Raw genomic sequence first — 47,580 nt, forward strand, 5'->3', positions numbered from 1 at the left:
TTCAGTGATGGAAAGCTTATGGACTCGCATAGTAAAGAAATCGTATTTTAGTCTCTAACTCTAGAAGAAATTTACCCTACTATTTTAGATTTATCTATGAAGGTTCACTAGCCTTTGGTCGATATAAAGGATATGAGCAAATGATATTTGTACGTATCAAAATACATAAACGAAAGGAAGAGTGGAATGGATAAATCTAAAATCCAAAAAGTAAATAAAGCCTTGATTGCAACAGTATTTGCTTCAAGTGGGATTGCTGCAGTAGTATCGCCACCAAAAGCAGCAGCGGCTACTTCTCCCTTTACGGATATTAACCAATACTCGGATAATTATAATGAAATATTAAAACTATATTCTCAGGGCGTAATGAGCGGTTTTGCGGATAATACTTTCCGTCCTGATGTCAGTGTAACTCGTGGAGAGGCAGCGAAAATGCTGGCAACGGCGTTAAAATTGGATACAAAAAATATCCAAGATCCTTACTATAAGGATGTTCCAAAGGGCAATCAATATTATAAATACGTAGCGGCATTGCAAAATGCAGGTATTATGTCGGGCTATTCAAATGGCATGTTTATGCCGAATGAAGTGTTGACTAGAGGGGAACTAGCCAAAATGGTTGTAGTTGGATTCCATCTAGAGGTATCCCCTACGTACAATAATATTTTCAAAGATGTGAATAGCAAAACAAACAATGCCATCTATATTCAAACTTTAATCGATTTGAATATTACAAAGGGCACAACTCCTGTTACATTTTCTCCATTTGATCCTGTTACTCGCGGACAGTTTGCCTCGTTTGTAGTGGGTTCACAAGAGAAGAAAAATAATGAAACATCTTACAAAATCACAAATGTGGATGATGACGCAGTTTATATAAATGGCCAGTCATATACAATTCCAGAGAGTCTTGCTCATATTTTTAACGAATATAATGCTCCGGTGTTAAAAGGTGCATTCATTGAGGGAGATTTATCGAGTAAGGGAATTCGCTCCATTTCAAAATTGACCCTTAATGCAAGTGGGACAAGCACACGTTCTCTAGATTTTGATGGAAATTACGGTTCTTTTGGTGCAACGATTGTAGTAAATGGTAATTATATAGAATTCTCGAATATGACGCTGACAGGGACAATGTTTGTCAACGAAACCGTTCGCCCACCATTGCATTTAGGGGCTACTTACAATCAACCATTAGCTCTTGGTCGTGTGGCAAGTAACAATATTTCATTTATTAATTGGTCAAACCCAGATAACAATAAAGGCGATGATTCGTCAAATAACAATTCGAACGATCTTCAAAATTGGACAAAACCAAATACTGAAAATGACAAGCCATTTGTTAACTGGTCTAAAGAAAAAGAGGAAATGAAAAATGTTGAGAAGTACCTAGAATTTTATAACAGCAGTGTTGCTCGACTAGTAGTATCTCAAACAGGTACAAAAATTGAAACAAATACAAAACTACCACGTGTAGACATCATTGGAAATGTGCGTGAGTTTGAAATTCAAGGCGATATTGGTACGTTAAATTTAAATACAGAAACAAAGCTTACAATTTATGGTTCAGGAAATATCGATTGGATCAATTACAATAGCTACACAGATCTAGAGCTGTATATTGATGGACGAATTGGCACATTATTTGTTGATAATTCATATGGCAAAATTGATATTGGAGATTATACGTATATTGATAAGGTCATCTTACCTAAGGATGGATCACCAAATAGTATCTTCGACGATTTCCTCGATGATAAAGATAATATAGGCAATATTACTGATCCAGATGGCAAACCAATTGATAAAGAGGAAAATGAGAATCAAAATCCTGATGATAAAACAAAACCAATCATTAGTATTACGAATGTCAAAGTCCTAAATGGTAGCGAAATTCAAGCAGATTTCACTTCAGATGAAGTTGGTACGTACTATTATATTGTGCGTGAAAAGGGCGCAGAGGCACCAAATAAAAGTGAAATGGTCAACCGTCTCTCAAATAAGAACGTAGCACATGGAACTGCAGCAGCTATCAAAGGAACCAACTCAATTAAGGTTTCTAATTTAGGTGAGAAAAAAGAATATGTTATCTACATCATGGTTGTAGATGGCTCGAAAAATGCTTCAGATATAGTTTCTCAAGAGTTCCAAATGAAAGATGGAACACCGCCAAAAGTAGAAGGTCTAAAGGTAACAGCTTTACATGGAGGCACACGTGCCGAATTCACATTTAGAGCAACTGAGCCAGGGGACTATTACTACTATGTTCGCAAATATACAACAGCTCCCGACCCAACAACGACTGACATCGTTGCTAACCCAACAGGAAAAGGCAAAGCAAAAGCTGGTGAACTTGGCATAAAAGACATTCTAACTGGATTAGATGCAGAAATAGAATATCAGCTTTACGTTGTTATGAAAGATGAGTCAGGTAATTTTTCTGAAAAACCTGTTGTAGAAAAGTTTACAACTCTTGCACTTGATAATATTCCCCCATATGTTGTTGGAGGAGAGCTTGTTCTACTAGATGCAGTTAAAAATGAATTTTATCTTACAGTGAGTGAAGATTTAGATTCTATTTCTGCCGAAAAAATAGAGAACTATGATCTTTCAGGGACTGGAATAGTTAACCAAGGAGTACAGCAACCGATCCACCCTACAAAAGTTGTCTATAATAAAGCTCAAAAAAGACTTATTTTTACTATCCCATCACTAACAGGCTTTGTTAACGGAGATAATCTAGTTGTAACTATTTCACCGAATGTTAAAGATTTAGCTGATATTGAATTTGAAAATATTAATAATATACCGCCTAATAGTAATCCACCTAGGAATACGGCTGAATATTTACACAAAGATAGTAAATTGCCGATCCTTACTATCAAAGGGGAACCTGAAATCAATGCTGCAAAGGATTTAACCTTGCTCACATTTAATGCTACTAAGGCAGGTACCTATCATTATTTAATAATGGAATCAGGACTAAGTCTAACTTCTGAAGATCGTTTTCGCTTTATTGAGGCAGTTCAATCAAATGCATCCAATTTTCAAGTTGGATCAGAGATGGTGGATATTGTCGGGAGAGGTGGCGATAAACCAGCACAATTGGGGGATCAAAAGGTTCCAATTCCATTACCAAATAAATATCCACCTTTAAGTTCATTTAAGAGTTATTCTATTTATATGGTATTGCGTGACCGTTCAGGAAATATATCAGATATTCAAACAAAGCAAGTTATTAATGATAAATTAGCACCAAAGATTGAAAATACCTCTATTAAGATAGCTGAAGGCGATAAAAAGGCTACCTTTAAATTTATGTCTGATGAAGAGGGTACGTATTATTATATTCTTCGAAAAGCGGGTGAGACAACAGTTCCAGTACCAACAAGCGCTGAGGAGGTCATTGAAAGAGGAAGGGCTAGTACTATGCGAAAGGATACAAATGAAATTAGCCTTACCATAGATCCTCATCAGGACTACGAGTTGTATGTTGCAGTTCAGGATAGATATAAGAATGCATCAATGCTTCAAGTTGGTACTAACTCAACAATTTATACCCATAATGAAAACCAAAGTAAACCAATTAGTCTAACGCCTGGTGAGAATGGGACAGGTGTGATGGCATATAAATTCTTCTCTGATGGTACACCACCAAAGGTTGAAGATCCAATTGTTAAACAGCTTGATGGCAAAACATTTGAAGTAACTTTTTCTGAGGCAGTTGATTTAACTGGATCTGACTTTAAATTAGTTGATCCTGAAACAGACAATGCTATCTCACCTACTTATACATGGGAATGGGAAGATACCTCAGCTAAAAAAGAGTGGGAACCTCGTAAATTTATTATTAAGTTTGCTAATGAAGTAACGCAAAGCTTCGACATTACAGTAAATGCTACTGCCACAGATAAAGGCGGTTGGACATTTAGTAAGCTGGCTGCAAAGTATCAATACCCAAAACCAAATGCAAACAATAAAATTATAGAAGCATATCTAACAGGGACTTTAGGTGGAAGCGATGTTAAAACATCCCCAACTATGGAAGTAAGTGTTGAAATAAACACAGAGCTTTCATGGGAACAAACATATTATTACGCTGTTACTAACTCAGCTTCTCAAGTTCTCACAAAAGAAGATATTATTAATAGTATTGAAACGGGAAAATGGACTCAAGGTATTACACAGGCTGGTAAAAAGTTATTAACGACAAGTCCACAACAACAAAACCAATCAGAAGCAAGTTTCAGATTATCTTTGAAAGCTACAGGAAGCAACGCAATATTCATGGAAGGGCAAAGGGTTTATCTATTAACAGTTGATAAGTATGGAAATGTAGTAATGGATGAAAATGGTTCATTGCAGTATACATTAATTAAAAGGTAATAATTACAGTTAAAAATAATACATTTGCCTGTAAAAAATAATTTTAACCTTTACTGTTTTTTCTAACTATATTAAGATAAAAGAAAAATCAAAAATTATTGATATACGAGAAGCAGCCTGACTTTGTAGAAGATGCCTTTAGTAGTATGCAAAAAAATAAATAACATAGAAACTTTCAAGAACCAAACTACAATCTATCGTAGTTTGGTTTTTATTTGATAATTATTTTTAATTATAGTGATAGTAGCAAAGGGGGTAGAGAGGAGGAGAGAAAGTGTAATATGAATGTTGTGGACCATATTTACCTGTGGAATGATGCTGCTATCAAAGTGTTGGATTTTAGGCAACAAGTTTGGAGAATGGGGGAAACGTTACACTCTTATAAGATGCCTTCTCATGGTTTTATTTTTGTTTACCGTGGAAAGGCATAGTACAGCTCAATCAAATTGAATTCGGGAGATAAGGAATCAAAAGGCAATTGAGGAATTAAAACAAGAGCCATTGTGGAACTCCTTACCTGCTGTGAAGAATAATAAAGTGCATTTCGTAGAGGATAAATGGAATCATGATGATATGACAACGAGTAACATGTTGTTAGAAGACTTTCCAAATATGCTAACAAAATAAGCATATTGGAAAGTCTAGGTTAGACCTTAGTTTTTCCTGAAAACAGTAAAGTTACAACAAAAGGCTAGGACAAAAGAAAAGATGTTAGACCATTTACAAGTTTGGTCTAACATTTTTTTGCGTTATTAGAATACATATACTTTAATAAACCACAAAACTAACATTCATTTTTTGCTTTTTCTCAATAAAATGAGTTATGTCCCAGCCTCTTTTCAGCTAGGGAGAAAGACTACTAAATTACAATTTGCTATATCTTTTTTAATGAAGAGCAATCTCTTATAAATGTTATTATTTTACAATAAATACTTATTTTAATAAAATATAAATATAAACCATTTTTATGGAAAATCAGTAACGTTATTGTGGGTAATTGATAAGATGCATTACAAGGAGGGAAAAGAAATGAGTAATATTTTAACATTGTCGAATATCACAAAGAGTTATCGAAATAATAAAGTAATTAATAATGTTTCTTTCTCAGTTCCAAAAGGTGAAGTAATAGGTTTAGTTGGACCAAATGGTGCAGGGAAAACAACCCTTATGCGAATAATTATGGGATTAATAACGAAGTTTGAGGGGGAGGTTCGGTTTGATATTGAAAAGCAGCCTTTACAACATATAAAACGTATTGGAGGACTGATTGAATACCCTAGTTTTTATCCCCATATGAGTGGAATGGATAACCTTATTTATTTTGCAGAGATTTCAGGGGGATATGATAGAGATAATGTTTCATCTGTAATCCATTTATTGGGGATTGAAGGTTTTGTTCATAAGAAGGTAAAAAGGTATTCTTTAGGAATGAAACAGAGGTTAGGAATTGCACAGGCATTAGTTAATAATCCTAAACTATTGATTTTAGATGAACCCACAAATGGATTAGATCCAGAAGGAGTTGCTGAAATAAGAGAAATATTGGGAAAAGTTTCAAAAGAAAGAGGGATATCAATTCTTGTATCTAGTCATATTTTATCAGAAATTGAAGCTGTTTGTGATAAAGTTTTGTTTTTGAAGAAGGGAACAGTAGTAGATTATATTGATTTAAAAACAGAAAAACAGACTGATAGAGAGCTACATGAATTTATCATAGAAACTAAAAAAATAGAAATGGTAAAAAACTATTTAAATGATATACAAAACATACCTTTTATAGAAATAGATCAAGATAAAGTGAAATTCCAATATCTTTATAAAGATTCTGATTCTCTTATAGTAGATTTAGTTAAAAATAAAATTAGTATAAATGCTATTTATCCACTTCGCAAAGATTTAGAAAAGAGATTTTTTGAGTTAATGGGAGGAAATAAGATTGAATAGCACTATAAGAATATCAATATTAGAGGTTAAACAATTATTCAAAAGATACGGCATTTGGTCAAGTTTATTTATTGCAGTTTTATACACTATTACAATTTATCTAAAAAGGCCCATGTACCCATCCCCTTCGGATTTGGATACATATTACAATTACTTTGGTGATATATCGTACTATATTATTCTCATTATGCCTTCTTTTATTATGTCCAGAGAGTTTTCATTAAAAACTTCTAGAATTATATTCACAGGATCTTTATCACGTATAAATATAGTCTTATCAAAATTACTTTCATTGATTTTAATTGGATGTATTGTTGGAACTATTCACCGATTACTAGCCAATTTATTGTGGGTATTGGAACATAATAAATTTACTCTGAATAATCTTTCACACGATATTTTTACTAATCTAACAAATTATTTCCTTATTTCCTTTTTTGTTTCAAGTTTATCTTTCATCATTGGGTTTATTACGTTCAGTCAAATTGCAACAATAGTTTCCATTATTTCTATGTTTTCATTTGAGAGTATGATTAGAGGTATTATTCTAATAAAATTAGACTCTACAACAAAATTAGCTCTTTGGATTAAAGAGAATCCACTGGCTTTGGTTTATAAGGGAATGCAATATAATAATTTATCAATATCAAATAATATTTGTTTAGCATTAACAGGCTTAGTATTATTTTTAATATCTTTAATAATTATTAATAAAAGAGAAATTTAGGAGATTGATAATATGACTGGTATGTTTTCTATAAGCCGAATGGAAATAAAGAAAATATTTGATACATCAACATGCGTTTTTTTAATAATATTATTTATTGCTACAATTATTGATAATGTTCTTTATTATCAGATGAACTTAAGTAAAAGCGTAGAGTTAAGCGGAAATATTGGTATTTCCTTATTTATTATACAAATTTACTTTATTTACTTAGGCAGTAATATGATAGGATCCGAGTTTAGTTTTGGAACTTCGAAAATGGTATTTAGTAGTATGTTCAGTAGAAGTCAAATAATTCATATTAAAAGTGTTTCATTTTTATTTTATACTTCTTTATATGGCATATTTAATATATTAGTTGGATTAACTGTTCAACTTATCATAGGTAAACATTTCTCTAGTATGGAGATCCTAAGTACGCTATTCTCAGTTTGGATTGTATATATAGTTTATTTCGCTTCTATCTTATCAGTAGGAATATTTACAATTTCTATTACGTTTAATCGCGTTTACTCATTAATAGCTGGATATGTTCTATATATTTTTTTATATAACATTGGTATACAAATTGTAGAAAGAGATGAAAGTTGGATGAAGACGATTATGGAGAATACACCATTTTACATTGCTTCTGATGGTTTTTCTACTCTATACTACAATATTAATGATATTATTTACTTAAGCTTCTTTTCAGTAGTAATTTATATAATAGGTCTCTATATTATCAAAAAAAGAGATTTGAAATAAATAAACTCTATATATTTTGTTTAGATTCTTGGAATAATCGTAGTTTATCAGGGAAATATATTTTAAATGTAGTGCCAGTATCTTCTTGAGAATCTACACTTATGCGTAACCCTAATTTTTTGCACAAGGTTTCACAAAGGTATAAACCCATACCAGTAGATTTAACATAGTTTCTACCATTGGTTCCCGTGAACCCACGTTTAAAAATTCTCTCAATATCAGATGAAGCTATACCTATACCATTGTCTGATATTAACAATAAAGTACCGTTTTCTACTTTTTTAGCAATAAAGGATAATTGAAGTGGATTATGATGATATTTGATAGCATTATCTATTAATTGCTTTAAAATAAAAATAATCCATTTTGAATCAGATGTGACTTTCAAATCAAGGTTATCCTTATATATACTACCATTGGCACGAATAATACTTAGAGATAATGATTTAATAGCTAAATTTACAGCTTTATCAAGTGTAAATGTTTCTATTCTATAATCTTGAGTTAAAGTACTACTTCTTGCATAGTATAGAGCTTGTTCAACATAACCTTCTATTTTTAATAGTTCTTCTTGAATAAGGATGTTTTCAGGTGTCTTATGGTTACTTAAAATTAACTTTAGTGCAGTGATTGGTGTTTTTATTTCATGTACCCAAAGTTCAATGTAGTCTGTATAATCACGTTGAGCGTTTTTCAAAGAGAACATACAATCATTCATGTATTTTGTTGCTTCATTTAAGATGTTGTAGAAGAATTTCCCTGAAAAAAAAGGGGGTTCCTCTACAATATCTGCGATATATGTTTTTTCTTTGATTTGTTGTGAAATATTTTTTATTTCATTATAATATTTACTTAATTGATAGTATTTAACTATAATCGGTGTGAAAAAGAAAAATAGAAGAATTAAATCTATTACTATTACTAAACTTCCATTTTCATTATACAAGTAGAGGACACTAGAGATAATTAGCAATGATAGTAAATGAAAAAGTATTGCTAACTGTTTTTCCTTAAAAAATTCAATTAAACTCATAACTGATAACCCTGTCCTCTCTTCGTTAATAAATATTTTTTTAAACCGATCGATTCCAATTTGCGCCTTAACCTCGATATATTAACATTTAAGGTATTTTCATCAACAAAATCTCCGTTTTGCCATAGCTCATTCATTATTTCATCTCTAGAAACCACGTTTCCTTTATTCATCATCAATAATCTAAGAATACATAATTCATTCTTTGTAAGTTCTATTTCTATATTATTATAAATAGCTTTGCTCTTTAATATTTCCAGTGTTAAATCTTTATAAGAAAGCATAGCACTTTTGGAAATTTCGTAAGTTCTCTTTAAAACGGATTGAATATGAGCTAAAAGGATTTGTAAATCATATGGTTTTGTAATAAAGTCATCTGCTCCTATTTGAAGACTTAATAGTTCGTCAAAGGAAGTGTCACGGCTAGTTACTATAATAATGGGCACAGAAGACAATTTCCGAATTTCACGACACACTTGAAAACCGTCTTGAAAAGGAAGGTTAAGATCTAAAATAATTAAATGCGGCATGCTTTGTAGAGCATCTTCTACAATTTTTGAGAAATCGTCGCCACTTATGCATTCATACCCATATCTCTCTAGAAAATCAAAAAGTTCCTTTCTGATAATTGGATCATCTTCGATAATGAATATTTTCATTTTTAATCTCCCCTTATTTGAACCAATGAATGGTTTTATTTCCATAATTTATACCTTTTCATTATATTATAGTGCATAGTAAGTAAACTTACAAAACGGTAATATTATGATACAATAATCGATTTTTTGTTAATTCATTGAATGGTAATATTATGGTAGAAAAAGGATAAGTCATCCATAAAAGGAGTTAAATTGGGAAGTGAATACAATATTAAAAGTTGAAAATATTGAAAAGGTGTATGGTAATAAGGGTAATGTAACCCATGCATTAAAAAACATTTCATTTGAAGTGCAAAAAGGCGATTTTATAGCAATTATGGGACCAAGTGGAAGTGGTAAATCGACTTTACTTAATTGTATTTCAACCATTGATACTGCTACGGCTGGTCATGTATTTATAGATGGCGAAGATGTCACAAAATTAAAGGGCCATAAATTATCAAAATTTAGAAGTGAGAAGTTAGGTTTTATATTTCAAGAATATAATTTACTAGATACACTGACTGCTTTTGAAAATGTTTCTTTGGCATTATCTATAATTAATTATCCAGTGAATGAAATTGAACATGAAGTCGATAGAGTTGCAGCCGCTTTGGATATAAAGGAAGTATTGTACAAATACCCATATCAAATGTCAGGAGGACAACAGCAGAGAATTGCGGCAGCGAGAGCCATTGTTACAAGGCCTACATTATTATTAGCCGATGAGCCAACAGGGGCTCTTGATAGTAAATCTGCTAAAATGTTGCTGAAAAATTTAGAAATATTAAATCAGCAACAAGATGCCACAACTTTGATGGTTACTCATGATCCTTATAATGCTAGTTATTGCAGAAGGATTATTTTTCTAAAGGATGGAGAAATTTTTAATGAACTAATACGAGGAAAAGATGATCGTAAAACTTTCTTTAATCGAATAATGGAGGTTGTTGCACTACTAGGAGGAAATATCAATGATGAGTTTTAAATTGATATATAAAAATGTAGGCAGAAGTATTAAAGATTATGCTATTTATTTTCTAACTCTTGTTTTAGGTGTCAGCCTATTTTATGCATTTAATTCCGTATCATCACAACCAGCTTTAAATGATTTAAATTATTCTATGGAGATTTTTGGGGATGCATTAGTTACGTATATTGGACTTTTAACAAGGTTTATTGCAATTGTTTTTGCTTTTCTCATCATATATGCCAATCAATTCATAATGAAGCGAAGAAAAAAAGAAATGGGTATTTATATGACATTAGGGATGAGTAAATGGCGGATATCCTTTATTTTTGTAGGTGAGACCTTTTTGGTAGGGTTATTTGCTTTAATTATAGGCCTTGGGCTAGGATTTTTAATGTCTCAAGTTATTTCGATATTAGCTTTAAAAATGTTTGTAGGTGATGCAGTAGGATATAAATTGTTGTTATCAAAAGAAGCTATAAAAGAAACTATTATAAGTTTTTCAATTATTTATATTATAGTAGCACTTTTTAATACTCGTAATATTATGAACATTAAACTTATCGATTTATTAACTGCGAATCGTAAAAATCAAGAGTTAAAGGTCTATAACAAATGGGCGACAAGTAGCCTTTTTTTAGTAGCAATTACTTTAATAACTACTGGAATACTATTGTTAATGAAATTAGGACTTGATAAGAATTATTTAACTGTGATAGTCTCGCTTCTTGGTGTTGGTATTATTTTGTTTTATTATACCATTTCCAGTGTGATGGTGTTCTTGGCTAAAAGAAACAAAAAGCTGTATTTTAAAGAACTAAATTCATTTTTGTTTCGACAATTCGGAAGTAAAATGCAAATCAATTTTCTAGTAATAAGTATCTTAAGTGCATTACTGATAGCTTCACTAGTTGTTCTAGGTACAGGATTTAGTGTTACAAGTTCTATGAATAAACAAGTTACCACGGCAACCCCATTTGACTTAACAATTGTAAAACCATATGAGGATAACAAAAATCTTTTAGAAACAGCAAAACAAGATGGCATTCCACTTAAAGAAAATCTTAAAAGTTATGTAGAGATAATGTTGTTTAATGCCGATTTAACTTATGGAGAATTGTTTAAAGAGCAACAAGTAAAACTATCTGATTTAGAACAAGAGATACTTATGTCAAAAGTTACTTTAATAACTGAAACAGATTACAATAAAATATTGGAACTATCTGGAGAAGAGGGAATTCAGTTAGGAGAAAATAAATTCATTATTAATGCAAACTATGAACCTTTTAATAAACATATTCAATATTTCTTAAATAATGAAGGGAAAATAAGAATTGGTGATAAGGAGCTCACTCCTGCAAACAAAAAAATATTTGGTAACATTACTTACTTAACAAATTCAACAAGGGCAAATGATGTAGGAACAGTGGTTGTTCCAGACAATATGAAAAATTATATGAATCCTGATAGTTTCTTATTGAATGGTGTTTTTCCCTCTCAAGAAATTGAGGGGACGGTCTATAAAATAATGAATAATAAATGGATTGAAAAATCTCTTGAAGGAGAGATTTATTATGTAACTAAGAGTGTGATACAAGACACTTACTTTGGCATATTTGGAGTAATAGCTTTTATTAGCAGTTACTTAGGAATAATTTTAATGATTGTCACGTTATCGGTACTAGCATTACAGCAATTAACAGAAACTCAGGATAACAAAGAAAGATACCTGACATTATCGAAAATTGGTGCAAATAAAAAAATGATTAATAGGTTGTTATTTAGACAAATTGGATTTTATTTTATTTCACCTTTAATTTTAGCTAGTTTCATATCAATCTTTACTACTAAGGTTGTATTAGAAAAATTAGAACCATTTTTTGAAGTTTCTATCAAACAGAATATGTTTTTAAGCTTTGGTATTATTTTGTTGCTATATGTAATATATTTCATTGCAACTTATCAGAGTGCAAAACAGGTAATTTTAGACAATAGACTTAAATAAAAGGAGTAGATAATATGACTGAATTTCTAATGGGTTTTGGATTATCGGAGGGAATAGTTGAAACTATTAAATGGTGGATTCCGTATTTAAGTTTTATAATGATCATAATCATCGTAACTATTTTATTTAAGGTTATCCGTAAAAAGAAAATAAAGAATTCGCAAAATTAATAAGCCATTTAGTTTATAAAAGTATTATTCTTGGTTAAATGATCTTAGAACTAACTTTCACTTTTAAATGACTGGCTCCACATAATTTTTTATATAAATGCACGTTACTATTGACAATTGAAGCAGTCAAAAATAATAGCGTATTCAACTTAAACCCAGTGCTTTTCTGGCCTTATGATCCATTGCTTTAGAATCACAAGTTGAGGAAATCGCTAGCATACTTAAGGATCATTTAGAGAAAGAGAAGTAAATGTTATAAAAATGCCCAAGTGGAATGATTACCACTTGGGTTTTTCTACTACGTATCTAAAAACCGAGGAAGGCGGGCAAGCATACAAGGTAGGACGCTCACATGGTCCTCCTCATCAAACTTCACATAATTAGTATGAATGTTTTGCTCGCTTAATCGCTTCAATCGTTCAGCCGCTAAATCAGCTCCCTCTAACATATCAGGCAACTCGTTAGCACCGATTGTGAGTAAGAGATTAATAGCATGCTGACTGTTCCAATCTTCAAAAAATCTGTCTATTACTTGTAGTACTGCATTGTCAGCCCACCAAACAGAGGGACTGCCAGCTACAATATGACTGAATAAGTGAGGTCTTGCACATAAAGCATATAGTGTGAAAAGACCGCCTAAGGAATGACCAACAATCGCTTGCTTCTTTTTATTGATAGGCCATTCCTTTGCTATAGCAGGCATGAGCTCGTGTTCAATAAAATCTAAGAATTCATTGGCTTTGCCGTTTGGAGGCCAAGGCGTTCCATCTGGACGTGGTGGCAGATGTTCTTTGCTAACAGGTAGTGTAAAATCGAGACAGCGTCGCTCCATATCAAAAGGTTCCTTTGAGGGATAACCGATGCCAATAACAAGAATAGGATCATAGCCTTTTGGTTTACGTGTTTGTAATTTCACTGCCTCTGCAAGTGTTGGAAAAAGAGCGTCCCCATCTAAAACGTAGATAACAGTATAACCATCTGCTGGTGGTGCATCTGTTGGGGCTGCAATTAAAATGCGATAGTCTAGCTGTTGACGAGATGTCATGGCAAAATCAAAGTAGTTTTCGGATGTATATGGTTTCTTTGTCATTATTGTCATGGCGCTAGAAACTCCAATACATCTTCTATTACTCTACCTTGTGCATGAATACCACCATTTAGCCAGTAATCCTCAGATGTTTCAAATACTTGATTGTTTTTGAAGGCCGCTGTACTTTGCCAAATTTGACTGTTCTTCAACTCATTTAAAAATTCATCCCCAAGATTACCATCATTGATTAGGAAAATATAATCGGCATCCAGTTCAGGTAGAATCTCCAATGATACTTCGAAGGCACCATTTTTCACGTAGCTGCTTTGTTCAAATCCTAATTCATGTGTCAGGACATATCCACTAAAATACTCATCAGTCATGAAAAACATACCTCTTGCATTAAAGCGAATTAAAGCAATTTTTTTACCTTTTGTTATAGAGGATAGCTTTGTTTTTGCTACATCTACTTTTTCTTGATAATCCTTTAAAGCTTGCTCAGCCTTGTCTGTTTCATCAAGTAGTTGCCCTAAAACTTTAATAGAGCCTTCTAAATTACTTGCAGCATTATTAAAAACATAGGTTGGTGCGATTTTTGCATATTTTTCATAGGTGCCATTTTCCACATAAAATGAATTATGCAAAATAATTAAGTCTGGTTTATCTGCCATAATGGCTTCGGCTGATGGGGGACCGCTTGCAAAGCTAATTTCTGGTATACCCTGTAGCTGATCTTGTAAATAAAGCTGTGGCTTAACACCGTTAGACCATTGCATAGTAGGCTTGATACCAAGAGCTAGTAATGAATCCTCCATGACAGGTGCAAAAATTTTAGTAGGCTTAGCCGGTAGTGTTACTTCATTCCCGACCTCATCTTTTAGTGTTAGCGGGTAAACACTTTGCTCCTTTGTACTTTCTGAGGATGCCTGCGTTTCTACCTGTTCCTCTTTATTGCTTGATTGGGTATTGCAGGCGGAAAGTATGCCGATAGTTAGCAAAAACATCGCTAATAAATAGGCAGATTTTATAATTGTATGACATTGATTACGACAATTTTGTTTCATTGTTCATCAAAGTCTCCTTCCAGTGATAATCATTCTCAAATGGAATTATAAATCACTGTCTGATACGTTACCATGGACGGGGACAGGAAAAGGATTTGGATTTTTTCCGGTTAGCATAAGTAACATTTCATCTAGCATTCGGCTTATAGCAATAGCTGAGTATTCGAACCAAGGATTCGAAGGTAAAACATAGACATGTCCATTTTTTACAGCACGGAGCTCTTTCCAACGATCAAGGTATTGTAGAGTAAGCCAATAATTTCGGGTTGGTGAATCTGGACAAATGATAAATAGCAAACGGTCAGGGTCTATATTTACTAGCTGATCAAATGTAATATGCTCATTATATGTTTGTTGGCGAGCATCGACAGAACGAAGCTGTAAATCTGTAAACAGTACATCCTGAATCCCTTTATTACAATACATAAATAATTGATCACCGCATAAACGAAGAACGGCAAACGTATCATTTCCAGCAACTTGATTAATTTCTAATCTCGCCTGTAATACCTTTTGTTCATATGTTTGAATGAAGCGCTCACCTACGCTTTTCTTTTTAACAGCTACAGCTAATTCTCTCAGCTGTGTTCGCCAATCCTTCGCTTGTATAAAGATATTTTGGATGCCAATTGTTTGAAGCCAATCAAGCATGGAGAGGGAGGGTTCCTCTTGAAAAATATGAATATCTGGCTTAACAGAGGCTAATTTTTTGAAGTTGTCCTCTGATTCTGTATCAAATATATTAACATGCACGGGAATTTTCTCTTGATAATGATGGTAATAATAAGGACTCCATTTAGCATTCAGCGGAGCTGCAACTGGTATTATACCAAGCGCTAATAAATTTCCAGTAGCGGAGACCGAAAAAGTAGAAATACGCTGGCGAGCCATCTTACTATAAGCAGAAGGTGAAATCCCAACTTCCTTTTTAAATTTTCGGCTAAAATAAAATTCGTCACTGTAGCCTACTTTTCTAGCAATCTCACGAAGTAATAAATCGGTATCACGCAGTAATTGCTTGGCATGTCCGATACGTAGCGCCGTTAAATAATCTGTGGCACTTTGACCGAATGCCTTTTTAAATGCCTCTCCAAAGTAGCTGGAACTCAGACCCGAAATGAGTGCTAGATGCTTAATCGTGAGAGGTTGATGATGGTTTTTAGCAATATAATCTCGAATATCCTTTAATGATATTTGAGTTGTCATATCTGTTATACTTTCCGTTTTCATATAAATGTCACCCCTTATTATAAGTATGAGAATTACTTGGTAGTAACCAATAGCTTTGGTAATGCACCGAGTAACTTCTCTCTTGTAAAGGCATCTCCGTAATTCCACTTTGTTGCATCCACTAAATAAGCATGGTTAGTTTGTACAGCAGTGAGTCCTTTCCAAATATCGCTATTAATCAATTCCATCGTAGCCATTTGCGATTCGGGTTTATCAGATAACAACATAAAGATGCGGTCACCAGCATACTGAGGTAAGTGATCTATTGGTATTTCTTTATACCCCTCGCCTGCTTGAAGTAGTTTTTTGACTTGAGGGTGCGGCTGAAATCCATCTGGATGGAAAAGGGCAGGGGATAGACCTGTACAGCCCATAATAAAAAGGCGTTTGCCATGATCAAAAGTCAAAACAGATGCTGTTTCGCCAGGCTCTATGACTGTTTGTAGCTGCTGCCACATAGTATTTTCTTGGATTTTAAAATATTCTAGCCAATCTACTGCACGCTGTTGTTGGCTAAGCCACTGCCCTAATAAAAGGACGCGTTCCTCCAATGAATCCCAGGAATTTAGGGTTACCGTTGGTGCAATAGAAGATAGTGCTTGATATTGCTGCTCGTCATTATTTGTAAAGATAATTAAATCAGGGTTCAGCTGCGAAGATTTTTCAAGATTGATTGGAAAGGCAACATCTTGAATATAAGGAACATGGTTTTTATAGAAGGATTTACTAATAGAGGTTTTGTCTCCGCCTATTGGCTGCACATCAAAAATCAACATATCCCCAAACGTTTCTCCATGATAAATAACACGATGTGGTGAACGAGGGATTGCTACCTCATGTCCTGTCCAATCTTTTACAACAGTTTTTTGTTTATATTGTCGTGCAAACTGTTTTGGAGGAATTCCAATTACCTGTCGGAAGCGGCGATTAAAATAATATTCATCATCAAATCCCACTTGCTGCGCAATATCTTTTAATGGCTCATTTGTTTGTAGCAATAATTCTTTGGCATTTGTAAGACGTAAATCTGTAATATAATCTAGCGGTTTCTTCCCAGTTAAGGTTTGGAAGATCGCACTATATTGCCATTGAGCTATACGAGCGAGTTCCGCTAGCTTTTTCACCGTTAAAGGAAGTTGAAAATAGTTATGTATATAGTCAATGGTTTCTTCAACTACCTTTGTCATTGACAACTGGTAGTTCTTTTGAAGCTGATATTCAAATAATAAATTTAATAGTTCATACAACAGTCCTTGTTGTTTAAGAAAATCCAATTTAGGATTTAAATTATCCAGATCTTCGGTAAGACGAATTAAGCGTGTATAAGGATAAATTGTATATTCCACTTCATCAGAAAAAATAGATCCTAGATGTGGGGAAAGGTGCTTATGTTTTAGCTGAAAGGCTGAAAAAGTAATTTTATAGAAACAGTAACCATTATTTATATCCGATAAATCAATCATAGAACGGGGCTGTACCAGAAAAATTTTTCCCTTCGTCACCAAATAAGGTATATCAACGTCCCACAGCCATCTGTAAAAAGTATCATCGTATGATGAGAAGTCGAGATAAACGGATAGCTCTGCGAAATACAGTCAATATTTTCTAAATGAAATAGTAAATCCTTGTTAATAGAAGCTGATTTGTTGTCTTCCATCTGTTCACTTCCTTAGTAAATGAAAATGATTATCAATTAAATGTATTGTATAAAAAGTAAAGAGACATTTCAACAAAGATGAAATGTCTCTTGTTAGCTATTTTTTTAACATAGTAGGTAGTTGTGATAACAGCCATTCTCTTGTTGAGGCATCGCTATCACTTTTTTCAATATCAATGGTGTAGACATGACCGTTCTTCACAGCTGGTAGGTTTTTCCAAATTGGACTTTCCATCATTTCTTTTGTCGATTGTTTTGCTTCATCATCGACTGGTGTGAGGATGAATATTCGATCACCAGCATATTCAGGAAGAAGTTCTGTGGAGATTTCAGCAAAGCCTGTTCCATCATCAAGAATTTTTTGTATTTTGTCACCAGGCTTAAGCACATTTGAATCGTATAAAACTTGAGAAAGTCCAGCACGTGCCATGACAAATAATCGGTCTCCTGGATAATATGTTAAAACCGATGCCGTTTCATCTGGTTTAATGATGTCATCAGCTACAAGCGACTCCCACATTTTATCCGCTTTTTCTGTATAAGCATCCATCCATTGAGTCGCTTCTTCTTTCTTATTTAGTATATCGCCCAGCTCGGTTAAACGTTGGTTTAATGGCGCAAAAGTATCAAACACGATAGTTGGAGCGATTTTAGAAAGCTGTGAATATGTCTTATCATCAGAAGTACCAATAATAATAAGGTCAGGCTTTAATGACAATGTTTTTTCCACATTAATAGGAAAACCAACGTCCTCCACATCTTTTACGCGATCTTCCCAAGCATAATTTGTAATCCAAGAGAAGCCAGCACCAACTGTTTTGATATTCAATGCAAGTAAATCACCGTATCCTTCTCCATGATAAACCACTCTCTCAGGATCTACAGGAATTTCAACCTCACGACCTAAATAATCCTTATAAAGGCGAGTTGTTGATGCTGATGTTGTTGTCTCTTCCTTCTTCGTTTCTCCATTGGTAGAACCACAAGCAGCCAGTATGATACTAACCAGTAATAATAAGCTATAAATGAGCATATGTCGCTTTAATTTTTTCATGTCTCTTCCTCCGTAAATGATAATCATTATCGATATAGGCTAGCATAAATTAGTCAGTGGCCTAGAACAATGGATAAAATGAAAAAGGGCCATTAAGGTTTATCCAAAAATCTAACTTTAACCTTAAAATAAAATCCGTTTTACCGTATAAGTATCCTTCCATTGGTGGAAAATGGACCTTTCATTGGACTACGATTCGTGTAATGAAAGGGGGTTAAAAAATGAAAAATTATTGGGTGTTTGTCATAGCAGGAATGCTATTAATTGTTAAAACTACGGGATTTCGCATGGCATATGGAGTTATATTGCCGTTTATGCAGGAGGGAATGTATTTCACAACCGCCCAATCTGGTTACCTAGGAACAATACTGTTTTTAGGTTATTTACTAACAGTAGGGATTTCTGGAGTACTTACTAATCGTCGTTTTGTTAGCGTTTTGTACAAAAAGCAACCAGACATAATGCTACAAGGTGATCTTCTAGATATGGAGCTATGATGCGTTAGGGATTTTTAGGAATGGTCACTTCATGTGCTATTGAATCTGTTAAGACTTGATTGGAGTTTGCAACCTTTGACTTCTCTGCTGTGGAAGAGGATTAAGTTCCGCATGCAGCCAAAAGGATGGAAATCATTAAAATGCCAGTTAAAAAGGCATTCTTTTTTATAAAGTTTTTCAAAGCTGTAAGCCTCCTAATTCAATTGATTTCTCTCATTCTATTCCATTATAATGAAAATGATAATCAATATCAATTTGCTGTTTAGGAGATAGAGTTTAAATGTACAAAGACAATCAGTTACTGTCCCATCTTTTTTATCAACCTATACAAATAGTGAAATTAAATGAAATGTTAAGTGACATAGTACAATTCACCTACCCATTTATGGTCATAGTATATGAGGGATATATAGAGTGTACGCTTCAAGGTAGGCACGTTAGGCTTAGTTCAAATTCTGTTATGCTTATAGAAAATACTGACGATTTTCATCTTCTTGAAACATGCGAAAGCAGAGGAATCGTCATTCAATATTGTGTATATGGTTACAAAACTGATCGTTTATTGCAAGATTCTATCGTAATTGAGCAATGCTCCTATCGACTGATGAATTTAGCTAAAGAAGTAGAAAAAGAAGCGAACACTGAGAGCAATAATCCGTTTCGTTTACAAAAAATATTTGGTGAAATGCTAGAAGTGTTATACAGCCATTTACGTGATAATAATCAAAAAAAAGAAGGACTATGGATTGATAAAGTACTTCATTATATTAATCTACATTTTCGTGAAGAATTAACAAGAGAGCAGATGGCTGAAAAAGCACAAGTAAGTCCAGAACATTTTTCTCGTACGTTTCATAAGCACACAGGCTATACATATAGTGAATATTTAACATTACTAAGAATACGAGAATCACAGAAAAGGCTATTGTTTACAATGCCTAAATTAGATGAGCTTGCCGAGGAAGTTGGCTACAATGAGGGAACTTATTTAAGTCGGAAATTTAAAGAAAAAGTAGGTGTAACACCAACAGTCTATTATCAGAAATCGAAGCGTGTCCTTGCACTCAATACCAATCATACAGCATGCTTACTAGCTCTTGGTATTACGCCAGTGTTGGGTGTATACTCTCCTTTTCTAGAGGGTATCAAGCCTGTCCCTGGTACGCAGAAACTGAAAGGCTATGAGTATGATATTGCTTCAAATTATCAGGCGATTACAGCAGCATGTCCAGATATTATTATTAACTACAGTGGGGGTGATGAAAAACCATTATTACTGTCAGTAGCTCCTATATTCGAGCTACCATGTAGAGAATTAAGCTGGCGAGAGCAATTTAGGTTGATTGCCCATATCGTTGATAGACAAGAAGTATGTAAGAGCTGGCTCCAGCAATATGATGAACAGATAGCTCAGTGTAACGTTATTCTTGACCAACAACTTGGAGCAAGGGGGACTGCTATTGTTTGGGAAATAGGTAGTCATCAAGCATATTGTTTAAATAGTAGTCATGGAAGAGGGAGTCATATACTGTACGATGATTTGGGCTTTAGTCGACCAGCTGCGATTGTCACACGAAATATTGAACAAACAGGTTACTTATCAGTAGATATTGAAGATATTGCTTATTTTTCAGCGGATTATATATTCGTCACTGCTCTTCCTCCAAAAGATTTTGGAAAAGAGCATCTCTTGAGGGTATTACATTCAGAAAAATGGCAGTCACTTACAGCGGTGCAAAAGAAACAGGTGTATTTTTTGAATCAGTATGAATTATTTTATGGATATGACCCATTATCTACAGCTACTCAATTACAAAAATTAATGGAAGTATTAACATCATAAATATACAGGGGAACAAATCACTTTCATACATAGACAGTTATTTTACATTCTTCTACAATTAATGAGAATGATTATCGATTGGTATGTGTGGAGGGAAAAAATTGCTGAAACAAAATAGAAAATTCATAGCGCCACTATTTCTTTTAATATTGCTTCTGTTAACGGCTTGTGGAGAAAAGGAGAAAAATTCTAGTCCGACTGCAGAGCAAGATACAAAAGAAGCAGAGACAAAAACGGTTCAGACGACAAATGGTGAGGTTGTTATTCCGACTAGTCCTCAGCGTATTGTAGCAGAGGAGTATATTGCAAGTTTGCTTGTATTAGATGTGAAACCTGTGGGAGCTCCTGGGTTGGCACTTGAAAACTATTATTTAAAGGATGCATTAAAGGATGTAGAAGAAATCGGTGATTATGGGAAACCGTCGATTGAGAAGATAATAGCGCTCAAACCTGACTTGATTATTACTGGCAATGGGGAAAATTATGATGCTTTAAGTAAAATTGCCCCCACAGTTGTCATTCCCTATGGTGAATTGAAGGATGCACACGAAGAACTTACATATTTCGGTGAGTTGCTTGGCAAAGAGCAAGAAGCTAAGGATTGGCTGGCGCAATATGATCAAAGGATTGCCGATGCCAAAGCACAGGTAGATGCGATTATTCCAGAGGATGCAAGCTTCTCTATTATAGAGGATGCAGGCAAAACGTATTACGCATATGGTGATAATTTTGGACGTGGTGGACAACCAGTCTATCAGGCACTTGGTCGCAAACCACCTGCTAAAGTAGCAGATGAAATGATGGAAAAGCAGTGGGCTGAAATTTCCGAAGAGGTGCTGGCAGATTATGCAGGAGACTACATTATTTTGACTTCAGATGATCGCACAGTTGAAGATTTTAAGAAAGATTCTATATGGGGTAGCTTGCCAGCCGTAAAAAATGATCATCTTTATGTTTGGCCAGAGGAGCGCTCATGGTATTATGACCCAACAGCCGTGTTGGCTCAGGTAGAAGAATTAACAACCTGGCTCACGAATAAAAAATAAGCTAAGTAATTGGAAATGCTAGTACAACATACTAAACAAAATTAAGTGGAATTCCATAAAATCACTCAGGCATTGGATTGTTTGGGTGATTTTTCTATGCTTATACAGTTTTATGTTGAGAATGATTATCAATTATAATAAACTTGTAGGTAGTGAAGAATTGGAAGGAATGATGTAGGATGCTACCAAAAGAGGAGTTTCTATTTCTTTGGAATCATGCAACGATCAAAGTGCTCGATTTAAGATATGAGCTATTCAAACCTGAGGAAATCGGAAAATCATATAAATTGCCTGCAAATATGTTTCTTTATGCCACAGGTGGTGGTGCGGAAGTTCAAATCGATTTAATAAACTATACACTAGAGGGCTTTCATCTTATTCACGGTGGAAAGGGCACCACACTACAAATAATGGCTACAGACAAAGGCTTTGAATATTTTTTAATATTTTATCGAGCTTCCATTCCTTTAACCTCAAATAAAATGATAGCAAGGGCGTTACAAACAAATAATCCTTTCAACTATCAATACAGTCTTGTTCCTAACTCACCTATTACAATGTTTGAAAAAATATATTTTATGTATAAGAAGTGGGAAAATGCCAATAACCTCAGCAAATTTACTGTTAAATCGCTATTTTATCAATTATTAAATGAAATTTTCATGCAGTTAGATCAGGACAGTGTCGACATTCAAAAGCTAAATGTCTCTAGTCAAATTAAAGCCTATCTAGAGCAAAATTATGCACAGCCATTGACCTTAGAATCCATTGCGAAGGCATTGCGCTATAGTCCATCTCATTTATCCATTCAATTCAAGCAACAATTAGGTTGTAGCCCGATTGAGTATTTAATTCAGCTACGTATTGAAAAAGCTTCTATTTTGCTTGAGAAGACAAATGCTAGCTTACGCGATATCGCTATGGGTGTCGGCTATAGTGATGTCTATTATTTTAGTAGACTTTTCAAAAAGAGAGTAGGCGTTTCTCCTGCAAAATTCCGTCAAAAGCAAAAAGTAAGTGATCTGATAAAAGATAGTCCTTCAATGTCTGAAAGATACTCCATTGTCGATTGGAGCTTCCAAGATTATATTGAGAATGGTTATCAATATAATGAAAGGAAGTATGAACCAATGAATAAAAGAGGATTATCAGCTATTGCAACACTCTTTCTATGTCTGACGCTTTTATTAAGTGCTTGCAGCAGCGGGACATCAAGCAATACAGGAGGCGGGGAAAAACAAGCCTCTACCACTCAAGCAGTCAGCGTATCACAAACAAAAATTGTCTCTACTATGAAAGGAGACGTAGAAATACCTGTTAACCCTGAGCGGGTAGTGGTGATGTATTATACGGGTGATGTACTAGCTTTTGATGTGACACCAGTGGGCTCCTCTAAAATACAAGAGGGAGCAGCATTTGAGGAAGAATTAAAAACAGTTGAAAGTTTAGGAGAATGGTTTGAACCAAATGTCGAGGCAGTGATTCAATTAAAACCTGATGTCATCATTATTCCAAGTAAGGATGAGCTTTACGATCAAATGCAGAAAATTGCACCTACAATCATGATCGATTTCTCAACCTCACTAGATGAACGTTTAACAAAGATTGGTGAAGTACTAGGAAAAGAGAAAGAAGCAAAAGAGCTTTTAGCTAATTTCTATACAAAAGTAGAGGATAGTCAAAAGAAGCTAAAAGAGGCAGGTATTTCAGATAAAACGGTTAGTATTATGGAAGGCGGCAAAGGAAAAATGTCCGTTGTGACAAGTTATACCTTTGGACGTGGTTCCCAAGCTTTTTATGAGTATTTAGAAATGAAAGCACCAGATATTATTCAAAAGAAAATTGATGATAAAAACAACACCAATGAGGCAATCGATGTTTCTTTAGAAGTATTAACAGATTATGCAGGAGATTATGTGTTCCGCTCATCTTATGACGGAATGGTAGATTTAACAGATCATCCAGTTTGGTCTAATATTCCTGCCATTAAAGAAGGAAGGCTTATCGAAATGGATTTTGGTTTTTGTTACTACAACGACATTTATTCATTATCAAAACAGCTAGATTTCATTGTGGACCAACTAGTTGATACAACTAAAAATTAAAAAATTGATGGTTTACCCCATAAATGATTATTAATACATAACATTTATAGAGAGGTTATATTTTTATTTAAAATGAGACAAATTTGATTATTTGACTTTGTCTATTCTTTTTTAAAGTGCACTTCTAATAATAGAGATTAACTTTTCAAAAAGAAAGAAAGCACTAAAGAAACCAACATTGTTTCTTTAGTGCTTTAATTTAATTTCTTACGATTTGGAACGTGCCAGGAGTAGTAGTTTGGATAATATGACGATTTCCACTGATGGTAAAGTCAGCTGGAACTTGCTTGCCAAAACCATTTGAGCGATTGAAGGAAGAATTGGCTGGTAAGCCTTCAATTATGATTTCCATATTTGCATCAAAGGTTACTGGTTGTTTATTCAATGTAGCTTGAAGAGTAATTCGATTTGCCTTTTTTGTTACTTGAATATCCATAACCCCTTCATCTTCATTGACAAGTGTATAAAGTGGAGGAATAATGATGGTCATTTTGTCTTCTGTTGTTAGAATATAACGTTCCGTGTCATTTTCTGATGCGGCTACATTAATTTTAGCTTTATAGATATTTTTATTTTTTATCATAGCTGTAATTTTCCCTGGGACAGCTGCTGCATCAGATAAAACAGGTGTTTTTGGTATGTTATCTTTTGAAGGAAGTGTGTGTGTTCCTTGTACAAAATCCACTAAAGTCCATACATTTGGGACTAGCTGCTGCTGAACAGGTGTTAATGCTTCAAAAGAAGTTTTGACTGCCTGCACATCCTGAGCTGTCGATGTTTTTGGTGATAAAGCTGCAATAGCGTTTTCAACTTCTTTAGCTGCTGCCTTATCCTTTACAACCAGCTGTTCTGCATCAAGTAATTGCTGCTCGATACCTACAGGTAAAGAAATATTCGAAAACCTACGTAGTGCATTAAGCTCTGCTCGGGCATTGGCTACATCTTTATGGAACGAGAGACGAGATGAATTAATCAATTGAATTTTATTGACCACCTTGTCAACAGATGTATTTGGCGCGATATAGGAAGTTAGAATTTTTTGCGCAGATGCACTTACAAAGGTTTTTTGCGCTGCATTCAGGGTATTATACCAATCTTTTGTTTCAGTAACATTTTGATAATAATTAGAGGACGTAGAATCCACAGAATACAATTTCTCTTCAATTTGTGCTGCAAGCTTACGATAAGCAATTCTTGTCTGCTGATGTGCTGACAATGTGGAGTAGTTCGTAACATACTGTTTTTCTGTTTCCGTTAAAGCATTGTAAGCCTTCAAAGCTGCCTCTAAATTGGTTTGGAAAGTAGCAGTTGTATTGTTAATATTGTTAATTAGTTGTATAACATTTGCCACGTTAGCATTGTAGTTAGCAATTATGTAGGCTGGCTTTGGTATCTCAGTAGCCGATACTGGTGCGCTATAAAGAAGTGAGGGCACGGCCACTAAAGACAGTAATGCTAACTTTTTTTTATTTTTCATATGATGAGAAACCTCCTATTTCCATAATTATTATAGATAAAATTGGCCTCGGTTCGCAGAGGTTATCCAATATATGGTGTTGTTTTAATTTTATCATAGCCTAGGATATTTTTAAGCATTTTTAGATGAATAGGTAGATAGTTGATAGATTTTATTGATAATAATACATATCTTTCGACTCTAAGAGAAATACTCATGGTGACTTCAACACGAGCCAAGCAGTTGTGATAATGAACCGTATGTTTGAGAGAGGGCCAGTATATGATGTGAGAGGAGGTTCCAAATTCTCACGTTTATTTAATCAAGATGGGAAACAGCTTTCAAAATATTAAATGTTAGTGGCAAGAGGTGCTTGTTAATGTTTAGAAATTGTTGAGGAGGTTATGTTAGTTTATTGTTGTGATTATTGTGAGAATCACAACGTACAATTTGAAGAAGGACTAGATAGGCTATGATCTAGTTCTTTATTTTTTAATAAGGGATTGCTAAATGAACCAAATCTACAAGTAAGTTATTGGTATGGTGGCTGATTTTTCAATTACTTAACTTGTCCAGGATTTGTTTAGAAGAGTGTAGTAAGCTATTATTTGTAATCTTGTCAATGTCTTAAATCTTAAATAAACCGAGAAAGACTTGGCTTTTTGTAAGCCTAGTCTTTTTTCGGTTAAGTGATCCTTCAACCAAATGTTGTGTTTTTAGTTATTGTCATGCCTGATATGGACGGTTTAGCATTGGGTGAAAAGATTCAAGAAATAGTAGCAAACCTGTACAAATTTGACGTTTAGAAAAAACTATAGAACTGCTGAACAAATTAATAATAAAGCAAAAAAATTACACCCAAACTAACACTAATCAAGCTTCTTGGTGGTCTTCATGTTGTTTTACCAGATTGTCGTACACAACCGATTAAATGGCGAACTTCTAAAGCAAAGGAACTATTTGCCTACATGCTAGAGCATAAAAATGAAATGATTTACCGTGATACGATTCTAGAGTTATTTTGGCCAGAGTCTGATATTGATAAAGCGCCAAAACAACTTTATACAGCCATTTATACAATACGGAAAACATTGAAAAACTATGGGGTTGAGGGCGTAAAAATTTCAAGTCCTTTGCTAAGTTCTGGCTACAAACTAGTAGTTGAAAATGTTGTAGTGGATGTAGAACAATGGCTATCTCCTCCAATATAGCAGACAACAGTGGATGAACATGAACAAGTATTCCAGATGGATACGGGTGATTATTTAGGAGATTGTGATTATCTATGGGCGGAAAGTGAAAGAGAACGTTTAAGGAGACTATGGTTCCACCATGCTCAGCAACTAAGTGAGTTTTACATAAGAAATGAAAGTTACATTGCTGCTATAAAAGTGCAGGAAAAAGTGCAAAACTATTCGCTGGTGCAGAAGATAACTATTTTACTTAATGAAGCTTTATGAGCTATTGAATAATTCAGCTGCTGTTTAGGAGCAATATTGGCTGTTAAAAAAGATGCTTCAAGAGCACATGGCAGTGGAGCCAAGTAGGGAGGTTGAGGGTTGGTATCGAAGGCGGGAGCAGGCAAATGCTAAGTTTCAAAGTGGATGTGATTAGCTAATATTAAAAGGACTCTGCAAAATGCAGAGACCTTTCTGTCTAGTATTGTAACCCATTTTGCTTCGCATAGTTGTAATTGTTAATTGCATTGCTTAGATTATCATAAGCATTTGAAACTTCACTTTGAGTTGCATCATATTTGTTATCAACGGATTTCGCTTGTTCAATATAAAAATTTAAAATGCTCAAATCATTTTGAGAAGTCCATTTTAAGGTATGATTTACATCACTACCATCTTGAGAAGTTGCAACAATTCCATTTAAAGCAGTTGAAATAAGTGTTTTTAAATTGGATTTATCTACATAATGCCCGTTATTGCCATACTTATAAGCATTTTTATACGTCCAGATAGCATTGTTTAAATTATTGACCGCATTTGCAATTTCAGTTTGAGTAGCGTAAACGTTATTTACAACTACTTGAGCAGATGAAACAGAAGAAGCTAATGCGTTTCTCTCTGTTTGCGTTGTCCAAGGAGTATTATACGGAACATTTGAACCATCCCAAGAAACCGTAACATATTGAACAGAATTAATTAAAGATTGTAATGAAGCTTTATCGCCATAGCCATATTTTGTTCCGCTTTTTTGAGCAGCTTGATAAACAGCTAGAGCATTTTTGTACTGACTGATGGCATTTTTTACTTGTTCTTGGGAGGCACTGTTGTTGTTTGCTACAGCTCTTGTGCTTGCAACTGCTGAATCAAATGCGTTTCTCTCAGCCTGTGTTGTCCACTTGTCTGTTGTTAAAACATCATAGCCGTTTACAGATACTTGTACATATGGTGGGGATGCGATAAGTGTATTAAGTTCCTTCTTATCAATAACAGGTAGTGTCACGGAGACATTTTTATTGTCAACTTGTACATTGTTTACCAGATGTCCTGAATCTAAAGCTACATTAGTACCGCCCTTTACAACGATTTGCTCGATTTTACCCTCACCGTAAAGGCTGAAATCATTTGCCACATCAATTGTAAGCTTTTCTATATTAGACATAGCTTCAAACGATGTAACTTTCCCTACTACATCTACTTTGGAAAGCGTTTGGTCAGAAGATATATTGACTTTAGTACGTTCCAAATTGATGTTTGATGATTTCATATCGATTAAAGTGACGTATAGCCAACTTACCTTTTTCGTTACAATTGGTTTTAGTGTAATTGTTTCATCTACTGCTACTTCATCGAGTGTAACGGCTTTTTTTACTCTGTTTGTAATGATAAGCTGACCATCCACACTAACATCTTGAATCTTTACATAGTCAGCGTTTACAGTAAGATCTCCCGAGATTTGTGCGTCACCTCCATCAAAATAAACAGATTTTTTGCTTGTACCTGCTTTGTTTAATATTAATGAGGTAACGTCCGTAATTTGACCATTTTTCACTACAATAGTCGCTCGGGCATTGGTTAAGGCTGTTTTATTTGAAGTATCAAATAGGGGCTTTAATGCCGAATGAATTCTAAATGTACCGTTAGATGTTATTACAGTATCTTTTGTAATATTTTTGATCGTTACGGATTCACCTATTACTTTTTTTGCTGCTGCTACATGTGTCTCATATGAATTTGATTGAATTTGAGATGATGCGGCATTCGCAGTAGACATTGGTAATACTAGTGTCGCTGTAATAGCCGTGGCCATTAATGTTGATAGCGCTTTATTTTTCATGTAAGTCACTCCAATCATTCTATTTAATAGTTAATATATCATATTTTCCTATAATTTAGAATTCAAAGAGGATGTTTTACTATGAATCTCAATTCAAATAAGTCATTAGTCCTTTATATTGAAAAATAAATGTTTGGTGAAGTATCGGTATTTTTCTCTATAATTCTGTAAAATTTCTACTTTATTCGCTAAATATTTTATTGTGATACAATCATCCATCCATTATTATTAGTATAAAAGTGGGGGTGTTAGTTATGAAAAAATCAAGAGGAATTGCCTTAAAACTTTCTTCCCTTATAATAGGATTATTTCTCATTTTATTTTTATCCTATACTGTCATAACGGGGATTATTATAAAAAAGCAAAGTGTTGAAGACGCAGAGCATGGAACATTACAATCAGCTGAATCTTCTGCAGCTATTATGAGTGAAAGATTTAAGAAAGCCAATACGACATTACAAACAACAAAGCGTATCATAGAAAGCATGGAGAAGAATAATACGTTGTCTACCAAGGGTGTCATAGACGTAATGGAAAACAATTTAGCTAGCAATAATGACATTCTTGGAGTAGGAGCAATCTTTGAGCAAGATTCTATTATTTTAGAACCAACTGAGGCTGCTTTAGTAGATACTAAAAAACGTTTTATCCCTTATTTAAGTAAGAACGGAAATGATATCTCGACTGCTCTAATCGAAGGTATTGATGATAAGAGTATTTCTGAATGGTATTGGGTACCAAAAGAAGAGAGACGTGCAGTTTTGACAGAGCCCTATGATTATAATGTAAACGGACAATCCGTATTAATGACAACGATTTCAGTGCCATTAATCAATGCCTCCGGAACATTTTTCGGTGTATTGACAGCCGATGTATCAATAGATTTTTTAAATGATTTAACAAAATTGAATGCCCCAGAAGGCGGTTATGCGGCAATAATTACGAATAAAGGTGTGCTAACAGCTAACAGTTTTGGTGAAGAGCTAGTTGGGCGCAATATGCAAGAGGATCCTACTTGGACAAGTATTAGTAAGACAATGGAAAATGGTGAGCTAACAAGTATGTACGTTGACTCTAATCAACTGAAGGAAAAGGCATATAATGTCTTTGCTCCAATGATTTTAGAGGGTATTGACGAAACATGGACTGTTCAAGTCGTGTTAGCTGAATCAAAGATTCTAGAAACATATAATCATGTATTTGTATTTACGATTATTGCTTCTATTATTATGGTGGTTTTGATGACCGCTGCAAGTGTGTTATTCATCTATAAACAACTAAAGCCACTTAAATTTTTACGTGCATCGATTGAAACTGCAGCTGAAGGGGATTTAACACAAAAGGTAGAAGAGCAATATATTAAGCCTGATGAAATTGGTGCAGTGGCTGTGGCCTATAATAATATGTTAGATAAAACCAATAGTGCGATTCAAACTGTACTAAATTCCACGAGGTTATTGAACCAATCTTCTAATCAGGTAAATGAGGCATTTAACGAGGTAGTTGCTTCTAGTCAGGAGGTTTCTGTAGCTATCAACGAGATTGCACAAGGAGCTTCGAAGCAGTCAGAGGATACAGAAGAAACAAATTATCGAATGATGGATTTATCAGATCAGATTGATGCCATTACGGCTCTTTCTAATGAAATGGATGAGCTATCTCATAAAACAGGTGTAACAACGGAAAAAGGATTGCAAGAAGTTGAAAGTTTAAGAGTACGTAATATGGAGACAAATGAAATGAATGGGCGTATCCAGCAGCAAATGGAATCATTAGCTTCTAATATTGCCAATATTAATCAGATTATTGCTTCGATCCAAAGCATTACCGAGCAGACTAATCTGCTAGCTTTAAATGCAAGTATTGAGGCTGCACGTGCTGGTGAGCATGGTAAAGGATTTGCTGTAGTTGCAGAGGAAGTTAGAAAGCTAGCAGAACAATCTAAAAATGAAACAGAAATTATTAAGAGTACAGTAGAAAGCATTCTTGAAAATTCTCAGCAAACGGTTGCTGTTATTGCATCTAATGCAGATTTAATGCAATCTCAAAATGAGTCAGTACAAAGCACGCAACTAGCGTTTAAAGATAGCAGTGACTTGTCAGGTTCAATTGCAAATTCTATTAGTGAATTAATGAATAAACTATCTAGCATGTTAGAGCATAAAAATCAGGCAATCATGGCTATCCAAAGTATTTCGGCTATTTCAGAGCAAACAGCAGCCTCTGCGGAACAAGTAAGTGCTTCTGCAATGGATCAACAAGCAGAATTACAAAAAGTAGCAGAGTCTATTCAAAATATGAACGATATTTCAAACGAGCTACAAGAAGTTGTAAATCGATTTAAGCTTGTTTAAAAGCAAAGGCTGCCTTCAATATAGAGGCAGTCTTCTTTTATTGTGAAAGTCAGAGAAATTGACCTAGAAGGAATTCAACACTACTATTAACACTGGAAGGGGGACATTGATATGATGTATCTCGGAATGATTTTCTTTCAAATTGTTGTTCCTATTTTAGTGTTACTTGTAATAGGCGCTATCCTACAAAAGAAATTTCGCTTTAATTTAAAAGCATTGTCTCAGCTTATTACATATTGCTTTATGCCGGCAGCTGTTTTTGTAAATTTATATGAAACACATGTGGAGTTATCGGTACTGGGAGAGGTCGGATTATTTATTATACTCTTTATAGGTAGTCAAATGTTACTCAGTCATTTTATGGCAAAAGGGCTAGGTTTAGCTAGAACAGAGGCAGCTGTCTTTAAAAATAGTGTGGTGCTTATTAACTCTGGCAATTACGGTATTCCAGTTGCTCAAATGATATTTGCCACGCAACCTATTGGAGTAGCCATTCAGGTCATGCTCGTAATCTTTCAAAATATGACTACGTATACATATGGATTATACAATTTAATTTCTTCTACAAAGTCGGGTATGACAATCATCAAGGATTTCTTTAAAATGCCTATTATTCATGCGCTGATTATAGGTGCCGCTATGAACTATTTTGGTATCGGTATTCCACAGTTTATCAAAATACCAGTAGAACATGTGGCAGATGGATTTATTGCTGTGGCCTTAATTACTTTAGGTGCGCAATTATCACAACTAGAGATGAAATCAATGTTTAATAAAACCGTCATTATCAGCTGTTTTACGCGATTAATTATTGGACCATCTGTTGCATTAGCCATTATTTATATATTGGGATTAGATGGAGTCGTCGCACAATCACTGTTTATAGCTAGTGCCTTTCCAACATCCCGTAATAGTTCTAGTCTAGCATTGGAATATGATGTAGAATCAGCAACAGCCGCGCAAGCTGTTTTATTTTCTACCATTGTAAGCTGTATAACTGTAACCATTGTGATCTATTTTGCGGAAGTATTATTTACCTAGTAAGATAAAAAATAACTTCCATCTCTTAGTATTATCTGCTACACTAGCATCAAACTAAATAGTATTAACTAGGGGAGTCTGATGAGTCAGGCTGAGAGGGAAACGCTACGAAGTTTCTTGACCCTTTGGACCTGATCTGGCTCATACCAGCGTGGGAAAGTTAAGAAGCTATTGCAGAGTATGCAATCAATAGACCTTTACATTCGTGGCCGGATCCAAATAATTATTTTGGATTCGGCCTTTATTTTTTGGATTGTTGGGGTGAGCTAGAATCGGTCCTTATATCAAAATAAATTTAAGGGAGAGAAGTAGCTCATGTCAGCAATTAGTGAAAAGAATATTACCATTATGTCTAGCTTTGAAGGAAGCAAAAAAGTATATGTGGAAGGATCACGCCCAGATATTCTAGTACCTATGCGAGAAATTGCATTAAGTCCGACAACAGGCAGTTTTGGAAATGAAGAAAATGCTCCTATTCGAGTATATGATACGAGTGGGCCCTATACAGATCCAGCCTACCAAGTAGATATTACGAAAGGTTTACCTGCCTTACGAAATGCATGGATTCAAGAGCGAGGGGATGTAGAAGCATATGAGGGACGCTCCATTAAACCGGAGGATAATGGCTTTCGTCATGTTGATGACCCGCGTATTCAAGAAAATGTCTTCCCTGAGTTGACGAGAAAGCCTTTGCGTGCTAAAAAAGGTAAAAATGTGACACAGCTTCACTATGCACGAAGGGGGATTATAACGCCTGAAATGGAGTTTGTAGCGATTCGTGAAAATATGAATGAAAGATAAGGATTTGAATACGACTGAAGCGATCCATCAAGGTATGAAGGAAAAGGCAGAGGAGTTTAAAAAAGCAGGCAGTCGAATTTACCAATAATGAAAGAAAAGGCTTATGTCAAAAAATAGACATAGGCCTTTTTTAATCAAAAAACTCCATGTGAATAGTGGATTCACATGGAGTAAAAGTTGGATTTGGATATCAATAATAAAGTGGAATATTAAACGTTTGTTGGTTGTTTTACATATGGGTTTGTAAGGTCCATACCTTCTAATGAAAGACCCATCGCTTTTGCGACACCTTCACCATATGCTGGGTCAGCTAGATAGCAGTGAAGAATGTGACGGCGTTTGATGAATTCTTCAACAGAAGCCATATCATTCGCTGTATTTTCAAATAGACGTTGTTGCTCTTCCACCGTCAATAGACGGAATAGCTTACCTGGTTGCTCAAAGTAATTATTATCGTCTTCACGGAAGTCATGAATACCTGCATGACCATCAATGCGTAATTCAGGCTCTTTATGGTCTAAATTATGCTCCCACTCGCCATAGCTATTTGGTTCATAGCTTAATGTCGAACCGAGATTGCCATCAAAGCGCATTGCTCCGTCGCGGTGGAAAGTACGGAATGGACATTTTGGTGCGTTGACAGGAAGCATATAGTGATTTACACCAAGACGATAGCGTTGTGCATCCGCATATGCAAAGATACGACCTTGTAACATTTTATCTGGCGAGAAGCTGATACCAGGAACAATGTTAGAAGGTGCAAATGCAGCTTGTTCAACTTCTGCAAAGTAGTTGTCTGGATTTTTGTTTAACTCGAACTCACCTACAGGAATTAATGGGAAATCTTTTTTATACCATACCTTTGTTAAATCAAATGGGTTGTATGGTAGCTCACGAGCTTGTTCCTCTGTCATTACCTGAATGTACATTTTCCATTTAGGGAAATCGCCTTTTTCAATTGCTTCATATAAATCACGTTGTGAAGATTCACGGTCTTGACCAATAATCTCATTTGCCTCGGCACCAGTTAAGTTCTTAATGCCTTGCTCTGTACGGAAGTGGAATTTAACCCAAACACGTTCATTATTAGCATTGATAAAGCTATACGTATGAGAACCAAATCCGTGCATATTACGATAACCAGCTGGAATACCACGGTCAGACATAACAATTGTCACTTGGTGAAGTGCTTCAGGTAATGAAGTCCAGAAATCCCAGTTAGAATTGGCATTTTTCATATTTGTACGTGGGTCACGTTTTACCACATGGTTTAAATCTGTAAAGTGTAATGGGTCGCGGAAGAAGAATACAGGCGTATTGTTCCCTACTAAATCCCAGTTTCCATCTTCTGTATAGAATTTAAGGGCGAAGCCACGAATATCTCGCTCTGCATCTGCTGCACCACGCTCACCCGCTACTGTAGAGAAACGTGCGAACATTTCAGTTTTCTTGCCGATCTCTGAGAAGATTTTCGCCTTAGTATATTGTGAAATATCATGCGTTACAGTAAAAGTACCAAATGCACCTGATCCTTTTGCGTGCATACGACGTTCTGGAATTACTTCACGATTGAAGTTTGCTAGTTTTTCAACTAACCATACATCCTGAAGTAAAAGAGGGCCACGTGGACCTGCTGACATAGAGTCATGGTTACTTACTACTGGAGCACCACCTGCTGTTGTAAAGCGACGGCTACGATCATTTGCGTTTGTCATATTGGTTTACCTCCTGAAAAAAATGTGAGTCAAACTCTTCGTCTATAACTATAACAAATATAAAATAGAATTGCTAGTACATTATAATAATTATCGTTAAAGAATTTTTATATTTAAGTATAAACTATAAATATATGCGCTAGACATACGAATTATACATAGTTTCTAGCTTTAATTTATTTTATCTGATCGCAATTTTTATAGATAATTGTCACATTAAGATCAAGATAATGACTGTATGATAAAAATCTTTATTGAAAATGAAATCAACTAATTGAAAATTATTTTAATCAATCTTTTAATTTTTTCTATATCGGTTAGGCGTAATACCAATTTGTTGCTTAAATAATTTTATAAAATAATTTGGGTCATCAAAACCGTTTAAATGAGCGATTTCGCTAATAGCAAAATCTGTTTCTAGCAGCATTTTTGTGGCATGATGAATTCTTACTTGCTGTAAATAGCGCTTAAATGGTAAACCTTGTTTTCTTGAGAAAATCGTACTTAAATAATTGGGGCTTATTCCAAGCTTATGAGCGACAAAGGGAAGAGACAGTGCGCTATCTTTAAATTGTTGATCAATTATTTCTATAGCTAGTTCAACATAATCAGCTCGTTTCTCTATTCGAGCTTCCTTTGCTAACTCAATTAATGTCTGCGTGAAAGAAATAATCCCATTGAGTATCGTATAAAATATAGGATGCTCAATGATTAAATGAAATAGCTGACGGTAGTTTTGTTCGATAACCGCTTTTTCATGTAATTTATATTTCAGCATAAAGCGTCTAATTTGTGCTAAGACACTCGTCAGATGAATGCGTAAATCATCTTGCTCATAATATATGCCTTCATTAGAAAGCCGGTATAAAAATGTTTTAACGGCCTCTAGGTTTCCATCTTCCAAACTACTTATTAGTAATTGTTGCTCTTCTGGTGTCAGTAAGGGATCAAAGGGCTGAGTTTCATATTGTTTGCTCGCGTAAAAAATATGGCCAAAGCCCTCATAAAAACTTTGATTTAGTGCACGCTTTGTTCTTGTATACATATTTTTAATGGTTGTAGGTGTTCCATCATATATCCCAATATTTAAAGAACTATTACTAATCAATCGCCATTCCTTCATAAGTGTACGTACATCCTTTTCCACAATCCTTATATCATTTGTTTGAAAAAGACATACGATTCTATTAGATAGAGGGTAGGTTTTCATATGAAAGTGAATCGGTGTTTGTTGAAGCCAATTGTAAAGCTTATTAAAGGTTTCAGTATGCTCGGGTTCAATCATTGTGAAATGTAATGTTGTCTCAATTGAACTTGATTTATTATCTAAAAATAATTGATTATAAAAGGAATCGTTTGTAGTCTCTTGAGCATCTTCTGTAATCTGTGGTGTGCGAAGAGAAATGGTTGTGAGTTTTTTCTTTAATAGCTCTAAATCAATAGGCTTCACAAAAAGATGTGCTACCTGTAAGTCAATAGCTTTCAGCGCATTTTTAAATAATGGCTCTGTTGTCATGGCTAAAATGGCACCAGAAAGCTTTTGTAAATCACGATAAAGAGCAGCTAAGCGATTATTAGGAAATAAATCGATATTTAACAGTATGGCGTCAGGTTCAAATTGTCGAATGATTTGAGACACCTCTGAAATACTTGTACACATTTCAATCAAAACATCTCCAGGGAAATATGTATGTAAAAACCATTTTATTCCTGCTAGGTCGGTTGGATCGCGATCAATTAATAACAGCTTCATACCATCAGCCTTTCTTAAAATATTCAAGTTTCATACAAAAGTACGGTTATATTAATAAAAATAACATAGTAATCTGAAAAAAGTCTTGTTTTCTCTATTAAAATTCTCTATATTCTGAAAAAGGTAGTTAGTACAATGTAAATAGAGTAATTGATCATCAGCAGAAGCCAACTTTAGTTATGAAAACGCTTAATAAGTTTGATACTGATGTTTTTATATTACGAAAATATGAATGAAGATAATTTATTTACATAGCCATATAGGGAATAGGGGGATGTCATGTGAAGTCAATCATCGAGCTTGATGGCAATACATTAACAAGACAACAAATAGAGGAAATCGTGAAGGGGCAAGCAACAGTTGCACTTGCTACAGAGAGTTTGGAACGTATTCGTTTAAGTAGAGAGCGTATCGAAAAGCGTTTAGCTGAAGGCCAAACAATTTATGGTGTGAATACAGGGTTTGGCAAACTCAGCAATATAAAAATTGAAGAAGAAGACATTGAGCTATTGCAGCTAAATTTATTACGATCAGATGCAACCGGTGTTGGTGAACCATTCCCAACAGATGTTGTACGTGCAATGATGGTGTTACGTGCCAATGCTTTGGCCAGAGGTTTTTCTGGCATTCGTGAGGAAACTGTCCAACTATTGTTGAATTTTATTAATAAAGGTGTTCATCCAATTGTTCCGTCACAAGGTTCTGTAGGAGCAAGTGGTGATTTAGCGCCTTTATCACATTTGGCATTAGTGTTAGTGGGAGAAGGAAAGGCTGAGTTTAACGGAGAAATCATGAGTGGTAGTGATGCGCTAAAGCAAGCAGGATTAACCCCTGTTAGACTTCAAGCTAAAGAGGGGCTAGCATTAGTTAACGGTACGCAAGCTATGACGGGTATAGGTGTATTAACGGTCAATGAAGCTGAACGAATCGGTCTTGCAGCGGATATGGCTGCTAGCTTAACACTGGAAGCTTTAAAGGGCATTACCTCGGCATTTGATCCAGCACTTTTAGCAGTAAGACCACATCCAGAGTTAGAACTAGTGGGCGGGCGTATTCGTAAGTGGCTCGATGGCAGTAAACGTGTGACAAAGCAGGGTGAAATTCGCATGCAGGATGCTTATTCACTACGTTGTATACCGCAAGTACATGGTGCTTCTTGGCAGTCATTTTTCTACGCACAGGACCGTGTTCAAACTGAAATGAATGCAACAACTGATAATCCAATTGTTTTAGAAAGCGGGGAGGTTTTATCGGGTGGGCATTTCCATGGACAGCCAATAGCCTTGGCAATGGACTTTTTGAAAATAGGTGTATGTGAATGGGCCAATATCTCAGAACGCCGTACAGAACGTATGGTAAACCCTCAACTTAATGAAGGGCTGCCACCGTTTCTAGCAACAAACCCTGGGATTGAATGTGGACTTATGATTGCTCAATATACAGCAGCCTCTATTGTCTCAGAAAATAAAGTTTTAGCACATCCTTCGAGTGTGGATTCTATTCCTACGTCAGGTAACCAAGAGGATCATGTAAGTATGGGAACAACTTCGGCACGTCAAGTACGTCAGATTGTTCATAATGCTGCTCGCGTTGTAGCTATCGAATTGATTTGTGCATCACAGGCTATTCATTTAGACAAGGCAGAAGAGCAATTATCTCCTACTACAAGTAAATTCTTAAAGAAGGTGCGTGAATTCTGTCCACCATTGCTAGCCGATCAACCAATTGGCGATGAAATTGAAGCATTGGCTAAATATCTACTATCAAGTAATGATTTAGTAAATGAGTATGTGTAAATTGCATTGAATTTTTGATAAGAAAGAGCAAAGGCGTCGCTCGGTTAACACCGAGTAGCCTCTGCTTTAAAAATATTTATATGTTTTTAAGTCTGAATATTCAGTTATCTGTAGATTTAGACAGTAATATTCACATTATTTTTAATAGGAAAAGGAGCGTGTTTTGAATGGTATTTAAGACAGATATTCGTGCACCACGTGGAAATGAACTAACATGTAAGGGATGGACACAGGAAGCAGCAATGCGTATGTTAATGAACAATCTTGACCCAGAGGTGGCAGAGAATCCAGATGAACTAATTGTTTATGGGGGTATTGGTAAGGCTGCTCGTAACTGGGAAAGTTATGAACAAATCATTGCATCTTTAAAAGAATTAGAGAATGATGAGACTCTATTAATCCAATCTGGAAAGCCGGTAGCTGTATTCCGTACACATGAGCATTCACCTCGCGTGCTGATTGCCAATTCAAACCTTGTACCAGCATGGGCAAATTGGGATCACTTTTATGAATTAGAAGAAAGAGATTTAATGATGTATGGTCAAATGACTGCTGGGAGTTGGATTTATATTGGTGCTCAAGGAATTTTACAAGGCACTTATCTGTCCTTTGTAGAAGCAGGCAAAAAGGTATTTGGCACTGCTGATTTGCGTGGTAAATTCATCCTTACAGGTGGGATGGGCGGTATGAGTGGTGCACAGCCATTAGCAGGGAAAATGGCTGGTGCTGTAATTTTAGTTGTTGAAGTTGAACGTGCGCGCATTGAACGTAAAATCAAAGAAGGCTACTGTGATTATATTGTAGAGACTGTAGATGAAGCAATTGCATTAGTTAATAAATTACGTGACCAAAATGAGCCAGCATCCATTGGCCTTGTTGGTAACTGTGCTGATGTTAATCGTGAGTTGTTGAATCGTGGAATTATTCCAGATTTTGTGACAGACCAAACATCTGCACATGATCCGATTAATGGTTATGTACCTAATGGCATGACCTTTGAAGAAGCGCTAAAACTTCGCAAAGAGGATGTAAAAACATATGAGCGTAAAGCAAAAGAAACAATGGCAGAGCATGTTCGTACAATGCTAGAGTTCCAAGAGGCAGGCGCAGAAGTATTTGATTATGGGAATAACATCCGCGCCTATGCCAAAGAAATGGGTGTGACAAATGCCTTTGATTTCCCAGGCTTTGTACCAGCGTATATTCGTCCTTTATTCTGTGAAGGAAAGGGCCCATTCCGTTGGGCGGCGCTTTCAGGAAACCCTGAGGATATATATAAAACAGATGCACTGGCAAAAGAGATGTTCGCAGAAGATGAGGGGCTAGTCAATTGGATTGATATGGCACAAAAAATGGTGAAATGGCAAGGGTTACCTGCACGCATTTGCTGGCTAGGCTATGGTGATCGTCATCGTTTTGCATTAAAAGTAAATGAAATGGTTGCAAATGGTGAATTATCAGCACCAATTGTCTTTGGCCGTGATCACTTAGATTCAGGTTCTGTAGCATCACCAAATCGTGAAACAGAAGGGATGCTAGATGGTTCGGATGCGGTATCGGATTGGCCAATTTTAAATGCTCTTGTTAATACTGCGAGTGGTGCAAGCTGGGTAAGCGTACACCATGGTGGTGGTGTAGGAATGGGTTATTCACAGCATGCAGGTCAAGTCTTAGTAGCAGATGGATCAGAGCTTGCCGCTGAAAAAATTGCACGTGTATTAGTTTCAGACCCTGGAATGGGCGTTGCTCGTCATGCTGATGCAGGCTACGATATTGCTATCAATACAGCAAAAAACAAAGGTGTCCATATACCAATGTTAAAGGGTGATGTGAAGTGACCATTCTAATAAAAAATGCAAATGAAGTAATTACACTGAAAAGTAATGCACAAGGGCCACGTACAAAAGAACAAATGCAGGAAATTGCAGTAATAGAATATGGCAGTGTTCTAATTGAAGAAGAGCGTATTGTAGCAGTAGGAGCTTATGAACAACTAGAAGAAGACTTCCCAGAATTAATAAAGAAAGCAGAAACGATTGATGCTACTGGTAAGATTGTTATGCCTGGCTTAGTGGATTGTCATACACATTTAGTGCATGGTGGAACACGCGAGCAAGAGTTTAATATGAGATTAAATGGTTCTACCTATATGGAAATCATGAATGCAGGCGGCGGCATTCATGCTACAACAGAGCGTACACGAGAAACAAGCTTTGATGAATTATATGAAAAGACGATGCAGCATTTAGATGTATTTTTAAAGCATGGCGTAACAACAGTTGAAGCAAAATCAGGCTATGGCTTGGACTGGGAAACGGAAAAGAAACAGCTAGAGGTCGCAAAAGAATTACAAGCTACACATCATATTGATGTCATTAGCACGTTTATGGGAGCCCATGCAGTTCCTCGTGATTATAAGGGGCGTGAGGATGAATTTGTGGATATTGTGGTCCATGAGATGTTGCCAAAAGTGGCGGAACTAGAGTTGGCTGAATTTAATGATGTATTTTGTGAAAAGGGCGTCTTTACACCCGACCAATCCCGCCGCATTTTAGAGGCTGGAAAAGCACTAGGCTTAACCCCAAAAATACATGCGGATGAGATCGAACCTTATCAAGGCGCCGAGCTGGCTGCGGAAGTAGAGGCTATTTCTGCGGAGCATTTGTTAGTTGCTTCTGATAAGGGAATTCGAAAAATGGCTGAGGCGGGTACAATTGCTGTATTGCTGCCAGGTACTGCATTCTTCTTACGTGCACCTTTTGCAAGAGGGCGTCTAATGATTGACGAGGGAGTACCTGTGGCGATATCAACAGATTTTAACCCTGGGTCATCCCCAACAATGAGTCTACCCTTCATTATGAATTTAGCTTGTATGCATATGGGTATGACATTGGAAGAAGTATTAACGGCAACAACAATTAATGCAGCATATGCACTAAATCGAGGCGAGCAAATTGGTTCCCTTGAAGCACATAAAAAAGCTGACGTACTTATCCTTGATGTTGCGAATTACAAGCAACTGCAATATTTCTACGGCATGAACCATACACATACAGTAATCAAAAATGGGCAAGTTGTTGTACAAAACGGAATTCTGCTGAAAGATCAATAATAATAATGGGCATAAATAAGGCTGAGTAGCTTTATTTATGCTTTTTTTATAAATTAGTTGCAAATGCTTTTCTGAAAGATTATAATTCTAATAAATAGTAATTATCGAATTACAAATTACTTAAACCTTGTAATTATAGAAGGGGTTATACAATGAAAAAGTTTCGTACCGAAGATGAAGTGCTTGCACATTATGATTCTTCAAAATATCTAACACCTGATGGATATACCGCAGATATTGCTATTTTTACAATTACCTCAGAGAAAACAGAGGAAAAAGCACCGCCAAACATGACGCTAAAGATTATGTTAATTAAGCGTGCTACTAAGGATGCTGAAGGAAATCCCAATATTGAAGGAGGGAAATGGGCGCTTCCTGGGGGCTTTGTAGATGCAAATCAAAAAGAAACTGCCTTTATTGCAGCAAAGAGAGAATTAAAAGAAGAAACAAATGTAGAAGGTTTACATGTTCAACATTTTGGTGTTTATGATGAGATTGATCGAGATCCACGTGGTTGGATGATTTCGAATGCATTTTATGCCATTGTTCCTGAGACATATATTGAGCAACGACAAGCGAATGATGATGCAGATGATGTAGAATTGTTCGATATAAAAAGTGTATTTACGCTTCAATTAGCTTTCGATCATCGAAAAATCATTTCCGATGCGTTGCATTTTATTAAAAGGGATATGATACAAACAACTGTTGCCAAAAACTTTTTACCACAAGAGTTTACATTGTCCGAATTGCAACGAGTACTTCTAACAGTTGGAGAAGATCCACGAATCTCTAACGATTCCGTATTCTTTACAAAAGCACCTAAATTACCATTTATCGAAAAAGCATTGGATGAAGAAGGAAAACCGAAGAAAACAAAAAGAAATTCGTTTCGGCCTTCCCAGCTCTATACATTTAATGATTTCGAAATGGTAGAGTCTATCTATCATTAGGAAAGATCCGTCTTTCCTGTTTATTTTAAAGAAAGTAATTTGTAATTTAAGTATTACTAATTAAAAAATGGAGTGATGAAATGATGAAAAAGCGTGCATTAATTAATATTGATTATACAGTGGATTTCGTTGCGACGGATGGGGCTCTTACTTGTGGAGAGCCTGGGCAACTGCTCGAACATGCAAATGTTGATTTAACAAAGGAGTTTATTAAGAGCGGGGATTTTACAGTATTTGCGATAGATGTTCATGAAAAGGGAGATGTTTATCATCCAGAAACAAAGCTATTCCCACCTCATAATATTCGTCATACAGAAGGTAGAGAGTTATATGGTGCATTAAACTCATTATATGAAGAAAATAAAGACCAAGATTTCGTCTATTACATTGATAAAACGCGTTATTCTGCTTTTGCAGGAACAGATTTAGAATTGAAATTGCGTGAAAGAGGAATTACTGAGCTGCATTTAATCGGCGTTTGTACAGATATTTGTGTTCTTCATACAGCAGTAGATGCTTATAATAAAGGGTTCGATATCGTTATTCATAAAAATGCTGTCGCCTCCTTTAATCAAGCTGGACATGAGTGGGCGTTAAATCATTTCGAGCATACTCTAGGTGCCACTATTATTTAACATGAATGGAGGGGAAAATATGAAATATGTAGATGATAGTTTCATGTTACACACGGACCTATACCAAATTAATATGGTTCAAACTTATTGGCAAGATGGTGTTCATCAACGTAAAGCTGTTTTCGAACTATATTTTAGAAAGCTTCCATTTGGCAATGGCTATGGAGTTTTCGCTGGATTGAAAAAAGTGATTGAGTTTATTAATAACTTTGGTTTCTCTCAAAGCGATATTCAATATTTACGAGAAGAGGGGAAGTATCCCGAGGAATTTCTTGAATATCTAAAAGAACTTAAATTTACAGGGACAATTAAGGGGATGAGAGAGGGAGAACTGGTCTTTGCTAACGAGCCTATCCTGCGAATTGAAGCACCATTAGCAGAGGCTCAATTAATTGAAACGCCGTTGTTAAATATCGTTAATTACCAAACCCTGATTGCGACAAAAGCTTCACGTATCAAACAAGTGACGGGTGAGGATGTGGTAATGGAATTTGGAACCCGCCGCGCACACGAATTTGATGCTGCTATTTGGGGAACTCGTGCTGCTTATATAGGTGGATTCTCTGCAACAAGCAATGTAAGAGCAGGAAAATTATTCGGTATTCCTGTGTCAGGAACACATGCCCATGCGATGATTCAAACCTATCGAGATGAATACACTGCGTTTAAAAAATACGCAGCAGCCCATAAAGACTGTGTTTTCCTAGTAGATACTTATGATACGCTACGTTCTGGTGTTCCTAATGCTATCCGCGTAGCAAAGGAGTTAGGGAATCAAATTAATTTTATTGGTATCCGTTTAGACAGTGGAGATTTAGCCTATCTCTCAAAACAGGCAAGGAAAATGCTAGATGATGCAGGATTTACAGCAGCTAAAATTATGGCTTCGAATGATTTGGATGAATATACAATTATGCATTTAAAGTCACAAGGGGCGCAAATTGATGCTTGGGGAATCGGAACTAAGCTGATTACAGCCTATGATCAAGCAGCTCTTGGTGGAGTATACAAATTAGTTTCGATAGAAAATGAAAGTGGAGAACTGGTTGATACCATTAAAATTTCAGCAAATCCTGAAAAAGTGACTACACCTGGACGTAAACGTGTTTACCGTATTATTAATTCGGAGAATGGTCATGCTGAGGGAGACTATATAGCGTTAGATGATGAAGATATCCAGCAAGAAGAAAGATTGAAAATGTTCCACCCTATTCATACGTATATTAGTAAATTTGTTACAAATTTTACGGCAAAAGAGTTACATGAAAGTATTATAGAAAATGGAAATATTGTTTATGAGGAGCCAACTATTCAAGAAATACAAAAATATGTACAGGAAAACTTACATTTATTGTGGTGTGAGTATAAACGAACAATGAATCCGGAAGAATATCCAGTCGATTTAAGTCAAGCGTGTTGGGACAATAAACTGGCAAGCATACAGGCAATAAAAGAAAAGATTTCACAACGTATTTAAAAGTCAACTGCTAGGAGGTAGAGACGATGGCGAGAATAGGCATTTATGGTTCATCATTTGATCCTATTACCAATGTCCATCTTTGGACAGCAAGCACTGTGGCACATCGGTGTAAGTTAGATAAGGTTATTTTTTTGCCTTGTTCAAATAAACGCAAAGATAAAACCATAAAAACAGCAGATACACATCGTTGGAATATGCTTCAGTTAGCTATTGCTAAGGACGATCGTTTTATTGCAGATTCCTATGAGATGGATCAAGAAGGCTGGAATATTTACACATATGACACCATGAAATACTTTAGAGTGAAGAACCCGGAGGATGAGGTCCATTTTATTATGGGTGCTGATTTACTAGTGGATATTGGTGCAGGTTTATGGAAAAAGGGCGACGCATTAGTAGCGGAGAATAAATTTATTGTAATGGCACGACATGGCATCGATATGCTATCAACCATTAGTCGTTCTCCAATTTTAAGAAATAATGATGATGGAAGATTCCATCTTATAGATAAAGGGCTAGCGATGGAAATTAGCTCTACCTATATTCGAGAAGAATTTGCAATGGGGGGAGAACCAAGATACCTCTTGCCTACTGCTTGTTACAACTATATTAAAGAACATCATCTTTATCAAAAATAAAATAGAGTAGCTATCATTATAAGTGTGGATACTACCACACTTATTTTAATTTTGAAAAGATGGTGAATTTTATCATATAGAGCTCAGGGTAAGCTATAATAAAAATAGTAATGGGTACAAATTTTTTGCTGTCAATTTTTAATAATGATTAATGTTAGAAAGGAATTCATGAATGTGCAGCTTACATTAACATTTCTTATTTTAGGAGCAACAATTTTCGCATTTGTGACCAATAAAATACGAGCAGATCTTGTAGCAATTGTGTCACTTTTAGCATTTGTCATTATGGATATTTTGACGCCCGCGGAGGCATTAGCTGGTTTTTCAAACTCTGTAGTTTTAATGATTGCAGGGTTATTTGTCGTGGGTGCAGGGATCCTACGTACGGGCCTGGCAGGCATGGCGGGCCAACTCTTACTAAAATGGTCAGGCAATAGTGAGCTGAAGTTATTTGTGCTACTACTTATTATTGTAGGATCGGTTGGTGCATTTATGAGTAATACGGGTACTGTCGCCTTAATGATGCCAATCGTTGTAAGTATAGCAATTAGTATGAAAATTAGCCCTTCTAAATTTCTACTACCACTCTCCTATGTAGCAAGTCTTTCTGGTTTGATGACACTGATTGCATCCCCAACCAATTTAATTGTCAGTCAGTTATTGGTTGATCGAGGCTATAACAAACTTGGCTTTTTTGAAGTAACTCCTATTGGTATCGTGGGGATGATTGCTGGCATTATCTATTTAGTACTTGTAAGAAATATTTTATTACCAAAGGATCAAAACCGTACACAGACCAATGAAGGTTATAAACTTTCACCAAAAAAAATTATTAAGCAATATGATTTAAATAATCGTCTATTTAAAATCTCCGTTCCTGAGGCGTCACCTATTATTGAAACATCGTTAGCGGAATTAAAACTACCAGCTAAGTATATGCTTTGTATGATGAAAATTCATCGGAAATCACAGGAGGGCATTAATTTACTACCGATGACTTATCAAGAAATGGCAGGTCCAACTAGTGTCATTCATGCCAAGGATGAGTTATATGTTCAAGGAGAAATAGAGGATATCCGTCGTTTTGTTGAGGATTATCATCTTGAGATGCAAGGATTAGTTGAAGGAGAAGCCGATGAATTGGTATCGAAGCATCTGGGTATTGCTGAGGTATTGCTTACCCCCAATTCGAGCTTTATCAATGAAACGGTTAGTTCCCTTGGATTCCGGGAAAAATACAATCTAAATATCATTGGTATTAATCGTAAGGGTGGTTACAAGCTTCAGGATATGGTATCTCACAAATTAAAATTTGGAGACGCAATATTAGTACAGGGAGCATGGGATGAAATTCTTTTGTTAGCAAGAGAAACGCAAGATGTCGTGGTTGTCGGACAGCCGAAAGAACACGCAAGTGTGGCAGCGGCTACAGGCAAAGCTGGAATTGCCGGGATTATTATGTTATTCATGATTATTTTGATGGCATTTGAAATTTTCCCTGCTGTCATTTCTGTGATGATTGGTGCTGTACTTATGATTTTAACAGGTTGCTTGAGAAACATGGAAGATGCCTATAGCAATATGAATTTTGAAAGTATTGTGCTAGTGGCTGCCATGTTACCAATGGCGACAGCGTTAGAAAAAACAGGGGGCATGACCATTTTATCTGATGGTATTATTAATGCTTTAGGTGGTTTCGGACCATACGGCGTACTCATAGGAGTTTATATTTTGACAGCTGTTTTTGGTCAATTTATTAGTAATACGGCAACTGCTGTATTGTTTGCACCCATTGCCATGAGTGCAGCCATTGCAATGGAAGTTAGTCCCACAACATTTATGATTGCAGTCGCAGTTGCAGCAAGTATGGCATTTGCTACGCCAATTGCTTCCCCTACGAATGCACTGGTAATGACGGCGGGTGGCTATAAATTTATGGATTTCGTAAGAATAGGGGTTCCGTTACAACTTGTTATGTTTATTGTGATGATGATAGCCATCCCGTTCTTTTTCCCATTTTAAAAACTCGGTTTCTTTACCGAGTTTTTTGTTTTTTTAAAGATCTATTATTTTTTTGTAGGAAATTATGATAAAATTATTTTCTAGTTCATGGTCTAACATTGAGCTAGCTTGTGAATAGATTTGATAGTTATTAATATAGGAAGTTTTACTTTGATAATAAAAAAATTAAAGTTTTTTATTAAAAAGTGTTGACCTTTTAAAAATAAGGGTGTAGTATTATACAAGTCGCCAGGGTGACACGCTAAAATAAAGCAAAACATGAACCTTGAAAACTGAACAAGCAAAACGTAATCAATAAAGTTTTAAGTAACTAGTTTAGCTAGTGAACGAAACACAATTTTGGACATCAAACATGATGCCAGCAAAACAATTTGAGCTAATCAAATT

General features: G+C 35.4%; 33 protein-coding genes, 2 pseudogenes and 1 riboswitch. Of the genes and pseudogenes, 23 read left to right on the plus strand and 12 right to left on the minus strand.

The window, feature by feature from the left end:
* Nucleotides 1–186 precede the first annotated feature (186 nt).
* The 4 genes from HCH28_RS13825 (at nt 187) to HCH28_RS13840 (ending at nt 7,804) form a co-directional block, all read left to right on the plus strand.
* The gene (locus HCH28_RS13825; RefSeq protein ID WP_221681369.1) at nt 187–4,386 is read left to right on the plus strand and encodes an S-layer homology domain-containing protein; all 4,200 of its coding nucleotides are present in this window, start codon (nt 187–189) and stop codon (nt 4,384–4,386) included.
* A 1,029-nt stretch (nt 4,387–5,415) separates the two neighbouring features.
* Nucleotides 5,416–6,330, plus strand: a complete 915-nt coding sequence (locus HCH28_RS25060) for an ABC transporter ATP-binding protein (protein WP_255601396.1) — start codon at nt 5,416–5,418, stop codon at nt 6,328–6,330.
* Entirely contained in the window at nt 6,323–7,057 is a 735-nt protein-coding gene (locus HCH28_RS13835) for a hypothetical protein (RefSeq protein ID WP_255601397.1), read from the plus strand. Before HCH28_RS25060 ends, HCH28_RS13835 begins: the two co-directional genes overlap by 8 nt.
* A gap of 12 nt (nt 7,058–7,069) precedes the next feature.
* Entirely contained in the window at nt 7,070–7,804 is a 735-nt protein-coding gene (locus tag HCH28_RS13840; RefSeq protein WP_221681370.1) for a hypothetical protein, read from the plus strand.
* Nucleotides 7,805–7,811: 7 nt separating this feature from the next.
* Here HCH28_RS13840 and HCH28_RS13845 read toward each other — a convergent pair whose 3' ends face one another.
* Both HCH28_RS13845 and HCH28_RS13850 read right to left on the minus strand, forming a co-directional pair.
* Entirely contained in the window at nt 7,812–8,837 is a 1,026-nt protein-coding gene (locus HCH28_RS13845) for a sensor histidine kinase (RefSeq protein ID WP_221681371.1), read from the minus strand.
* The gene (locus HCH28_RS13850; protein ID WP_221681406.1) at nt 8,834–9,496 is read right to left on the minus strand and encodes a response regulator transcription factor; all 663 of its coding nucleotides are present in this window, start codon (nt 9,494–9,496) and stop codon (nt 8,834–8,836) included. The genes HCH28_RS13845 and HCH28_RS13850 overlap by 4 nt, the downstream gene beginning before the upstream one ends.
* 199 nt (nt 9,497–9,695) lie before the next feature.
* Here HCH28_RS13850 and HCH28_RS13855 point away from each other — a divergent pair, with 199 nt between their 5' ends.
* Together HCH28_RS13855 and HCH28_RS13860 are read left to right on the plus strand one after the other, a co-directional pair.
* On the plus strand, nt 9,696–10,463 hold the full coding sequence (locus tag HCH28_RS13855; RefSeq protein WP_009373595.1) for an ABC transporter ATP-binding protein: 768 nt from the start codon (nt 9,696–9,698) through the stop codon (nt 10,461–10,463).
* Nucleotides 10,450–12,450, plus strand: a complete 2,001-nt coding sequence (locus HCH28_RS13860; RefSeq protein WP_221681372.1) for an FtsX-like permease family protein — start codon at nt 10,450–10,452, stop codon at nt 12,448–12,450. The genes HCH28_RS13855 and HCH28_RS13860 overlap by 14 nt, the downstream gene beginning before the upstream one ends.
* A gap of 468 nt (nt 12,451–12,918) precedes the next feature.
* Here HCH28_RS13860 and HCH28_RS13865 read toward each other — a convergent pair whose 3' ends face one another.
* From HCH28_RS13865 to HCH28_RS13885, 6 genes are all read right to left on the minus strand, one after another.
* A complete protein-coding gene (locus HCH28_RS13865) occupies nt 12,919–13,719 on the minus strand; it encodes an alpha/beta hydrolase (protein WP_221681373.1) in 801 nt (266 codons plus the stop codon).
* Nucleotides 13,716–14,714 carry an ABC transporter substrate-binding protein gene (locus HCH28_RS13870; protein ID WP_221681374.1) on the minus strand — a complete coding sequence of 333 codons (999 nt, stop codon included), beginning with the start codon at nt 14,712–14,714 and terminating at the stop codon, nt 13,716–13,718. The genes HCH28_RS13865 and HCH28_RS13870 overlap by 4 nt, the downstream gene beginning before the upstream one ends.
* A gap of 45 nt (nt 14,715–14,759) precedes the next feature.
* Entirely contained in the window at nt 14,760–15,944 is a 1,185-nt protein-coding gene (locus HCH28_RS13875; protein WP_221681375.1) for a helix-turn-helix domain-containing protein, read from the minus strand.
* A gap of 32 nt (nt 15,945–15,976) precedes the next feature.
* Nucleotides 15,977–17,407, minus strand: a complete 1,431-nt coding sequence (locus HCH28_RS13880) for an AraC family transcriptional regulator (RefSeq protein WP_255601398.1) — start codon at nt 17,405–17,407, stop codon at nt 15,977–15,979.
* Between the two features lie 35 nt (nt 17,408–17,442).
* A complete protein-coding gene (locus HCH28_RS25065; protein WP_255601399.1) occupies nt 17,443–17,601 on the minus strand; it encodes a hypothetical protein in 159 nt (52 codons plus the stop codon).
* A gap of 97 nt (nt 17,602–17,698) precedes the next feature.
* On the minus strand, nt 17,699–18,655 hold the full coding sequence (locus tag HCH28_RS13885) for an ABC transporter substrate-binding protein (RefSeq protein ID WP_221681376.1): 957 nt from the start codon (nt 18,653–18,655) through the stop codon (nt 17,699–17,701).
* A gap of 221 nt (nt 18,656–18,876) precedes the next feature.
* Here HCH28_RS13885 and HCH28_RS13890 point away from each other — a divergent pair.
* From HCH28_RS13890 to HCH28_RS13905, 4 genes and pseudogenes are all read left to right on the plus strand, one after another.
* Nucleotides 18,877–19,077, plus strand: a pseudogene (locus tag HCH28_RS13890) (MFS transporter); the annotation flags it as partial.
* A gap of 355 nt (nt 19,078–19,432) precedes the next feature.
* On the plus strand, nt 19,433–20,995 hold the full coding sequence (locus tag HCH28_RS13895) for an ABC transporter substrate-binding protein (protein WP_221681377.1): 1,563 nt from the start codon (nt 19,433–19,435) through the stop codon (nt 20,993–20,995).
* Nucleotides 20,996–21,096: 101 nt separating this feature from the next.
* Nucleotides 21,097–22,041 carry an ABC transporter substrate-binding protein gene (locus HCH28_RS13900; RefSeq protein ID WP_221681378.1) on the plus strand — a complete coding sequence of 315 codons (945 nt, stop codon included), beginning with the start codon at nt 21,097–21,099 and terminating at the stop codon, nt 22,039–22,041.
* A gap of 179 nt (nt 22,042–22,220) precedes the next feature.
* Nucleotides 22,221–24,146 carry an ABC transporter substrate-binding protein gene (locus tag HCH28_RS13905; RefSeq protein WP_221681379.1) on the plus strand — a complete coding sequence of 642 codons (1,926 nt, stop codon included), beginning with the start codon at nt 22,221–22,223 and terminating at the stop codon, nt 24,144–24,146.
* Nucleotides 24,147–24,345: 199 nt separating this feature from the next.
* Here HCH28_RS13905 and HCH28_RS13910 read toward each other — a convergent pair whose 3' ends face one another.
* Complete coding sequence (locus tag HCH28_RS13910) at nt 24,346–25,623, minus strand: hypothetical protein (protein WP_202342741.1); 1,278 nt, start codon at nt 25,621–25,623, stop codon at nt 24,346–24,348.
* A gap of 947 nt (nt 25,624–26,570) precedes the next feature.
* On the opposite strand from HCH28_RS13910, the gene HCH28_RS25070 reads away from it, so the two are divergent.
* Together HCH28_RS25070 and HCH28_RS25075 are read left to right on the plus strand one after the other, a co-directional pair.
* Nucleotides 26,571–26,813 (plus strand): hypothetical protein, encoded by a 243-nt coding sequence (locus tag HCH28_RS25070; protein ID WP_255601400.1) that lies wholly within the window; start codon nt 26,571–26,573, stop codon nt 26,811–26,813.
* A gap of 9 nt (nt 26,814–26,822) precedes the next feature.
* Nucleotides 26,823–27,062 (plus strand): bacterial transcriptional activator domain-containing protein, encoded by a 240-nt coding sequence (locus tag HCH28_RS25075; protein ID WP_255601401.1) that lies wholly within the window; start codon nt 26,823–26,825, stop codon nt 27,060–27,062.
* Nucleotides 27,063–27,258: 196 nt separating this feature from the next.
* Here the strand turns inward: HCH28_RS25075 and HCH28_RS13920 are convergent, their stop codons facing one another.
* On the minus strand, nt 27,259–28,893 hold the full coding sequence (locus HCH28_RS13920) for an S-layer protein (RefSeq protein ID WP_221681380.1): 1,635 nt from the start codon (nt 28,891–28,893) through the stop codon (nt 27,259–27,261).
* A gap of 254 nt (nt 28,894–29,147) precedes the next feature.
* Here HCH28_RS13920 and HCH28_RS13925 point away from each other — a divergent pair, with 254 nt between their 5' ends.
* The 3 genes and pseudogenes from HCH28_RS13925 to HCH28_RS13935 form a co-directional block, all read left to right on the plus strand.
* Nucleotides 29,148–31,247 carry a methyl-accepting chemotaxis protein gene (locus HCH28_RS13925; protein WP_221681381.1) on the plus strand — a complete coding sequence of 700 codons (2,100 nt, stop codon included), beginning with the start codon at nt 29,148–29,150 and terminating at the stop codon, nt 31,245–31,247.
* A gap of 111 nt (nt 31,248–31,358) precedes the next feature.
* Nucleotides 31,359–32,288: an AEC family transporter gene (locus tag HCH28_RS13930; protein WP_221681382.1), complete on the plus strand. Its 930-nt coding sequence runs from the start codon at nt 31,359–31,361 to the stop codon at nt 32,286–32,288.
* 60 nt (nt 32,289–32,348) lie between these two features.
* Nucleotides 32,349–32,463: riboswitch (TPP riboswitch) on the plus strand.
* 140 nt (nt 32,464–32,603) lie between these two features.
* Nucleotides 32,604–33,077, plus strand: a pseudogene (locus HCH28_RS13935) (phosphomethylpyrimidine synthase ThiC); the annotation flags it as partial.
* A 221-nt stretch (nt 33,078–33,298) separates the two neighbouring features.
* Here the strand turns inward: HCH28_RS13935 and HCH28_RS13940 are convergent.
* Entirely contained in the window at nt 33,299–34,804 is a 1,506-nt protein-coding gene (locus tag HCH28_RS13940; RefSeq protein WP_221681383.1) for a catalase, read from the minus strand.
* A gap of 298 nt (nt 34,805–35,102) precedes the next feature.
* Nucleotides 35,103–36,557 (minus strand): helix-turn-helix domain-containing protein, encoded by a 1,455-nt coding sequence (locus tag HCH28_RS13945; RefSeq protein ID WP_221681384.1) that lies wholly within the window; start codon nt 36,555–36,557, stop codon nt 35,103–35,105.
* 290 nt (nt 36,558–36,847) lie between these two features.
* Between HCH28_RS13945 and hutH the strand changes: the two genes are divergently transcribed.
* The 8 genes from hutH to HCH28_RS13985 all read left to right on the plus strand — a co-directional run bounded on the left by hutH (nt 36,848) and on the right by HCH28_RS13985 (nt 47,193).
* Complete coding sequence (gene hutH, locus HCH28_RS13950; protein ID WP_202342749.1) at nt 36,848–38,353, plus strand: histidine ammonia-lyase; 1,506 nt, start codon at nt 36,848–36,850, stop codon at nt 38,351–38,353.
* 167 nt (nt 38,354–38,520) lie between these two features.
* Entirely contained in the window at nt 38,521–40,191 is a 1,671-nt protein-coding gene (gene hutU, locus HCH28_RS13955) for a urocanate hydratase (protein ID WP_004233805.1), read from the plus strand.
* Nucleotides 40,188–41,465, plus strand: coding sequence for an imidazolonepropionase (gene hutI, locus HCH28_RS13960; protein ID WP_221681385.1), 1,278 nt, complete (start codon nt 40,188–40,190; stop codon nt 41,463–41,465). The genes hutU and hutI overlap by 4 nt, the downstream gene beginning before the upstream one ends.
* A 152-nt stretch (nt 41,466–41,617) precedes the next feature.
* Nucleotides 41,618–42,418, plus strand: coding sequence for an NUDIX domain-containing protein (locus HCH28_RS13965; RefSeq protein ID WP_221681386.1), 801 nt, complete (start codon nt 41,618–41,620; stop codon nt 42,416–42,418).
* Between the two features lie 80 nt (nt 42,419–42,498).
* The gene (locus HCH28_RS13970; RefSeq protein WP_221681387.1) at nt 42,499–43,053 is read left to right on the plus strand and encodes a cysteine hydrolase family protein; all 555 of its coding nucleotides are present in this window, start codon (nt 42,499–42,501) and stop codon (nt 43,051–43,053) included.
* A gap of 19 nt (nt 43,054–43,072) precedes the next feature.
* A complete protein-coding gene (locus HCH28_RS13975; RefSeq protein WP_221681388.1) occupies nt 43,073–44,530 on the plus strand; it encodes a nicotinate phosphoribosyltransferase in 1,458 nt (485 codons plus the stop codon).
* Nucleotides 44,531–44,556: 26 nt separating this feature from the next.
* On the plus strand, nt 44,557–45,171 hold the full coding sequence (gene nadD / locus HCH28_RS13980; protein WP_221681389.1) for a nicotinate-nucleotide adenylyltransferase: 615 nt from the start codon (nt 44,557–44,559) through the stop codon (nt 45,169–45,171).
* A gap of 168 nt (nt 45,172–45,339) precedes the next feature.
* Nucleotides 45,340–47,193 (plus strand): SLC13 family permease, encoded by a 1,854-nt coding sequence (locus HCH28_RS13985; protein ID WP_221681390.1) that lies wholly within the window; start codon nt 45,340–45,342, stop codon nt 47,191–47,193.
* Nucleotides 47,194–47,580: the final 387 nt, after the last annotated feature.

It is taken from the genome of Lysinibacillus sp. K60 (assembly GCF_019731275.1).
Lineage (GTDB): Bacteria > Bacillota > Bacilli > Bacillales_A > Planococcaceae > Lysinibacillus > Lysinibacillus capsici.

Coding starts and splice junctions, on each gene's coding strand:
- HCH28_RS13875 (WP_221681375.1), bottom strand. CDS start 15,944: ATGAAAACGGAAAGTATAACAGATATGACAACTCAAATATCATTAAAG.
- HCH28_RS25060 (WP_255601396.1), top strand. CDS start 5,416: ATGAGTAATATTTTAACATTGTCGAATATCACAAAGAGTTATCGAAAT.
- HCH28_RS13840 (WP_221681370.1), top strand. CDS start 7,070: ATGACTGGTATGTTTTCTATAAGCCGAATGGAAATAAAGAAAATATTT.
- HCH28_RS13895 (WP_221681377.1), top strand. CDS start 19,433: ATGTACAAAGACAATCAGTTACTGTCCCATCTTTTTTATCAACCTATA.
- HCH28_RS13825 (WP_221681369.1), top strand. CDS start 187: ATGGATAAATCTAAAATCCAAAAAGTAAATAAAGCCTTGATTGCAACA.
- HCH28_RS13930 (WP_221681382.1), top strand. CDS start 31,359: ATGATGTATCTCGGAATGATTTTCTTTCAAATTGTTGTTCCTATTTTA.
- nadD (WP_221681389.1), top strand. CDS start 44,557: ATGGCGAGAATAGGCATTTATGGTTCATCATTTGATCCTATTACCAAT.
- HCH28_RS13985 (WP_221681390.1), top strand. CDS start 45,340: ATGAATGTGCAGCTTACATTAACATTTCTTATTTTAGGAGCAACAATT.
- HCH28_RS13865 (WP_221681373.1), bottom strand. CDS start 13,719: ATGACAATAATGACAAAGAAACCATATACATCCGAAAACTACTTTGAT.
- HCH28_RS13885 (WP_221681376.1), bottom strand. CDS start 18,655: ATGAAAAAATTAAAGCGACATATGCTCATTTATAGCTTATTATTACTG.
- HCH28_RS13850 (WP_221681406.1), bottom strand. CDS start 9,496: ATGAAAATATTCATTATCGAAGATGATCCAATTATCAGAAAGGAACTT.
- HCH28_RS13860 (WP_221681372.1), top strand. CDS start 10,450: ATGATGAGTTTTAAATTGATATATAAAAATGTAGGCAGAAGTATTAAA.
- HCH28_RS13970 (WP_221681387.1), top strand. CDS start 42,499: ATGATGAAAAAGCGTGCATTAATTAATATTGATTATACAGTGGATTTC.
- HCH28_RS13845 (WP_221681371.1), bottom strand. CDS start 8,837: ATGAGTTTAATTGAATTTTTTAAGGAAAAACAGTTAGCAATACTTTTT.
- HCH28_RS25065 (WP_255601399.1), bottom strand. CDS start 17,601: ATGGAAGACAACAAATCAGCTTCTATTAACAAGGATTTACTATTTCAT.
- hutU (WP_004233805.1), top strand. CDS start 38,521: ATGGTATTTAAGACAGATATTCGTGCACCACGTGGAAATGAACTAACA.
- HCH28_RS13905 (WP_221681379.1), top strand. CDS start 22,221: ATGCTACCAAAAGAGGAGTTTCTATTTCTTTGGAATCATGCAACGATC.
- HCH28_RS13920 (WP_221681380.1), bottom strand. CDS start 28,893: ATGAAAAATAAAGCGCTATCAACATTAATGGCCACGGCTATTACAGCG.
- HCH28_RS13975 (WP_221681388.1), top strand. CDS start 43,073: ATGAAATATGTAGATGATAGTTTCATGTTACACACGGACCTATACCAA.
- HCH28_RS13945 (WP_221681384.1), bottom strand. CDS start 36,557: ATGAAGCTGTTATTAATTGATCGCGATCCAACCGACCTAGCAGGAATA.
- HCH28_RS13925 (WP_221681381.1), top strand. CDS start 29,148: ATGAAAAAATCAAGAGGAATTGCCTTAAAACTTTCTTCCCTTATAATA.
- HCH28_RS13870 (WP_221681374.1), bottom strand. CDS start 14,714: ATGAAACAAAATTGTCGTAATCAATGTCATACAATTATAAAATCTGCC.
- HCH28_RS13940 (WP_221681383.1), bottom strand. CDS start 34,804: ATGACAAACGCAAATGATCGTAGCCGTCGCTTTACAACAGCAGGTGGT.
- HCH28_RS13965 (WP_221681386.1), top strand. CDS start 41,618: ATGAAAAAGTTTCGTACCGAAGATGAAGTGCTTGCACATTATGATTCT.
- HCH28_RS25070 (WP_255601400.1), top strand. CDS start 26,571: ATGCTAGAGCATAAAAATGAAATGATTTACCGTGATACGATTCTAGAG.
- HCH28_RS13880 (WP_255601398.1), bottom strand. CDS start 17,407: ATGATTGATTTATCGGATATAAATAATGGTTACTGTTTCTATAAAATT.
- HCH28_RS13910 (WP_202342741.1), bottom strand. CDS start 25,623: ATGAAAAATAAAAAAAAGTTAGCATTACTGTCTTTAGTGGCCGTGCCC.